Source organism: Nesiotobacter zosterae (assembly GCF_033843645.1).
Taxonomy (GTDB): Bacteria; Pseudomonadota; Alphaproteobacteria; order Rhizobiales; family Stappiaceae; genus Pseudovibrio; species Pseudovibrio zosterae.
Genome location: NZ_JAWXVZ010000006.1, coordinates 1 through 55,235 on the forward strand (window position 1 = coordinate 1; position 55,235 = coordinate 55,235).

Consider the following 55,235-nt stretch of genomic DNA (forward strand, 5'->3'; position numbering starts at 1 on the left):
CTCTCGAGACTGACCATCTCAAAAGCGGTCTGCTGGGGGGAGGGTTTCTTCAACATACCCCATTGAATCAAAAGTCCCCGCATAAAGCGAGGACTTTCAATCACTTTGTCAGCAGTCTGAGGCCGCCCCCGGGCGGCCTTTTTTATGGTGAGGCCGTTTTGGCTTGAGAAACCCTTGCGGTTCTGCATGCTGGAGCGCGGGTTTGAGTTTGGCGCATTTGGTGCAAGTTGAAGAGAAGGTGGTTTTGCTATGAAGTCAGTTCTTGGAATTGTTGGTGGCTCTGGGCTTTACGATTTGCCGGGCTTTGAAAACAGCAGCTGGGAAACCATCGAGAGCCCTTGGGGGGAGCCGTCTGACGCGCTGCGCATTGGCGAGATTGAAGGGCTGAAGGTTGTGTTCTTGCCGCGCCATGGCCGCGGGCACGTTTATGCTCCGAGTGACATCAACTACCGCGCCAACATCGATGTCTTGAAGCGTGCAGGCGTGACGGATCTGGTTTCGGTATCGGCTTGTGGTTCGCTCAAAGAAGACTATGCGCCGGGCACGTTTGTTCTGGTCGATCAGTTCATTGACCGCACTTTCGCGCGCCCGAAGAGCTTCTTTGGCAAGGGGTGTGTGGCTCATGTTTCCGTGGCCGAGCCGGTGTCGCCAAAGCTCCTCGACCTCGTAGAGCAGAGCTGCAAGGACGAAGCGCTTACCTACAGTCGCGGTGGAACCTATCTGGCGATGGAAGGGCCGCAGTTTTCTTCCATGGCGGAAAGCCACCTTTACCGTCAATGGGGCTGCGACGTGATTGGCATGACCAACATGCCGGAGGCGAAGCTCGCCCGTGAAGCGGAGATGAGCTACTGCACCGTTGCCATGGTAACCGACTACGACAGTTGGCATCCGGGTCATGGGTCGGTGGACATTGCCGACATCATTCGCGTTCTGAAAGAAAACGTCGCCCATGCACAGCGGCTGGTGTTGAACCTTGCCAAGCGTTTTCCGCGTGACCACGAGCCATGTCCCATCGGATCCAACAGTGCGCTGGAATATGCCATCATGACGGCACCTGAAAAGCGTGACCCTGAGCTGATCGCCAAACTGGACGCCGTGGCGGGGCGTGTACTGAGCAGGGCATAGGTTGCAGGCGCCGTGGACTTGCATCCGCTTCCATGGCATCGTGAGGTTATGAGAACCAACTTTCAGATTTCTGGCGCGCGGCGTCTGTTGCGAATTATCAGCCCGGCCTGAACTGCCGGGCCGGGGTTATTTGCATCTGATTGTTAAATGCGCGTTCTGCGCTTTCCAAAGGGTTTTCTCATGTCACAAGACAAGCCTGTTCTGCACCTGATGTGCGGCAAGGTCGCTTCCGGCAAATCTACGCTTACTGCAAAGCTTGGCGAACTACCGAATACGGTTGTCCTCGCCGAAGATGAATGGCTTGCGGGCCTTTATGGAGACCAGATGGTCTCAATCTCCGACTTCGTGCGCTGTTCTGCGAAGCTGGAGGCGGTGATTGGTCCGCACATCGTTGCCTTGTTGAGGGCAGGTGTTTCAGTGGTGTTGGATTTCCACGCCAACACGGTCGAACGGCGGCGCTGGATGCGCTCCATTGTGGAGGCGTCTGACGCCGAGCATCGGCTTCACTATCTGGATGTGCCTGATGAGGTGTGCAAGGCGCGCCTCCGAGCGCGCAACGCCATGGGGGAGCATCCCTTTGCGGCGAGCGATGAACAGTTCGAACAGCTTTCGCGGCATTTCGTTGTGCCGAGCCCGGAGGAGGGGCTTGATGTTGTGGTTCACCGCTTCAACGGTGAGTGGTCGCCCATTGAAGCTGACTGACGCAGCTCATAATGTGCCGCGGGTTCCATGTGCTACCGATGATGCGACCTTGGTCTAAAGGTCGGCGTGGTGTAGATTGGCCCGCTATTTCGGAATCAACGGAGAGCGCGCGCTCTCCGTCAACATAGAGCAGGACCGTGTCTGAGAACTCAATTCGTGAAGAACTGATTGAATCCATTCGTACCATTCCAGACTACCCTTCAAAGGGCATTCTGTTTCGGGACATCACGACGCTCCTTAAAAACGCGCGTGCGTTCCGCAGAGCTGTAGACGCCCTTGTGCAGCCTTATGCGGGCTCCAAGGTGGACCAGATCGCGGGCATTGAAGCACGTGGGTTCATTCTGGGCGGTGCGGTTGCTCACCAGCTTTCTGCTGGGTTTGTGCCTGTGCGCAAGAAGGGCAAGCTGCCGTGTGAAACCGTGGAACAAGAGTATGAGCTGGAATATGGCTCCGATGTCATTGAGATGCATCTTGATGCAATCAAGCCGGGTGATCAGGTGCTCTTGGTCGACGACCTCATTGCAACCGGTGGTACTGCTGAAGCAGCGGTTTCCCTGTTGCGTAAGGCGGGGGCGGAAATTGTCGCTGCGTGCTTTATAATCGATTTGCCAGATCTGGGTGGACGTGCCAAACTTGAAGCCATGAACGTACCTGTGCGTACATTGGTGGAGTTTCCAGGGCATTGACTTCTTTGAGTTCTGAGGACATTCCGAGTTTCTCGGGAGCATTTGAGAACCAATTTGAACTGCTACTGAAATGGCGGCGCGACGTTCGCCATTTTTTGCCCGATCCCGTTTCCAGAGACGATCTCGATCACCTACTTCAGGTTGCTGACCTTGCTCCTTCTGTTGGGAACAGTCAGCCTTGGCGCTTTGTGGTTGTGGAGACGCCTGAGGTGCGAAGCGCGGTCTATGAGAGTTTCAAAAAGGCCAACGGCGAAGCCTTGGCGGGCTACAAGGGCGACAAAGCCAAGACCTATGCCACGTTGAAACTCTCGGGCATTGAGATCGCCCCCGTCCAGCTGGCGGTGTTTTGCGAGCAGGACCCTGTGCAAGGGGCCGGACTTGGTCGCCAGACCATGCCCGAAACACTGAATTACTCTGTAGTTTCAGCAATCTATAATTTATGGCTGGCAGCGCGTATACGTGGGATCGGCGTTGGTTGGGTCTCTATCCTTGACCCTCAGGCCATAACGAAAGCTATGGGGGCCCCAGACAGTTGGTGTCTTGTGGCCTACTTGTGCATCGGATACCCGGTTCAGGAAACAGATACGCCTGAACTGGAGACATTGGGGTGGCAGAAGCGAACCTCACTTGAGACACGGATCTTTTCGGACAAGGAACTGCGCCGAAAGGATTGAGTTTAGGAAGGACATATGGATGGCGGTTGTTATCAGACCGATTGAAGAGCAGGACCGCGATCTTGTGGTTGACCTGCTGGTACGGCGCTGGACAAGCCCTGACATCCTGATTGAAGGCGAAATGATCGACGCCTCCCGGCTGCCTGGTTATCTGGCGCTGGAAGATGGGCGTTTGGTCGGCCTCGTGACGCTGATCAAGCGGGACGCGGAGTGGGAGATTCTCACGCTTGATTCGCTCCAGCGCTGGGGTGGCGTCGGTACAATGCTGCTGGATGCAGTGGTTGACAGCGCACTTGCGGAAAATATCCCCCGTCTAATGGTACGTACCTCCAACGACAATCTGGACGCTTTCCGCTTCTACCAACGTAGAGGTTTCCGGCTTGAACGCGTTGTGCAGGGCGCAATTGACGAAGAGCGCAAGCAAAAACCTGAGATCCCCGTAACCGGACTTCATGGTATACCAATCCGCGATGAAGTTGTATTTGGTCGACCTCTTTAAAATTTAATCTACTTGTCGTAAGGGTAGGTTAATTGAACGTTGTTTAATTTGGGCTGGGGTTGGGATCAGCTCGGGGGATCAATGACACCAAAGGTTCTGGAGGAGCTGGTCAAGAGTCACCGTACCATTCGTGTGGTTACGGCGCAGGAGATTCTTGGCCTGAGCGAGCCCGTCTTTTCCAAGTTGATAGACGAAGCCGTCCGCCGGAAAACTGTGCGTGTCAGTGACGACAAGCTCATTTCCCAAATTCCGCAGGCCGAAGAAAACATCGGCGTGCGCATGCACAATCGCTTTCGCGAGAAAGACGCGATAGGGAAGCTTGCAGCGCAGCAGGTTGGCGCGAACAGTCATTTACTTATCGAAAGCGGAAGCACGCCTGCCTACTTCGTCAAGCATCTGAACTTCCAAGACAACATCAGCATCTCCACCACCAGCCCGCTTATTGCCCAAAGTATTGTGGTGCAAAAGCACTATATCGAGGTGGAGGTGATTTCGGGAAGCCTGACGCCCGGAAACTCAAACCTGCACGGGCCGGAAGCGATCAACCGGATTGAGCAGATCGACGCAGATTGGTCGATCATCAGTCCGGTGAGCCTGAACGCAGAGCAGGGGCTCGCCTACTACTTTCGGGAGGATATCCTTGTTTGTGAAGCGATGCAGCGAAACGGCAAGAAGACAATGGTGATTGCGGATAGCTACAAGTTCGGTGTGCCAAGTAGGTTTTCTTCGAATGTGCCGATGGAGATAGACTTGCTTGTGACGGATGCAGGTTCTCCTGCCGAACTGGATGCCGTTTGCAAGGTCTTGAAGCCAAAAGAAGTGCTGCTTGCGGATCCGGAAACCGAGGAGCGCAGTGAGCTGACGCTTCTGGATACATAGTTTATTAGGGTAGATACACTAGGATTTTTACCCAGCATATTTTTTAGTTTTGCGTCTCGGGGTGGGGTGACTGGTCAGAATGGTTAGCGAGCTAATGGTCGATGTGCTGGCCAACCTGGTCAAGCGATACAGGCGCATCGAACTCAAGACAGTCTGCGAGATACTGAATATTGATCCGTCGAGTGTGGGTGAGATTGCAAACTCTCTCGCCTTGAGAGAACATTTTGACCTTTATGACGACACGCTGTTCTATCTGGCACCGCGTGAAGAGGATCGCTATTCCGTCCGCCTCCGCAGTCACTACACCGAGAAGTTTGCGATTGGACAGCTGGCTGCGACCCTGTTCCGTCCTGGCGATCATCTGATGATTGAGGCCGGGAGCACCATGACCATCTTTACGCAGAACATTACGGACGTTCCGGGGCTGCGCATTTCGACCAACAACTATGCAGTTGCCTCACATATGGTGAGCTCCAACTCGACTTGTCAGGTGCGTATTATCGGTGGTCATTTGAAGGCCGATGGCGGCGGCTGTATGGGCGAACTGGCTGAGGCGAATGTGCGTGCCACACCGGCAGACTGGGCCATTATCTCGCCGGTGGGGGTCTCCGCTGAGGGGGAGATCATGTACTACGATGCGCAGGAGGCCTCCTTTGCCCGCGCCATGTCTCAGAGCTGCACCAAGACCGTTGTGCTGTGTGACTCCAGCAAGGTTGGGGTGCCCAGTCGGCATACGGCCATCGAGCCGCAGGACGTGGACTACTTCATTACCGACAGCTATTTGAAACCACTGTCTCAGGCGCGGCTGATGCGCTCGGGCCTGCGGGCATTGCGCATTGCCCAAGTGGAGGTAGAGACTGCCAGCGAAATCGTTATGCTGGACGTCTAGGCGATGCCTTGCCGCGCCCATCAATGAGCGGACAAGAAAAAAGGCGCCTTCGAAGGGCGCCCTTTTTACATCCAGATCACGCTCGACCTCTGGTGGAGGTCTGTGGCTTTGGTGCTACGTGTTGAACTTGAACAGCATCACATCGCCATCCTGAACCACGTACTCTTTGCCTTCGTCTCTGGCCTTGCCAGCATCCTTTGCGCCGACTTCACCGTTCAGTTCGATGTAGTCCGGATAGGCGATGGTCTGGGCGCGAATGAAACCACGCTCGAAGTCGGTGTGGATCACGCCAGCGGCCTGAGGAGCTTTGGTGCCCTTCACGATGGTCCACGCACGGGTTTCCTTTGGACCGGCAGTGAAATAGGTGATGAGGCCGAGAAGGTCGTAGCCTGCGCGGATCAGGCGATCCAGACCAGGTTCTTCGAGGCCCATGTCGGACATGTATTCACGCTGTTCTTCGTCTTCCAGCTGAGCGATTTCCGCTTCGATGGCAGCTGAGATAACAACGGAAGCGGCACCCATTTCTGCGGCCATTTCCTCAACGCGCTTGGACAGGGCATTGCCTTCTGAGGCGCTCTCTTCTTCCACGTTACAAACGTAGAGAACCGGTTTGGAGGTCAGGAGGTTGAGCATCTTCACCTGACGGATCTCTTCAGGGTCGGTCAGGCCCAATGCGCGCACAGGCTTGCCGTCCTGCAAGATGGCCAGTGCCTGCTCCATGATGGGCAGTGCCAACTTGGCATCCTTGTCGCCGCTCTGTGCCTTTTTCTTTAAGGGCGCAATGCGCTTTTCAAGGCTCTCCATGTCTGCGACCATGAGCTCCGTTTCCACGGTCTCAGCGTCAGCGATTGGATCGATCTTGCCATCCACGTGGGTGATGTCGTCGTCTTCAAAGCAACGCAGAACGTGTGCGATGGCGTCAACTTCACGGATGTTGGCGAGGAACTGGTTGCCAAGACCTTCGCCCTTGGACGCGCCACGGACGAGGCCAGCGATGTCCACGAAGGTGAGGCGGGTCGGAATGATTTCCTTAGAGCCTGCGATCGCAGCAATCTTGTCCTGACGTGGATCAGGCACTGCAACATCGCCGGTGTTCGGCTCGATGGTGCAGAATGGGTAGTTGGCTGCCTGAGCCGCAGCGGTCTTGGTAAGCGCATTGAAGAGCGTTGACTTGCCTACGTTAGGCAGGCCGACAATGCCGCACTGAAAGCCCATTAGTCTTGTCCTTTCGATCCGAAAAGCCGCTCCAGCCCTGCGGCGAGCGGTCCTTTTTTGGCAGCAGGCGCAGCGGCCTCGCTACCAGAAACTTTTGTTTTGGGGTCTGCCTTGGCCTTGTCGGCAGAGCGCTCTGCCGCAGCATCCCGCGAAGACTGCTTCTTGTATGGCTTGCCGGTGTTCTCGCCGCGGGTGTCCAGTGTGACCTTGTTGGAGAACTGGCTGTCTTGTCCTTTGGCAAGGAGCGGCGCATTGCGCGCAATGGCCTCGAGGAGCGGCTCAAGCCATTCCTGATCGGACTTGGAGAAATCGCCCAGAACCCAATGGACGACGCGGTCCTTGTGGCCTGGATGACCAATGCCAAGCCGCAGACGGCGATAAGCGTCAGTGAGATGCGCGGTGATGGAACGCAGACCATTATGTCCGCCATGCCCGCCGCCTGCCTTCATGCGGAACTTGCCGGGGGGCAGGTCGAGTTCGTCATAAAGAACGATGATGTCTTCCGGGGCGATCTTGTAGAAACGAGCCGCCTCGCCAACGGCGCGACCGGACTCGTTCATATAGGTCGTGGGCTTCATCAGGAGGACTTTTTCGCCTTCCAGATTGCCTTCCGAGACCTGCGCCTGAAAGCGGGACTTCCATGGCGTGAATGAGCTATGGCGGCGATGAATTTCATCTGCCGCCATGAACCCGATATTGTGCCGGTTTTTTTCGTACTTAGGACCCGGATTACCCAGGCCGACAAGCAGCTTCATCTGGTTCACTCCAGTCCTGACGAGAAAACCTTAAGCGTCGCCTGCTTCGCCTTCTGCACCTTCTTCGCCTTCGTCAGCTTCCTTCAGGCCAGCTGGTGCAGCGATAGTGGAGATGGTGAAGTCACGGTCGGTGATGGTTGGTTCGCAATCCTTAGGCAGCTTGACAGCAGAGATGTGCTGAGAAGAGCCGAGGTCTGCGTCTGCCAGGTCAACTTCGATCGCTTCTGGGATCGCGTTGGCTGGAACAACCATTTCAACGGTGTGACGAACGATGTTCAGAACGCCGCCGCGCTTGATGCCTGGGCAGGTTTCTTCGTTCAGGAAGCGAACTGGAATTTCAACTGTCAGCTTCGCATCGGCAGCAACGCGCATGAAGTCGATGTGTACGAGGAAGTCACGTACAGGCTCCAGCTGGAAGTCCTTCGCGATGACAGAAACTTTTTCGCCGTTCAGATCAACGGTACCAATCTGAGAGAGGAAACCGCCCTTCTCGATGGTAATCATTGTTTCCTTGTAAGGAAGCTCGATGGAAACGGCTGGCTTTTTGTCGCCATAGATCACTGCAGGAACAAGGCCTGCGCGACGAGATGCACGAGCGGCCCCCTTGCCAACCCGTTCACGCACCGTTGCTTTCAGCTCATAGCTGCTCGCCATGGTGGTTACTCCTAATTTTGATATAAAAGAAGGCCGCGGAAGGGGTGAAAAAACCTCTCCGTACACGGCCCGGCTTGCGTGCCTCCTCCAAGGGTGTCGACACGCGTGGCTCGTATAGCGGATGCGGGGGCAAAGAGCAAGTGGCATGCCCGTCCAGAGCGGCTAAAGGCGCATTTCTTTCCCATCGGCTCTCTTGGTAATGTCGCATGATGACACTTGCCCGCTGCGGCAAGGGACACGGGCGCCGAAAATCATTGCAAAATCAGAGGTGGAACAGGCGCCCCTTTGGAGGGGAACTGTGGCAGAACTGGACTTGATGAACATCCTCGGCTTTGCCGCCGGATTGTTGGCGACGGGTGTTATTGCGGGCATTGTGGCCGGGCTGTTGGGGGTCGGCGGTGGGATCGTGATCGTGCCCGTCCTCTACTACATGTTTACCGCATTGCAGGTGGATCCATCGGTTATCATGCATGTGGCCGTGGGAACATCGCTTGCGACAATCATCGCAACGGGCACTTCCTCGGCTCGGGCACACTACAGGCGTGGCGGTGTCGATATGGACCTGTTGAAGCGATGGGGTGCTCCGATCGCCGTCGGCGTGGTCGCGGGCTCCGTGGTATCAGGGCTTGTCAGCGGTGCTGTCCTGACGGCGGTCTTTGGCGTTGTCGCGCTTTTGGTGGCCTTCAACATGGCCTTCAGGCAGAACGCGGCCTCGCTTGCCGATGGTCTTCCGGGGACGCCGGTCAAGGAACTGCTGGGATTTGTGATCGGCGGGTTCTCGGTGATGATGGGGATTGGCGGCGGGACGCTCTCGGTTCCCATTCTCACCTTGTACTCATACCCCATTCGCAAGGCAGTGGGCACGGCCTCTGCAATCGGCCTCATCATCGCCATTCCGGGGACACTGGCCGCCATCTACTTCGGCATGGGGGTGCCCGGACGACCGCCATTCTCTCTGGGCTATGTGAACCTGATTGGCCTCGGTCTCATCATTCCCGCATCCACGTTATCCGCGCCGCTTGGAGCGAAACTGGCGCACACAATCCCGCCAAAGCTTTTAAAGGCGTTGTTTGCCATGTTCCTCGCCTTTACCGGCGGCAAGATGCTGTGGGACGTATTCCTCTAGCCCTGACAACAAAAAAGCCAGAGGCGGGGAGCGCCACTGGCTTTTGATCGTTCTTCTGTAACCGGTTCTTAGATGAACAGGCTGGAAACAGACTTTTCCTGAGCCGTGCGGTTGATTGCTTCACCGATCAGCGGCGCGATCGAGATCGTGCGGATGTTTGGTGAGGCTGTGATCGCTGCGGTTGGCTCGATGGAGTTGGTGATGACCAGTTCCTTGAGCTTGGAAGCGGATACGCGTGCCACTGCGCCGCCGGACAGAACACCATGGGTGATGTATGCCGTGACTGACTTCGCGCCATGGTTCAACAGGGCTTCAGCCGCGTTGCACAGCGTGCCGCCAGAATCAACAATGTCGTCCACGAGGATACAGTCGTAGCCCTGAACATCACCAATGATGTTCATGACTTCGGATTCGCCAGGCTTGTCGCGGCGCTTGTCGACGATGGAAAGAGGCGCTTCGATGCGCTTTGCCAGCGCGCGTGCACGAACAACGCCGCCCACATCTGGTGAGACGACCATGACATTGTCCGTGGAGTAACGCTCCTTGATGTCGCGCGTCATGACTGGCGCAGCGTAGAGGTTGTCCGTTGGAATGTCGAAGAAACCCTGAATCTGACCGGCGTGTAGGTCCATGGTCAGAACACGGTCCGCGCCCGCGTTGGTCACGAGGTTTGCGACCAGTTTTGCGGAGATTGGTGTGCGAGGACCAGCTTTACGATCCTGTCGGGCATAACCGAAATATGGAATCACTGCTGTGATGCGGCGCGCGGAAGAGCGGCGCAGCGCATCGATCAGGATCAGGAGTTCCATAAGGTGGTCGTTGGCTGGATAGCTGGTGGATTGCAGGACGAAGACATCCTCGCCGCGCACGTTCTCCTGAATCTCAACATAGATCTCCTGATCGGCAAAGCGGCGAACCTGCGCCTTTGCCATAGGAACATCCAGATATTTTGAGATTTCTTCAGCCAGCGCGCGATTTGAGTTACCCGCGACGATTTTCATGACCCGCAAGTCCTTCTTGGGCTGTGACATGGGCAGTCGCTGTGGTGCGACAGGCCCCGCTGTAATTCAACAGATGGCATGTGCCGGATTTCAACGTCAGCATCTGCTGCTGTCGTTGCGCGCCTTTTAGCAATCAGATGTCATGCCGACAATAGTCAGAAGGACAGAACTGCTGTGTTTTTTTGGGCATTCTGGCTAATAGTCGCGATTAATCGGTTCAGAGCCGGCTAACCACTGTTCACCCATGCACTGATTGACGCTACGACTCGCGCTGCAACGCGATCCAGTGAGTCGCCCGAGACTGACGCCCAAGGATCGCCTGAGCCACCATCAGACTGCTCTTGCCCTTGAATGCGGTGCAGACGATTGCCGTTGTTGTCCATGATGTCGAAAACATAGAACACGGTGGTGGTGTACTGGTCACCCACTGCGGAGAGATAGCCCTGCACGCGATAGGTGGAAGGGGCACCAATGCGGCGCACCAGATTGATCTTTTGATTGCGGGCGCTTGATGCGATGGAACGGGCGAGGTCGTCGCCAGCGTTACCCGGAATGCCGGTGAACTGTTCGAAGGCGAAAGTTGCCTTGTCAGGTGCCACTGTTGGAGCGACAGAATCCTGATTGATCATGGAGTTCATTGTATTCAAGGTGCCAGGCGGTACGGGATCGCCTCCACACGCAGCGAGCAGCAGCACTGAGCTTACGGCCAAACACCGTGACAAAACCTGAAACCTGGACATTTTCTTCCTTAACCGATGTCAGAGCATCCAGCGCGCTTCGCCCCGCGCGCAGAGACTTAATGGGTCCTAGCTGAACAATCTTTAACGCCCCTTAACGGGCAGGTCGAGAGAGAGCTTGGATAATGTTTCTGGCCCGTTCTTGTGGGTAATGTAGGTTTGCCCCAGCGTCATGGCGGTTTCGCTGTCCGAATCCATGATGATCATGTGCATGAACAGCACCATGTTTTCCTCAATGACATGTTCATTTCCCCGATATGCCATGTAAGGGGCGTCCATCCAGCTTGGGGTAAAGCGGGCTCCGAGGGAGTAGCCACAGGCGTTGAGTCGGTGAGACATCAGGCCCCGTTCGTCCAGAACATCCGCATGGGCGGTGAACAGATCGCCAAAGGTGTTCCCCGGTATCATCACTGTTTCAACGGAATGAAGCGCAGCAAGTGCTGCCTGATGCAGCTCCTTGTGACGCGGCGTAGGTTCGCCAATGATGGCCGTACGCATGAGAGCCGCGTGATAGTGGCGGTAAACGCCTGCCCATTCCAGCGTGAGCTGATCGTTTTCCGAAAGCTCGCGGCGACCGGCCTTGTAGCGACACAACAGAGCGTCTCGACCGGAGCCGATGATGAACTCATTGCCCGGATAGTCACCACCGCCCTCAAAGATCGCGCCCTGCATGCGAGAGAGAATCAAGCCTTCATCGACGCCGGGGCCCGCTACCTCCAAGCCAGCTTCGAAAGCGGCGTCGGCAAGCCGGGCGGCTTCACGGACATATTCTAGCTCGGCGGGCGACTTGATGAGGCGCAGGCTTGGTATGATGTCGGAGGCATCGCGTGTGTCGGCAAATGCGCGCAGGGATTCGTCCAGATCGCGGCCGTTTGCAGCGGTCAGCCCGTGGGTGTCGTATTCGATACCAATGCGGGTGCCCAGCAGGTCGAGATCAAACAGGATCTCTTTCACCTGTCCAACCGGGGACTTGCCGCCGACATCGGTCCAGAGGCGAATATCGCGAATGTTGGAGGTATGGCGGGCCTGACGCAGATCCGCTGAGCGGGTCAGAAGGATCGGTTCTTCCCCCGGACGGACAATGAGACACTGGAAAAAGCAGAAGCCGAATGTGTCAAAGCCCGTAAGCCAATACATGCTTTCCTGAGCGAAAACCAAAAGACAGTCCAGCTTTCGTTCGGCCATTTTGGCCTCTAGCGCCTGCTTTCTGTTTTCAAACTCTTCTGGTGTGAAGTGCAGAGCCATGGATTTATCCCTTCCAGTGCATTCAGGCGAGTACGATGGCAGAAATCTGGCGGCCGTAGTCCGGCTCGTCCTTGTGGGTGGAGCGGCGGTAGGAGAAGAATTTCTCCGGTTCCGCATAGGTGCAGCGTTCAACAAAAGACGCGGACTGCACCCCTTCGGCCTTCAGAAGATCAAGGATAAAGGCCGGAAGGTTGAACTGTGCATGGGTTTCGCGCGCAGACGGGCTGAAGTAACGCTCGAATGTGCCGTCAAGGCTGAGGAACTGGTCCTTGAACTCCGGACCAACTTCATAGGCTGGTTGAGTGATGGTGGGCCCCAGAACCGCAACGATGGCACTTCGGTGAGCGCCCAGACCTTCCATTGCTGCAATGGTGTTCTTCAGGACGCCGCCGAATGCGCCACGCCAGCCAGCGTGGGCTGCGCCAATGACACCTGCTTCGGGATCGGCAAACAGGATCGGACCGCAATCGGCGCTCAAAACGCCAATCGCAAGGCCCGGTGTTGCCGTGACCAGCGCGTCGGCCTCTCGCGCTGCATCCTCTGCGAGGGGAGCGTCCAGCACGAGCACATCGGGTGAGTGGATTTGATAGGGGGTGGCAAGGTGAGTGCCATCTACACCAAGCCGCTCAGCGACGCGCCGGCGGTTCTCCAGCACGTTGTCTCGATCATCCTTGGACCCCAAGCCTACATTCAAGCTTTCATAAAGGCCGGATGATACCCCGTTTTCACGCGTAAAAAAGCCATGCCGCACATTTGGCATGGATGCCAGTTCAGGCGCTCGGATCATCAAGCCTCCTCCATTTCGGGGAAGGTTGACTGACTTCCCCGCGGTTTGTCAATTCGCACGGCGGAATAGGCTTTAGTTTTTAGCGGAGAACGGCACTGGCGGTATGTTGTTTGCAGTGATTGCCAGTAGTTTGAACAGGGTGCCCATCTGATTGTCGGCGGCAAGACGCTCTACAGCCTGTCGAATGTCGGTCTGCTCCGCCTCTGATTTGCCCGCGCCGAGCTGTCCTGCGCGCTCCAAGAGGCCGAGGCTTAGCAGGAAGTCGGCCTGTGTGATCGGGCCGTGGGGAATTGCGCCTGCTTTCTTGCTGGCTGTGGCCAGAGCCTCGAAGTTCACATGGGCGGTGAGGTCTGCCTGCCCAGGTGTTTCAAGGCAGGAGACGTAGGCGTGCTCCTTGAGGGCTTGCAGCGTGTCGCCCACTTGAGTTTGCGTGTAGCCATAGTCGATGTAGAGCGCTGAGCCGCCATGCGCCGTAATGCGCTGGGCAATGCTTGTCGCCAGTGCGGTGGAGGCGGGGCTGAGTTCCAGTATGCTGCCAAGGCCCGCGTTCTTTATGTTTTCTGCAAGGAGGCGTGTGTCCAGCGTGGTTGTGCTGAAGCCGAAGGTAAGGTCTCCGGCGTCTGTAAGGCCAACGCAGCGCTCGCGCCACCCTTGTGGCGTGAGCTGATACTGGTGAACTGGCAGGGCGTCGAACAGCTCATTGGCGATCACATATAGGGGCCCCTCTGGAACGCTTTCGAAGCTTTCATGCCACTGGATGTTCTGTGTGCTGAGACGGTTCTTCTGCACTTGCTTCAGGCGCGGGCTGGTTTCCACCATATGCACCTTCGCCGCCTGCATGAATGCGGGCCGCAGGTTGGCAACGCGCAACACGTCTTTCATCAAGGTGCCGCGCCCCGGGCCAAGCTCGACAAGATGAAAGGCATCAGGTGCGCCATCCTGCTGCCATTGATTGACAAGCCATGCGCCAATGATCTCGCCAAACAGCTGAGAGACTTCAGGCGCTGTGGTGAAGTCTCCTTTAGCGCCGAAGGGCTCCCGCGTCATGTAGTAGCCGAACTCCGGGTCCGCCAAGCACAGGTTCATGTATTCTGCGATGGTGATTGGACCCTGATGGGCAATACGGAACTTGATCTTGTCGAGCAGGGTCTTGTGGGTCGTCATGTGCTTACTTCGCTGGTGCCTTGCGCAGGGCATAAACAGTGAGTGCCGCGCCTGCGATGATCATGGGCAGGCTCAACAGGATGCCCATGGTCAGGAAACCTGAAAGATAGCCGATATGGGCGTCCGGAACGCGGTATAGCTCCGCGATGGAGCGGAAAACACCGTAGCCGATAGCAAAACAGCCCGCCAGAGCGCCGGGGTGGTGCATGAACTTGAAGCGCTTCATGAGAACGCGCAGGATGATGAACAGAAGGATGCCTTCGAGAGCGGCTTCATAAAGCTGGCTTGGGTGGCGGGGTAAAGGTCCGCCATTTGGGAAGATGACACCCCATGGCACATCGGTGGGGCGGCCCCAAAGCTCTGCATTGATGAAGTTTGCCAGGCGCCCGAAGAACAAACCGATGGGTGCCGCAATGCCGCACAGGTCCATGAGGGTGAGAAGGCTGAGGCCCTTGGCGTAGCTATAGGCCACCATTGCCACCACAACGCCAAGAAAGCCGCCGTGAAAAGCCATGCCGCCAGTCCACACGGCGAGGATTTCGCCCGGGTTGGCCGCGTAGTAGGCTGGATTGTAGAACAGCACATACCCCAAGCGGCCACCGAGCACGATGCCAAGGGCTGCCCAGACAACGAAGTCGTCAATGTCTCCTGCCGTGGGGCGCTGCTGACTTGCGCCCCAGAAGCGGTCGTTCATGACAGTGGTTCGCATGTAACGCCAGGCAAGCAAAATGCCCGCAATGTAGGCCAGAGCATACCAGCGGATGGCGAGAGGCCCGAGCTCAATCAGGACCGGATCAATATGAGGAAACGGGATTGCAAAAACGGGCATGTCTGTTCCGGTGGTGGGGTGAATTTATGGCCCTTACATGCGTCATTCGGCGACTTCGTGCAAGATGGGCGGCGTGGCTTCAGAGGTGATTGGCGCTAAAATTATTGAGAGCAAATAAAACTCGTGCGCAACCGCCGTTAACACTGGTTTAGCCACGGATCTCTCTTGAAGTTGAGGGGCTGCCACAATAGGTCTACAGTACCTTAATGACAGCGGAGCGTGAGATGACCCAATCGCCGAACAAGTTCCTTGATGATTTTGCTAAGCTGATGACAGATGCCGCCGGTGTTGCGCAAGGCGCTCGCCGTGAGGTGGAGACAGCATTCAAGGCACAGATCGAGCGCTTTATGGCTGACATGGATGTGGTGAGCCGTGAAGAGTTTGATGCGACCAAAGAGATGGCCGTACGCGCTCTTGACGATGTAGAAAGCCTCGAAAAACGCCTCAAGGCTGCTGAAGACCGGATCGCTGCACTTGAAGCTGCGATTACCCGCGAAAAGGACTAGGCGCGCCAAAGCTGCCCGTAATGACAGGTTAAAATTCTGTGGGCGATGTTTTGTCGTCCACAAATTTCCCGATTGGCACCGGGAGGGGCATGTATCCCAATGAGGGAGCTTGCCTGTATATTTTCTTAAAACAAGGATTCGTCATAGGCATGCGGTTGGACTGAAGCCTCAAGCAAAAGGCACCAAAGTCTGCGACGAACCACGAAGAACACAAGAAGTGTCTGGTCCTAGGGAACGATACCGCCACATTAAGTGGGGCGTCGTTTTTCATCCGCCCTCTAGCATTGAGAGGACCGATATGAGCCTCATAGATACCGAATTCGAGCAAGTTCCAAATCCAGTCGACACGATTGAACACGTGGCGGCGCTCAACGATTGGACCTTTGAGCGTCTTGGTGACGACGAAATCTCCATCTCCGTTACCGGTAGCTGGTGCGATTACCACATTTCCTTTTCCTGGATGGAAGAGCTTGAAGCTCTGCATCTTGCCGCTGCGTTTGACCTTAAGGTGCCAGACCCAAGGCGCACCGAAATCGTGCGCTTGCTGGCCCTCATAAACGAGCAGATGTGGATGGGGCACTTCGACTTGTGGAGCCGGGAAGGCATTGTGATCTTCCGGCAATCCTTGTTGTTGGCCGGTGGTGTTGAGGCGACCTCTCAGCAGATTGAAGTGATGCTTTCTCATGCGCTGGAAGCGTGTGAGCGCTACTATCAGGCCTTCCAGTTTGTTGTTTGGGCCGGGAAGACCGCTGATGAGGCGGTGAAGACCGCTCTTTTTGAGACTGTAGGCGAAGCATGAGTTTGACAGCAGAGCGCCCTCTCGTATTGGTGGGGGCAGGGAAGATGGGCGGAGCCATGCTGGAAGGCTGGCTTCGTCAGGGTATAAAGCCCGAAAGTGTCTGTGTTTTGGATCCGGGTCCTTCTGCTGAAATGCAGGCTTTGCTGAAACAACATGCAGTGACATGGCATGAGAAGCTTCCGAACGGCTTGAATGCCGGCGTTCTGCTTCTTGCCATCAAACCGCAGATGATGGCGCAGATCGCGCCATCTCTTGCCGCGTGCGTAGATGACAAGACCCTTGTTGTTTCCGTTGCCGCAGGCACGCCGGTTTCCTTCTTCGAGAGCGCCTTTGGTAAAGACAGTGCGGTGGTGCGGGTAATGCCCAATACCCCTGCGCAGGTCAGTCGCGGGATCTCCGGCGGCTTCGCAAATGCCAAGGTGAGCGCGCCGCAAAAGGCGCTGGTAAAGCAGCTCATGGAGTCTGTTGGCACGTTCGTCTGGGTGGAGACGGAGGAGCAGATCGACTTTGTGACTGCAATCAGCGGTTCTGGTCCTGCCTATGTTTTCCATATGGCAGAAGCGCTGACGACTGCTGGCGAGCGGCTTGGGCTGGCGCCTGAGGTTGCCGCTCAATTGGCGCGCCAAACGGTATGTGGAGCAGGTGAACTGCTCTACCAAAGCTCACTGGAAGCTTCCACGCTTCGGGAGAACGTGACCTCTCCCGGTGGGACGACGGCGGCGGCGTTGAACGTCCTGATGGGGGACAACGGGCTGACGGAACTCATGAGCGAGGCAGCGGTTGCGGCGGCGCAGCGGGCAAAAGAGCTTTCCAAGCAATAAAATAGCAGGCTCGGCACTGGACGTGACGTGTTTCATCGCTAGCTTACTAGCAGGACCATGTGACAGGGTGAGGAGGTGTGCCGGTGCCTACGGAAAAGACACGCAAGCGTATTGTCGACAGCTTCATGAAGCTGCTCAGTGAGCAGAGTTATGCGTCGATCACCTATGCAAGCATCGCAGAGGCCTCGGACGTGGGGCTTGATGTGCTGCGGGCCAGCTATGATAGCAAGATCGACATCCTGGGCGCCTTTGTGAGCCAGATCGACCAGAAGGTCCTCGCCGAAGCCGATGAGGACATGGAGGAAGAGGGCGCGCGTGAGCGGTTGTTTGATGTGCTCATGACGCGGCTCGACTTCCTTGCACCCCACCGCGCGGCCCTGCGCCATTTGCGTGATGCCGTTGAAGCCTCCCCCGGCTTTGGGCTCGAAATGCAGCGGACCTCAGCAAAATCCATGGAATGGATGCTTGCTGGCGCGGGCATAGAACTGCATGGGCTCAGGAAAGTCGGTGTGACCAATGCGCTGACGGTGGGCTTCTGGCGGGTGTTGAAGGTATGGCTGGAGGAAGAGGACAAAAGGCAACCTAAGACCATGGCCGCGCTTGACCAGATGCTGCGAGAGGGACAAGACTGGCTGCGCCGCGTGGACAAAGCCCAAAAACGCCTTTCACCTTTCCTCAAGAGAATGAACGAGATGCGCTCTGGTCGACGAAACCGCCGGCAACCTTCCGATGAGGCTTCCGGGGGAAGCGACTATCAAATCTAGTTCTAAGCAAAGGGGCAAGCCGTGAGCGACACTGAGGAAAACACAATCAGTTTTGATGATTTCTTGAAGGTGGACATTCGGATCGGGCAGGTGGTTGAAGCGGAGCCTTATCCTGAAGCTCGAAAGCCTGCAATCAAGCTCAAGATCGACTTTGGCCCCGAGATTGGCGTGAAGAAGTCTTCGGCACAAATCACAGATCACTACGCACCAGAGCAGCTGGTTGGGAAGCAAGTGATGGCGGTGGTGAACTTCCCGCCGCGCCAGATCGGCAAGTTCATGTCCGAGGTGTTGACCTTGGGCTTTACCCATGAAAACGGTGGCATTGTTCTGGCGCGACCGGACAAGGAAGTTCCGCTGGGCACTCGCCTGCACTGACAGGCTGAGATGGTGCGCGGATCAAATGGGAACGCGCACCCGTACTCGAAGTCCGCCCATTGGCGACTCGCGCAGAAAGATTTCTCCGCCATGCGCACGAACAATGTCTCGGGCGATAGAAAGGCCTAGGCCTGACCCTCCGGTGTCTTGGTTTCTGGCTGTGTCCAAACGATGGAATGGCCGGAACACATTCTCACGCTCTTGAGGTGGAATGCCCGGCCCATCGTCATCAACGGTAACGATCAACCAGTCTGGAGTTCTGTGGCCCTTGATGCGTATGGTCTTGCCATAGCGCGCCGCGTTAGAGATCAGGTTCAAGAGACAGCGGCGGAAGGCGCGCCCCTTGAGCACGACCTGAGGATCGCCGTCGAATGTGCTCTCAACATTCGCTCCAACGACTTCTGCCTCCACCTCTAGCTCTTCCAGCATCAGCGAGATGTCTGTTTCTTCCGATTCCTCGTCGCCATAGCCTTTCGAGAACGCCAGATAATCCTCCAGCATGCGATTCATCTCCTCCACATCACAGCGCAGGGCCGCGACTTCCGGCGTGTTATCCAGAAACGTGAGCTGAAGATTGAAGCGGGTGAGGATGGTGCGCAGATCGTGGCTCACACCTGCAAGCATTGTGGTGCGCTGGTCCACGTGGCGTTCGATGCGGCGGCGCATGTCCAGAAACGCCATTGCCGCGCGGCGCACTTCGCGGGCGCCATGAGGGCGGAACTGGGTCGGCTGGCGTCCCTTGCCGAACTCCTCAGCCGCATCTGCCAGCTTCTCGATAGGGCGGATCTGATTGCGCAAAAACAGGAGGGCCGTAATGATCAGGATGAGGGATGTTGCGACCATCCAGACAATGAAAATGTGTGAGTTGGATGCATAGGCCAAGCTTCTGCGCGCAATGAAGCGCAGATTTTTGTCTTCAAGCTGAATGCGGATATCGAGGAACCGATCATTGCCAATGGTGTCGATGAAGAACGGCTTGCCTATGCGCGCTGTGATCTCTCGGCTGGTATAAAGGTCCACGAGATCGAACAGAGAGGCGTCTTTTTTGGGGGGCAACGGGCCGGGCTTCGAGACCGAAACGGAGAGGTTCAATGCGCTGGCGGCAATGCGTTTGATGCGCTCCTCATCCTGTTCCGTTTCGTATGTTTCATACATCTCAACGACGGCGGAGATCTCTCTTACCAACGCCTCGGACAGGCGTCGTGTTACAAGGGCGTAGTGCCGTTCCATGAACACGAATGCCAACACGGACTGAAGCAGTACCATCGGGATGACGATGATCAGGAGCGCTCTGACGTACAAGCCTTTGGGCAGGCGGTTGTGCAGCCAGCTTGCAAAAGCAAAGTAGGGTTTCAGCAGCGATTTGAGGATAGGAGAGGTCCTAATGGTCCTTGAGATGCTGAAGTCGCGCCATGTGCTTCTGTCGGTCATGAACTAGTCCGTAATCAGCCGGTAGCCAACGCCCCGAACTGTCTGCAGGTAGAAAGGATTGCCTGGGTCCTCTTCGATCTTGCGCCGCAGACGATTGACCTGCACATCCACCGTGCGTTCGCCAAGGCTGGTGTCATCGCCGACCAAATCATTGCGGGTAATAGTTTGGCCCGGCTTTGCCGCAAACACGTTGAGGAACTGCTTCTCTCGGTCCGTAAGCCGGATATACTCTTCGCCCCGCTTCAGTTCTTCCCGCTCTGGATTGTATTGGAACGGGCCGAAGGTGATCTTGTCCGGCTTTTCCTCCTGTTTCGGGCCTCCCCGACGCAGGATTGCCGAGATCCGCAACAGCAATTCTCGTGGTTCGAAGGGCTTTGGCAAGTAGTCATCAACGCCCGCTTCAAGACCCTGAATGCGGTCATCCGTCTCCGAGCGCGCTGTGAGCATAAGGATTGGAACATCTGAGGAGTTGCGCAGATCGCGCGCGAATTCCAATCCACTTTCGCCGGGCATCATGACGTCCAGAATGAGGAGGTCAAACTCCAGCCCCTGCATGCGGCGCCGAGCTTCTTCTGCATCCTTGGCGACAGTGACCCGGAAGCCCTGATTTCCGAGAAAGCGCTGCAGCAAATCGCGGATGCGGCTGTCGTCGTCGATGAGCAGGAGGTGAGGGGCGCTATCCTCAGGGATTGGGGTAGATGTCACTGGTCATTCCTTGGTTGTGCTCTTGGTTATGAGACGAACCACGTCGCTGCGATCCTTTTCGTCAATCATGAGATACAGGAATTGGCGAATGATTTCATCACTACCAGTAGGCATGAGATCGATTGTCTTGTTGATCCGCTTGGTTTGGAGCTGTGACAGCTCCTGTGCCAATAGCTTGCCTTTGGCTGTGGTGAAAAGAAGGCGCTCCCTCCGATCGAGCGGGCCGTGTTGCTGCTCAATGTAGTCTTCATCCACAAGTTGTTTGAGTACGCGCCCGAGGCTCTGCTTGGTGATCTTCAAAATGCCGAGCAAGTCGGAGACCCTGATTCCCGGATTTCTGTGTACGAAATGCAGGACGCGGTGGTGCGCGCGTCCGTAACCCAGTTTGTTCAAGAGCACGTCTGGATCGTCCGTAAAGTCCCGATATGCAAAGAATAATAGCTCTATCAGGTCAAAACGGGGTTCTGTTTCTTGCATTGCTCGATGCCTGTCGTCGTTCGTCACAGCTGTTCTATTCTACAAAAAATACGTCAGTTATGTTGACTTATATTGGTTAGATTGTTACGTATTGATTGCCCGATGGGAAATGATTGTTCTTAGGTATCTGTTTTTGGGTAAGAATTGAGAATGGTGCCATACAAACGACATTTCGCGAGGGCAGTCAACGGTTAGTACCGTTGTCCAATAGAGTTCAATGTGACCACAATCTTGAAGAGAACAGGCCCTGAATTGGCCGGAGACAACCGGTCTTTCTTTGTCAATTGTTCGCCAGCGGAGTTTTAAAATGGCGGGTATTCCATTTGATCAACGTGAAGGTGTCATCTGGTACGATGGCGAGTATGTGCCGTGGTCAGATGCGAAGGTGCATGTGCTATCGCATGGGCTCCACTATGGCAGCAGTGTGTTTGAAGGGCAGCGCGCCTACGGCGGCGAGATCTTCAAGCTGCAAGAGCACACGGAGCGCCTCCATGCGTCCGCCAATATCCTTGGCTTCGAGATCCCGTGGAGCGTGGAAGAGATCAACCGTGTTTGCAATGAGTTGATGCAAAAGTCCGGGCTTGTTGATGCCTACTTGCGCCCAGTGGCATGGCGCGGCAGCGAGATGATGGGCATTTCTGCCCAGCACAACACCATTCATCTGGCAATAGCCGCTTGGGAATGGCCGAGCTATTTCAGCCCGGAAGAGCGTCTTAAAGGATTGCGTCTGGACCATGCGATTTATCGCCGTCCAGCACCCGAAACGGCACCATTTCAGGCCAAGGCTGCAGGCCTTTACATGATTTGCACACTGTCCAAGCATGAGGCGGAGCGCAAGGGCTATGCGGATGCGTTGATGCTTGACTGGCGCGGTCATGTTGCAGAGGCAACAGGCGCCAATGTGTTCTTCATCAAGGATGGTGAAATGCACACGCCGAAGCCGGATTGTTTCCTGGATGGGATCACCCGCAGAACTGTGATCGACCTCGCAAAGCGCCGCGGTATCCCGGTGCATGAGCGGACCATTCTGCCGGAGGAACTGAGCGGCTTTGAGCAGTGCTTCCTTACTGGAACAGCGGCCGAGGTGACGCCAGTTTGCGAAATCGCAGGCACTCATTTTGAGGTGGGCGAAATTACCAAAACACTGGTGACAGATTATACTGCTGAAGTGCAACCCGCTTCAGCCACCTTCCAGAAAGCCTCCTAAGAGGGGACATCTGAAAAGGAAAAGCCACCGGAAGGAGAGCCGGTGGCTTTTTTGTTTAGACCATGAAGGCTCATTCTATTGGTCTTCGTGCATCGGTTTGAACAGTCGGCCACCTTCGGTCCAAAGGACGATGCCAACCGCGATGCTGCCGACAACGAAGTAGCCGAGTGTCAGTGGAACGACACTGCCGTTGAAGAGGGCACCAATGGATGCGCCAAGAAGCGCCCCGATTGTGGTGGTGACAAAGCCAACCATTGCGGAGCCGGCTCCGGCCATGGCGCCTAGTGGTTCCATGGCCATAGAGTTGAAGTTCGGGCCAATGAAGCCGAACAAAAAGATGCCCAATGCCTGAAAGACGACGTAGCCCCAAAGGTTCATGTTCTCTGTAAAAGCAAGGACTGAGGCAATGGCACTGACGATTACAAACAATACCAGCGCACAGTGAGACAGCATCCGAAGGCCGTACTTTTCAACGAATTGAGCATTGAGGAACGAGGCGACGGACTGACCAGCGGCAATACCAGCGAAGACGAGCGTGAAGCTGGCACCAAGTCCATAGACTTCTCCCAGAACCTGCTGCGCTGAGTTGATGAAGCCGAAAAGCGCACCAAAGGTGCAGGACACCGCCAGCATATAGCCGAGTGAGTATCGGTTGGTGAGCACAAACCAATAGGAGCGCGCGACCGTTCTTGGGTTGAGTGGCAGGCGCTTTTCTGGCGGCAAACTCTCTGGCAGGCGGGTGATGCACCACGCCATAAGGGCAAACGCAAACAGAGTGAGGAAGATGAATATCCAGCGCCATGGCCCCAGAAACAGGATGGCCTGTCCAAGTGACGGCGCAATAATCGGGGCAGCCATGAACACCATCATGGCGAGGGACATGACGCGGCCCATCTGACGGCCATGATACCAGTCTCGCACCATGGAGATGGTGACGACGCGAGGTGCGGCAGCGCCAATACCTTGAACAAGCCGCGCCAACAGCATGGCTTCAAACGTGGTAGCGAAAATCGCAAAGATGGTGCCGATCACAAACAGCACGATGCCTGCGAGCATCGTTGGGCGGCGTCCCAGCCAATCTGAAACTGGTCCGAAAATGAGCGAGGCACCACCAAGGCCCAGCAAGTAGGCACTGAGGATCAATTGACGGTCGTTATCGTGAACTACTCCAAGGTCGGAACCCATTTGGGGTAGCGCGGGCAGCATAATATCAATGGACAGCGCATTCAGCGCCATCAGAGCTGCAATCAGCAGGACCACTTCGACAAGCGAAAGCCCTGCATGAGGCTCAGCAGGCTGGCCCTTAGCAGTCATGGATGACATGAAAAATCCTAGTTTTTGTTTGTCTGAAGCGCTTAGTTCTTATGGTGCGCAACGTGTCACACGGCAGGGAAGAGAAACTTCGCGAGCTCGGATGGAGCCGCATTTAGCAGTTTTTGCCTGGGATCTGTCAATGCAAAAAACAGAATGTCAGCGTTGCGAGGCTGTAGCCTCTGTCAAATCTTGCTTTTTTTCCAACGCGTTGCATCATCGTCATCGCTGGTTTTCGCCTCCACCCAGCGTGCTTCATTGCTCTCAGTCAGATGCTCTTTTTTCCAGAATGGTGCCCGTGTCTTGAGGAAATCCATCAGGAAGTCGCAGGCTTCGAAGGCTGCCCGGCGATGTGCGCTTGCTGCGAGAACGAGAACGATGTTCTCGCCCGGCCTGATTATTCCGAAGCGATGGATCACGGTGAGGCCGGTCAGAGGCCAGCGCTCCAAAGCTTCATCCGCGATGCGCTTGAGCTCAGCTTCGGCCATGCCGGGGTAGTGTTCCAACTCCAAAGCCGACAAGGTGCCCGCTTCATCACGGCACAGTCCTGAGAAAGTGACAACCGCGCCCACATCCTTGCGTGCTTCGGTGAGACGCCGGGTTTCGGCAGCCACATCAAAGTCATTGGCAGTTACAAGGATCTTCAGCGGGACGGGTTGCATGACAGGGCGTCTCCTAGGGGGCGTTCAGCCGCCCGTCATGGGCGGGAAGAACGCAACTTCCCTGGCTTGGGTGATGTCTGCATCGGCTTCCACGTGTTCCTGATCTGCCGCAATGCGAATGAGATCAGGGTCTTCGAAAGCGTAGTCATAGCCTTCGTCGCGTTGTTTAAGCCAGAGCATCAGGTCCATGCCGGTTTTTACAGCCTCGGGAAGCTCAATGTGTTCTTCCGCTGTACCTGTCCGCTCGCGAAGCCATGCGAAATACAGAACCTTCATGGAACCTCCCAGAATGTAGCTCCGTTACTTTTCCTCAATGAGGTGACCAATTCCGGCACGGAAATAGTCGTAACCGGTATAGAGCGTGAGCAACGCTGCAAGCCACAGCAGGGCAATGCCTGCTTCACTTACATAGGGTATCACGGCATCGCCCGCAGGACCGGCAAGCAGAAAACCCATGGCAACCAACTGCACGGTGGTCTTCCATTTCGCAAGCTTGGTCACTGGCACGCTGACCTGCAGTTCGGCCAGATATTCGCGCAGGCCTGAGACCAAAATCTCACGGCACAAGATTATGATGGCGGCGATGACCGACAGATGCCCAATCGTGCCGTCCAACGTGAGCATGAGAAGGCAAGCCGCGACGATTAGCTTGTCGGCGATTGGGTCCAGCATGCGCCCCAAAGAGGACTGCTGTTGCCAAGCGCGGGCAAGATAGCCGTCGAAAAAGTCCGTTACCGCTGCGATGATGAAGATGGCTACAGCGATCCAACGGGCTGTGTTGCCCGGAAAGTAGAAACACAACGTAATGGCCGGTACGGCGGCAATGCGGCCGTAGGTGAGAACATTCGGAAGTGAAAGCAATACGTTAGTAGACATTGGGACCTGCACTCAAAGGCGGCATATAGCCGGTGTCCGATGCACTTGGTTTGAATTATCTGGGTTTATCAGAGAGAGCATCGGCTGGGAAAGGGCCATGGACCATTATTGGTCGAAGATGGCGTCCTTTGCTTCGTCCACGATCTGCCGGCCTTTGCGAAGGGTGAATGTAATCGCCTCTTCCTCAGAGCCGTGTGTGTCGGCACGAATGAAGACGTGTTCTTTCACTTCCCCATCAAAGTCCTTGGTGATGCGTCCCATTGTCTGCCACTGGGGACCATTTTTCCGCGGCTCGGCATAAATCAAATAGCCAGCATATTCTTCCGGCTTTGCCGATGGGGCCTTGCTCTCGGATTTGCTGCCGCCAAACAGCCGTGAAAAGAATGACATGCTAATCGTAATCCTGAACTCTTGAAAATCTCAGGTGACGCTTACGAGTCACCCTGCGGTTCTACAATAGGCTTTGTTGGGGTGGGAGCGCAATCATCGGGCCCCAACTGACGCAAAGCCCAGTGCTTGCGACACAAAGAGGTATAGGTATCCTGACCGCCGATAACAACCTGATCGCCCTCTTCTACGATGCGACCATTTTCATCAAGGCGGGCGACCATGGTTGCCTTTCGGCCACACCAACAGATGGTGCGCACTTCACGAATGTTGTCGGCCAGCGCAAGAAGTGCAGAGCTGCCGGGAAACAACTTGCCCTGAAAGTCGGTCCGCAGTCCGTAGCACATCACCGGCAGGCCCAAGCGATCCGCCACATGAGCGAGCTGCCAGACCTGCGTTTCATTCAGGAACTGGGCTTCATCTACCAAAACAGCGTGGAGGGGGCCTGTGTCTTTCTCCACCTTGATGGCCTGAAACATGTCGGTGTTATCGTCGAAGATCATGGCGTCTGTCTTCAAACCGATCCGCGAGGCGATCTCGCCCACTTTAGTGCGGTCATCTACCGCAGCGGTGAACAGCAGGGTGTTCATGCCCCGCTCCTGATAGTTGTAGGAGGCCTGAAGGAGCAGGGTGGACTTGCCCGCGTTCATTGCGGAGTAGTTGAAGTATAGTTTTGCCATGTGCCCGTTTAGCGGTAGTGCCGATGCTGTGTATTGTTCCCCGCTTTCATACAGGGATTCGTTGGCTAAACGACGTGGCGAGGCGTTTAACTCACAGCGTTCCGGCTGAATCTTCGTTTTTAGGTGCCATTGTGATGGTGGCCAACAACGGCAAGTGGTCTGATCCGATATTGGGCTCAACTTTAACGTCCCTGATGCCCAGATCTTTCGAGACGGCGATGTGATCCACCTGAGAGCCGAAGAGGTCGCTGAGTTCCGGCATGAAGAAGTAACGGGTGTTGCGCGGGAAGCCCCCCTCGAAGCGTGTGGTCACTTGCATCTGATCCAGCAGCATGGCGAAGGAGCGCGACCAAGGGCTGGTGTTCCAGTCACCAGCGACGATGTAGGGCATTTCGGCTGCTTCGCGGTAAGCGGTAACGTCTTCAGCAACCGCCGTCATGTACCGGGTGCGCGCGCGCAGTTTGCCAGGTGTGTGGGGGCTGTGGGGATGGACTGAATAGACCCGAACCGGTCCCAAGACGGTGTCAACGGTGAAGCGCAGGTACCTGTCAAGTCTGGTTGGATGAACCGGCGTTTCATCGATAGCATGGAACACGATGTCTTTAATCGGCAGCTTGCTGAATGCTGTGAGGTCGGTGTCTTGTCCAGCCTCTGGCACAATTGCATGAGGATAATCCTGAGATAGCAACGACTGGAGTCGGAGTGCTGAAGCGGCGGTCTCTTGAAACAGGATCAGGTCTGGTTTGCGCGTATCGATGAGGGTTCTCAGTGCCGCATCATCGTAGCGAAAGTGCTCCAGATTCAGAGACAGCAGAGTGAGTGCTTGCTCTTGGCCGTCTTTCAGCGCGGGGGGCTGAACGGCCAGCAGCTTGTCATGGGTGGCGAGCCCCAGCGTTAGCCAGAGGGCGGCAAGCACAGGCGTTGTGTACCCCAAGGAGCGGCAAAGAATGCACGCAAGCAGGGTGATCGCAATGGAGATGAAGATGAACTGAGGGGCGAAAAACGCCGCTGCCTCAGAAATGTAGTAGCCCGGCAGCCAATAGGCCAAGGCAACACACAGAGCCAAGAACCAGCTGAACGCCACCAAGCAGCGGGCAATGAACTTCAGCTTTGCCCGAAGGCCGTCAATAAGGGAATTCGTATCCAAAAATGTCACCGAGGCTGTCGTGAACAGGAGAGAGCTTCAAAACGAACTGGCTCCCTTATTCATGGAAATGGTCATAAATGAGTTTGGCCGTGCTTTCCGAAATGCCTTCGGCTTCTACCAGATCATCAATACCGGCTTTTGACACGGCCTTTGCCGTCCCAAAGTGCTTCAACAAGGCGCGTTTGCGTGCAGGACCGATGCCCGCAATCTCATCCAATGGATTGGCCGCAATGGCTTTCTTGCGCTTGGCGCGGTGGCTTCCTATTGCAAACCTGTGGGCCTCATCGCGCAGACGCTGGACGAAATAGAGAACAGGGTCGCGTTCGGGCAACATGAAGCTTTCTCGGCCGCTGATGAAGAACTTCTCGCGGCCAGCATCACGGTCCGGGCCCTTCGCAATGCCAACGAGTGGAACGTCGGTGATGCCCATTTCCTTGAGCGTAGCACGCACCGCACTGAGCTGACCGAGGCCACCGTCGATCAACACCAGATCGGGCCATTCGGGAATGTCTGCGTTGCTTGGCGGCGTGTCGGCAGCCTCTACGGTCTCGTCAGGCACAGCCTTTGTTTCCGCTTTAGGGTTGCCGCGTAAAAATTTGGCGGTTTCTGGCAGGCCACCTGGCACTTCCTTGAGAAGGCGTACAAACCTGCGGCCCATGACTTCGCGCATCATGCCATAGTCATCGCCCGGCACCAGATCCTGCGATTTGATATTGAACTTGCGGTAATGAGCCTTGGCGAAGCCCTCAGGGCCCGCAACAATCATGCCGCCAACGGCATTGGTTCCCATGATGTGGGAGTTGTCAAAAACATCAATGCGCCGTGGCATCTTGTCGAGGCCGAAGGCTTCCTGAACACCTTTGAGCAGGCGGATCTGACTTGAGGTCTCAGCGAGGCGGCGCCCCAGTGCGCCTTTCGCGTTCGTCAGGGCGTGGTCTACCAGTTCCTTTTTCTCGCCGCGCTTGGGAACCGCAACTTCTACCTTGTGGTCTGAGCGGGCGGTCAGGGCGTCCTGCAAGAGATCGCGTTCTTCCAGCTCGTGCGACAGCAGAATAAGCCGTGGGGCAGGTTTGTCGTCGTAGAACTGAGAGAGGAAACTCTCCAAAACTTCCTCGGGATTGTAGCTCCTGTCGGCTTTCGGAAAATAGGCGCGGTTGCCCCAGTTCTGGCCTGTCCGGAAAAAGAACACCTGAATACATGTCTGCCCGCCTTCTTGGGCGATGGCGAAGACGTCAGCTTCCTCTGTGTTCTGCGGGTTGATGCCCTGATGGCTTTGAACATGAGAAAGCGCTGCCAGCCGGTCTCGATAAACAGCGGCGCGTTCGAAATCCAGCTGCTCGGAAGCGGCCTCCATGGCCTGCACCAGGTCCTTCTTTATGAGCTGACTACGCCCAGAGAGGAACGCCTTGGCTTCGCTGACGAGGCCCGCATAATCCTCGGTTGAGATTTCGCCGGTGCAAGGGGCTGCGCAGCGCTTGATTTGGTAAAGCAGGCATGGGCGGGTGCGGTTTGAATAGTAGCTGTCAGAGCAGTTGCGAATGAGGAACGCCTTCTGCATGGCGTTGATGGTTTCATTCACGGCACCAGCTGAGGCAAACGGGCCGAAGTAGCTGCCCTTGCGATTGCGCGCACCGCGATGCTTGATGAGTGCAGGGGCGTCGTGGTCGCCACTAATCAGGATGTAGGGGAAGGATTTGTCATCGCGCAGCAGCACGTTGAAGCGTGGGCGCAAGCGCTTGATCAGGTTCGCTTCCAGCAGAAGTGCTTCCGGTTCAGTGCGCGTTTCGACAAACTCCATGGAGGAGGTTGCCATGATCATGCGCATGATACGGTTGGACTGCCCCTGCAAGCGGGTGTAGCTCGTCACTCTTTTCTTCAAGGAGCGGGCTTTGCCAACGTACAGCACATCACCATCTTCGTTCAGCATGCGATAGACGCCCGGTCCCATGGGCAGGCGCTTTACGAAATGCTTGATGACCTCGACGCCTTTTGTGCCTTCCGGCAAGGAGCTGGTGGTGCTTTCAAACTCAAGGGTTTGGGTGGCCGTGTCTGCGGAGGCAGTGTTTTCTGCCTGCTCTGGCATGTCTTTTTCACGACCGCTCATGGATCAAGATACCCTTTCTCTGCTTTTACCCAATCCAAATAAAATGGCTCCGGAGCGGGATCAAGCTCCGGAGCCATTTTAGCAGAAGTCTTTTCAGCCGCTCCATGGCGGAGATGGAAAGTCCTAGACTTTCCCCAGTGCGAACACGCCGTAGATGTAACTGATGTAGCCAATGGTGAGCAGGGCACCCCAACCGCGACTAAGGCATACGCGGCGTCCGGCGAAGTAAAGCAGCAGCAATGCACAGCCCAACATGACCCACACGTCCATCTGCAAAATCTGTTCAGGGACGGGGATTGGCGCGATTACAGAGGTGATGCCCAGAATCGCAAGGATGTTAAAGACGTTGGAGCCAATCACGTTGCCCAGCGCTACCGCAGCATGCTGACGCACGGCGGCCATCAATGTGGTGGCCAGTTCTGGCAGTGAGGTGCCAAGGGCAACCACGGTGAGGCCGATGACTGCGTCTGAAACGCCCCAAGCCGATGCCAGCACAACTGCACCTTCAATGGTGTAGTGAGCGCCGATGGGCAGGCCGACCAGTCCAATACAGACAAAAGCGAAAGAAATGACGGAGTTCTCTGGAACTGCTTCGACGTCGAGTTCGTCAAGGTCGTTGTTGCCAACTGCGCTGCTTGTTGCGGCTTTCAGAGCTTTGCGGTGCTGATGGGCAGTGTAGGCCGACCAGGACAGAAAAACGACCAGCAAGCCCAGCAAGATGACACCGGAAACATGGTGCAGCGGGCCGTAGAAACACATGGCGATGAAGACCAGAGAAACCGCCACCATAAACACGGCGCTGCGGGTGGCCCCGCGCTCATCACATGGCGTAGGTGCGAGCAGGGCGGGCAGGCCCATCACCAGAAGAACGTTGGCAATGTTGGAGCCCACAACGTTTCCGATCGATATTCCGCCATTGCCCTGAAGCGCTGCGTCTAGTGAGATCACGAGTTCTGGCGCGCTGGTGCCGAAGGCCACAATTGTAAGGCCGATGACAAGAGAAGGAATTCCGAGCATCTTAGCGATGCCCACGGAACCACGTACCAAAAAGTCACCAGCAAATATCAAGGCGGTCAGGCCGCCTATGAGGCTCAAGTAAGCAATGAACATTCAACGATCCGGATCGTGAGAAGTTTTTTGTCGGGTTTTCAGGGGACCGACACGTTATTTGTGCCACCGGTATATAGGCAGTAATCACGCAAGCTTGAAGCCCCGTGCGTAGTTTTCCAAGCGCTTACAATTTGTCACAGAATGTGAACACTGTGTTGTAGTCCTGTCATACGTGAGAATAACCTAAGGGCAACAATGGGTTGCGGTAATTGCCAAGTGCAGGCCAAAATTCGCCGCAGTTTCTCCTTTTTTAGAGGCTTATGCAGCCACAATGGATCTCCATATAGGACGGGACGCGGATTCCGGGGGGACTCGGATAACCGTCGGGACTGCCCGCATTTTCAGCGGTCCCACCGAAGCTATATAAGTGGAGAAATAATATGCTGCGTTTTGCATCAACAGCTGTCGCATTAGGTTTGCTTGCAGGCCCTGCGCTTGCCGCGGACCTTCCTCAGCCCCAAGAACCAATTGCCTACGATGAGCCAGTGGTGATTTCCCAATACGACTGGAATGGTGCGTACATTGGTGCAAACCTCGGGTGGGGTTTCATGGGCTTTGACGGCGATGCCGGCACCACCGGGGCATTGGACGACAACGACAACGGCGTCAACGTTGGCCTCTACGGCGGTTACAACTTCATGGTGACCCCACAGATTCTGTTGGGTGTTGAAGGTGACATCGCTTACAATGACATTGATCAGTCTGCAGGCGGTTTCGGTATTGAATCCGACTGGAATGCAAACATTCGCGCCCGTGCCGGTTATGCCGTGTTCAACAACACGCTGCTCTACGGTACCGGTGGTGTTGCATTTGCCGACCTGACCGCATCTGGTAACGGCGACAGTGACGACACAACCGCTGTCGGTTACACCGTTGGTGCAGGTATCGAGCAGGCTTTCACAGACCGTATCTCCGGTCGTGTTGAGTATCTTTACCAGGATTTTGGCAGCCAGGACTTTACCCTGGGCGGCACCCGCTACAAGACCGATGTTGACAACAACATCGTGCGTGCTGGTGTAGCTGTAAGCTTCTAAGTTGAAGTACTGCGTAATCTGAAGAATGTGCGGCGGGCCCTCCGTCGCACATTTTTTTTGCCCTGATTGACGGCAAAGAGAGAGGCTGTTTGGCCAACCTCTCTGCTGTTCTAGTGTGTCTTAATCGTGCGGCTGTGTCGCCTCAAAGGATGGAACGGATGCCGCAAAATCATCCAGCCACCCAACAAGCTTGTCACGACCCTCACGCCATTCTCCACCGAGACGGAAATCAAGGTAACCCAGAGCGCAGGCCAGTGCGATTTGCGCAGCATCTGGTGAGCCATGGCTGACATGCGGCAGAGGGTTGGCTTCGAAAGCGTTCAGTGAACGGTCAATCTTGTCTTGCTGGTAGGAAAGCCAGTTTGTGTCCACCTTTTCCGCTGGTCGGAAGCGGCGTTCATAGACGATGAGGATTGCGGCATCGACGATGCCGTCCGCCATCGCCTGCTTGGTGAGGACATCAAAACGCTCTGCTCCTGCTGGCAGAAGTTTTTCACCGCCGGCAAGGTAGTCCAGATACTCCGTTATGACAGGGCTGTCGAAGAGCGCTGTGCCATCCTCCAGCACCAATGTGGGGATCTTGCCAAGCGGGTTTTGCTGGCGAAGGCTGTCTTCTGGATCTGTTGTCTTTGCCATCTGCACTTCAATGCGGTTTGCGAACCCGAGCACCGTTGCAGCGATCTTGATTTTGCGACCGAACGGGGAGGCGCTGGAAGACCGAAGTATCAACATGGGAATTTCCTGTATGCAGCTGGAGATGCCTGTCAGAATGCGCATTTCCAGTGGTATTGCAAGCTTTGATCGGTCGCGCCTGCGTCAGTTTTTCCGAGCGGACATATTGTTTCAACTACACTACACCAGTGTTTTCCGTATGATGGAGGGGCAAGGCCCTTTCAGATAGGGCACGACAGGGCTTTTGCTTCTTTGGCAGGGCGGACGCGTTCGCTGCGGGCCACGTGGCCTTTACTGTTGGCGCAATGGGACTGGATGCGGTGATCGGTGGCAATCTTCATGAAGCGGCAGTCAGGGAGGTCTGGATTCCAGCTGAGGCAGCTTCCGGTGGCTTTCCGGAAAAGCACCGCAGGTTGGTGCAGTTTGCCCTGTTGGCGGCCAACGGACACAACACACAGCCTTGGATCTTTGAGGTCTCACAGAACACTATTTTCATTCGACCTGACTTTTCACGGCGGACCCCTGTGGTGGATCCGGATGATCACCACCTTTATGCAAGCCTTGGATGTGCGACGGAAAACCTGCGGCTAGCCGCGGAAAGCTCTGGCTTTGCGGTGGAGATCAAGCCTCATGAGACCGGGGTTCTGGTTCACCTTGAGCCCGCACCAGCGCGGATATCACCGCTGTTTCAAGCGATACCCCAACGACAATGTGTTCGTGCCAACTATGATGGCACGCAGGCCTCCAACGAGGTGCTTGAGGCCCTGCAACGGGCAGGGCAGTCTGATGGTGTGCACATGCGCCTCTTCACCGACAAGCGCGAACTGAACGCCTTGAAGGAGCTCGTGATCGCTGGCAACTCCGCCCAGATGGGCGACCCTGCCTTTGTGAAAGAGCTAAAACAGTGGATCCGTTTCAATGGTGCTCACGCAGACAGGTTGCGGGATGGACTTTACGCCGGTTCAACTGGCAGCCCCAGTGTGCCGGCGTGGATTGGAAGCCGACTGTTCGATTTTGCCTTCAGGAAAGCCAGTGAGAACACCAAGTATGCGGGACATGTAGACAGCAGCGCAGGGATGGCCGTCATCATTGCGGAACGGGATGACCCTATCGGTTGGATCGAAGCGGGCCGGGCTTGTCAGCGGTTTGGCCTTGAGGCAACTCTCCGGGGGATGAAGTATGCGTTCCTGAACCAGCCAATCGAGGTCCTCTCGATCAGGCAAGAGTTTCAGAAGTTTCTCGGGTCCGACAAGCGACCGAACCTGTTGATGCGCTTTGGCAACGGGCCAAGTGTGCCGCGATCACTTCGGCGCAGGCTGGATGATGTGATGCGCTTGGTGTGAGTTTTTTGTTTCAGGCGCTGATTGATGCTTGAGATTGTGCCAGATCGGCCGCGAACTTTTTCACCTCGGTCCAGTCTGTATACTCGATTGAGGCATGTCGATCTGTGGGTCCGCCGGTCAGGTGCATGATGAGCTGGATCATGACACGGTCGAACCAGCTGTATTCCGGATACCGCAGCGCGCCCGCAAACACAGCGCAGTTGCGAGGCTTCAGACCACTTCTGGCGACAAACTTCTTGAAGTAGTGATTGGTTTCCGGAGTGGCTTTTTCCGGTTTGCGCGCTGTAAGGCACACGGTGAAGGCGGCGATGCCGCTTGCGTTGAGTTGTGTCAGGTGTTCCGAAATCCACCTGCGCGCAGTCGGAACAATGTTGCCATAGCGGATGGCAGCACCAAGCACCAGCTTTTGATCCTGCTTCAAGTCCAGCGGCTCCCGGCCGGAAATGAGTTCCTGAAGTTCGCAATCATGCCCTGCCGCACGCAGTTCACAAGCGATCTTCGTCATGATCTTTCGGGTATGGCCGTCATGGGTAGCGTAGACCAAGAGAAACGACATTGTGCGCTCGTAAACCTGCTGCTGTGCTCTGCACGGAAATGGGAGTTGTGATGCAGAGCATAACAGCTTTACGGGTGCGCACTATTGGGGTTATCCCGTTCTGATGGTGCGGTCTTGTTGGATAACCCATTGAAAGGCAGCGGCAATTGGGCGCGGTGCATTTAGTATTGCGGCCGAACCCGTCGGCAATTGCCATCATAAACACGCCACCGATCGAGCCCTAGAAGGCAGGCGTTTACATTCCAGCTGATGCCAAGAAAGCCTGCATGTTCCGTGACTTGGTAGTACAGGCGCTGATGGCTGCCATCTGTCAGAACGGCTTCGGCATTGCAGTAACGCCGGGCTAGGGGGCTGGGATTGGCGAGCCAATAACCACTTTGGTGAATGTGGCGGATCTCATCAATACGGCGATCATTGTAGTACAGCGGGATCGCCGCTGCGATCTGCTTTTTGATGGCCTTTTGAACTGATGACGCATCACACCGAGGAATGCGCGGATCGCCGTTCAGCGAGAGATAAACACGCTGGTCTGAGGTCGGGTCTTGTTGGGTGGGCGCGCCTGAATAATCCGCAGCTTGCCCAGAGGCGGTTGCCGCCAGCAAAAGGGGCAGAGCGAAAAGGGCGACAACGAATTTCTTGACCATGTGTCCTGTCCGAATAGCAATTGCAAGAACCACCTTACGATGCGTTATTCGCGGACGAGGGGCAACTCTTCCTTCTGGGGGAGTCTATTCGTCAATGACCTGCTGGACAGACCAAGCCGCCCCGGGGCCTCGCTTGAGCTTGTCGCAGAGCCATGGCAGCGCAGTCTCCATTTGCTGCTTTAACGTCCAAGGTGGATTCACCACCAGCATGCCACTGGAAACCATTGGCTTTTCCGGATCGATCCGGCCTGAACCCAACTCGAGGCCCAAGACATTCCGGATTCCGTAGGCCTCCATGTTCGCAATAAGGCGGTTCACTGTCTTCCGCTCTTTGATGGGATACCAGAGAGCGAAGGTACCGGTTTGCCACCGCTTCCAACCACGCTGAACGCCTTCCAGCAAACGCTCGAACTCGTCCTCCACCTCGTAGGCCGGATCGATGAGGACCAGCCCGCGCCGTTCTTTTGGGGGCAGGAAGCTGCCCAGAGCCAACCACGCGTCCAACTCGATGAGTTTTACATGCTTGTCGCCGCCAAAGTTGTCGGTGAGGGTACGGAAGTCGTCCGGGTGCAGTTCGGTCAGGGTCAAACGGTCCTGATTACGCATGAGATCGCGCGCGATGATTGGGGAGCCCGGATACATGTCAATGCCAGTGCCTTGCGGGTTCATGGCGCGCACAACACCAAGCCATGGGTCTAGCACCTCCGCTACATCTGATGGGATGTCTTCATCAATGATGCGGCCGATACCGTTTTGCCATTCTCCGGTGCGCTGGGCCTCATCTGACGTCAGATCGTAGATGCCAATGCCTGCATGGGTGTCCAGAATGCGGAAAGCTGCATCTTTCTTCTTCATGTAGGTGATGATTGCAGCCAAAACGGTATGTTTCAGAACATCGCCTAGGTTACCGGCGTGGTAGATATGGCGATAGTTCATGGACGTCCCTCCGGGGGCTAGGTTGGCATTGGGGTGATGCTCCTACCATAGTTTAAGCGGGATGCAAGAGGGGAACTGCTGCCAGGGCTGGCAGCGAAAAAGAAAAGGCGACCCGAAGGCCGCCTCTTGAATGCTTTGTTTCGCTCGACCGTATCAGTCGCGTGCGAAATCGTCTTCCGGAGCTGCCATTTCATAGCTGTCTTCTGTTGCTGGGGCATCGCCCTCCAGAAGTTTCAGCTCAACAGCTTTCGGTCCTTTTCCGCGGCGGTCTGGCTCTGTTTCAAACGAGATCCGCATACCGCTGTCCAGGCTCTGTAAGCCTGAGCGCTCGACAGCAGAAATGTGAACGAAGACATCACTCTCAGCTGAATCAGGTGTGATGAAGCCAAAGCCCTTGTCCTGTTTGAAGAATTTGACCGTTCCGGATTGGCGCGGGCCGCGCTCTACAGGGGCATGTTCACGCCGTGGTCCGCGGTTGCCACCGCCACCAAAGGGTGGACGGCCCTGACCGTCTCCGTCATTGTTGCCACGGTAGCCGCCACGGTCTCCTCCGCGGTCGGGGCCGCGATCTCGAGAGCCATAGCTGCCTCTGTCTCTTGCTCCATAACCGCCACGAGAATCGTTGCGATCATTGTTGTGGTCGTCTCTAGGTGCCTGATAAGGGCTATATCCGGGCTCGCTTCCAAGAAAATCAGGAGCTCCGAATTCCGGGCCGAAACTATGCGCACCGCCAAACTCACGCTTGCCACCACGCTTGTTCCGTGGGCGGCGGCCCGAATTCCCGTCATGCATTACTATATCGCCTTTCCTGCCAGCATTACGCCAGTACATGCCAGCACTTCCAATTCACCACCAAAGGTGGCCGGGTCGTCTACCGGTATTGACCAACTTGCGTTGTACGAAGCTGAAACCATCTGCACCAGAAGGTATAGCAAGAGTTTCTGACACAAATATATGCTCGGCTACGTGGCAACATACCGCTTACGGTATGGGAAGCATCATAGGGTTCAGTTGGGTAAGAGGGCAAGACATTCGTGAGACTAATATAGTCAAACCCCTAGATTGTGCGGGGATGCTACTCCCTTGATTATCGATATTGAGCGAAAAAGTCAGAACTCCAGGAAATTGTGTAAGTATTGTGACGTTTTTAGGTGTGCGTTGTGCTGTAAACTGTTTAGGCGGCTTGTTCCCAAAGCCTCGCTCCCCCTGTTGGTTGAAGATGGGAAAATGTTGAGCGTCACAGGAGGCAGGCGAAATTTCGCCAATATCCTGATAGGGTGCGCGAAAGAGTCAAAAAGGGGTTTGAGAATACATGAGCGATCAACACACTCAGGATCCAGCGCCGGAGCTTCAAGTCACAGTTGTGCCGGTGACTGCCTTTCAGCAGAACTGCAGCATTCTTTGGAACACCCGCACCAAGAAGGCGACCGTGATTGATCCGGGTGGGGATGTAGACCAGATTCTTTCTGCAGTTGAGCGGCTTGGTGCAGCCATTGACCGGATCGTGCTGACCCACGGCCATCTGGATCACATTGGCGGGGCTGCCGAGCTTGCGAAGAAGTCAGGGGTGCAGGTGGAAGGGCCGCACCTGGATGACAAATCGCTGATTGACGGTGTCGCAGATCAGGCGCGTCAGTTCGGCCTGCCTGATGTGGCGCCTGTTACGCCGGACCGTTGGCTGACTGAAGGGGATACCGTGGAGCTTGGCGGTGTCACCTTTGATGTGTTGCATTGCCCGGGACATTCACCGGGACATGTGGTTTTTGTCAACAAGGACCTGCGTTTCGCGATTTCAGGAGACGTGTTGTTCGCCGGCTCAATCGGCAGGACCGATCTGCCGGGCGGAGATCATGCGACACTGATCAAGTCCATCAAGGAAAAGCTATTGCCTCTCGGGGATGATATCACCTTCTTGCCCGGACATGGCGGTGCATCGACATTCGGCAATGAGCGTCAATCAAATCCGTTTCTCGCCTGAGTGCAGTCCATCTCCATCTGGGCTACAAAGTGAGACAGAGTGCTGCTGACCTTGTCGGCGGCACTTTTTACAACAGGTTTTGCAGTTGATCGATGCGGGCGTTGATGAGCCACCCGTAGTAATTTTCCTGTGGCCATGCTGATGGGTCTTCTTCGCGACGCGCTGCGTATGCTGCGGCCCTCTCCCATGGGTTGCCGAGGTTATAAAGCGTGGCTGTGATCCCCGGATTGGTCGAGATATCAATACCGGCGACCTGCTTGTAGGCCTCAATGGCATCTTTCAGCACCGCTGCAGTGTAGTGCAGGGACATTTCCGGATTCATGACCGTTGTGTACACGTCCATGGCCTTGTCCGGGTCCAAAGCCGGGAAGCCGCTGACTTCCTGAACCTTGTCGTTCATTTTCAAAGCAGTCAGCGGTGTCAGCTGGCCGATGCCAAAACTCTGTCCGGCAAACATTGGCCGGAAAAACACCTGATGGAAAAGCTTGCGCGGATAGGGGTGGTTGTCGACCACCTTGCCCAGAAAACTTTCGTTCCAGACCTTTTCATAGCAACGCCATTTCGCGCTGCTGTCATCGAAGCTATTGCAGGTGCTGAACTGAGGGCGCTGGACAAACTCACTTACGGGCTCATCGTTGAACTCGAACTCGATGCGCAGACCGGCGTATTGAAGCGCTTTTAGGTAGTATCCCTGAGCGCTGTCGAGACTGTCATAGTTGTATGTGTGCTCACCCACGATAGCGCCTACAATATGGATCGGGTCGATCTCATAAAGTTCCGCAGCCTTGTTGATCTGACGCATGAGCTTTTTATCGCTCTCAAGCAGGTTGAGAACGCGATCAAACTTTGAATCGTAGGTCCGGTCGTAGGCTCGTGTTCGCGTGGTGGAGGCCGCTGGTACCGGCGGTTGTTCCATGTTCATGTTGCCAATAGGCATTGGGATCACGGGTGATGGCAGCGAGCCTGTCGTGATTTCTTCGTTCAGGTCCGGCATATGCACGGCCGAGATCTGCTCGGCGTGGCCGCTCAAAGCGGTGCCAGCAATAAACGCCAGCGCAAGAAGGGATGATGCGAACGCTTTGCACGAATGCACGATAATGACCTTTGTAAAATGCCCGCAGGATTGTCCGAGGGGTGCCCGTTAACGATTCAGTCTTGGCTGTCTTAATAGCCAACCACCGCTGTGTCGTAAAACCGTGTAACCTAGGTGGCACTTATTTTACGTGAGTTGCTGACAGAACTTTTTGTGAGTTTTGCGCGCACCGCAAGCTAGCTGCAGCCGTGGCCCTTGAGCTTATGACCGCCATCACCGATCACTTCAACCTTTACACTGGTAATCCCCGCATTAACAAACCCGATTTTGTCAGCAGCTGCTTTGGTCACATCAATCACGCGTCCTTTTACAAAAGGGCCGCGGTCGTTGATGCGCACATTAACGGCCTTGCCGTTTCTCAAGTTTGTCACCTTTACAATCGTGCCGAATGGCAGAGTGCGGTGTGCCGCGCTAAGCTTGCTGGGGTCTGCCATTTCACCACTTGCCGTGCGGGAGGTGAGCGCATACCAGGAAGCCTTGCCGCACTGGCTGCCGGTCACTGTCTTCGCTGTCGCCGTACCGGCCTCAAATGTTGCAAGGGTAGGTTGGAGCAGCACAGCCGCTGCGATAATCAGTGAGTACTTGCACGCGTTCGCCATGCCACGGTGCGCAGAGCGCACAAGCGCTGTGATATTCGACATGTTCGTCCTCATCTTTCGGAGATGAGAGATATCTGCTGTTTAAAGGCGGCAGAAAAAAGACAGTTAATGGAAAAGTTGATTTTGTTTTCCTATTAAACAGAGTGAAGAACTTCTTTGGATTTTAACCTAAGTGCTTGCCACCGAACGGAAACACCTTGATGAACAGACCTAAAGCAGCCGAAATGGGACAGACTACTCGACTTCCGTGGCTTGACATCGCGCGTGGTGCTGCTTTGTGGGCCATGGTCCTCTACCACTTCAGCTGGGATTTGCTGTGGTTTGGGCTCGTGGACTGGCCGGTGGCAACGGGCATGGGATGGCGCTCTTTCGCCATTGGCATCGCGGCAAGCTTCCTGTTTCTGGTGGGGTTCAGTGCCAACCTGGCGCATGGCAAGGGCATTCGCTGGAAGGGGTTTTGGAAGCGCGAGGCAAAGATTGTTGCCGCTGCGATGCTCGTTTCTGCCGGGACGTACTTCGCTCTTGGAAGTCAGATGATACGCTTCGGGATCCTGCACAACATTGCACTGAGCAGCCTGCTGGTGCTGCTGTTCCTGCGGTTGCCCTTTTTGCTTAACACTCTGATTGGGCTGGCCGTTATTGCGCTCGGAAACGCGGTATCCCCTTTGGCTCCTGATCCGTTGTTATTCTGGATTGGGCTGCATCCGTCTCCGTTTGTGTCTGTTGACTTTGTTCCAGTGTTTCCATGGTTCGGAGTTGTGTTGCTTGGCTTGGCGGCATCACAATACTACACGGCTATGAAGCGGCACCGGAGGGCGCAAGAGCGCCCCGAGAGCCCCCTGAGGCGTTTGCTTCCCCGCGCGATGGGATGGTCTGGAAGGAACTCGCTGTTTTTCTATCTGGCACACCAGCCAATCATTTTTGGGAGTCTGTGGCTGTTGGTGGTGCTGGGTGGCTTGCCGGATCGGGATGAGATGGCGTTCCAAAGCAACTGCGTTGCGGCATGTTTCTCTTCACGTGAGGCAAGGCAATGTGAGTCGGCGTGTGCTTGTACCCTCGAACGTCTTCAGCAGGGAGATGAGTGGGAAAGGCTCTTGAATGAGCCGCTTGATGCGACGCTCCGTCCTGTAATCCAACAACATTTCAAGATTTGTCTTGCTCAATGAGAGGCCGTGGCTGGGGCGAGAATCAAAATGCGCGGTCCTCCGGGTGTGAACTGTTGTATTTTTGCAATTTAGAGCAAGAAACACAGGATTTGCCCCGTTTTTTTTATAAATAGGTATTTCGGCGTGTTTGAGCGTTCACGCGCAACAACTGGAATCAAACAGGGCGATTTTGGGTCCAAAATGGGGTGTTTTGTTACTGTCATAAACACCCAGAGCCATTTCAGCTATAAAAATGGACAAGCTGGGCGATCCTTAGGGAAGTACTAGGTCGTTGGGGGGAGTTGACCCCTGCTGTTCTATTGTAAATATTTCCCCGTATAAATACACAACCAACCGTATTCTTACCGTGTCTGTAACAAACCTGCTCACAGGGAGATGGCGGGTGAAGTTCGGGCGGTGCTTTGTTTTAAACGGCATTGGCCCTTTGGAATGACGCGAGCTTAGGTGCGCACCTTTGTTGGGGGTGGTGGGCCGCGGTTCTAGGGGAAGAAATGACTCTTTATTGGAGGGGGAATATGAAAATTTTCAATCGTGCGCTCGGCGCTACTTTGGCTGCCGGCACAATTCTTGGTGCTTCCGGTTCGGCTTTTGCTGCAGGCTGGGACGTGCAGGGCCTGAACAGCTATGACCTTCTGTTCTCCGACAAGAAATTCGCCGTACAGGCGCAGACCAGCTACGTCGACCGTAATGTTGATTTCAAAAACGTAAATGGCACCAATCGTGGCGGGCAGGCTACATCAGGATCTAGCGCCGATGATGCAGTTCCTGATGTTTGGCTCTATTCGGTCGCTGTAAAGGCAAATCTGTTTGAAAATATCGATTTTTTTGCAAGGGTCGATAATCCTTACATCATTCGCGAAGAGCCTGGATTCGATTGGGGCGGGAGATATGCCATTGCCGAGACGGTTGCAGATGCACATGGCATTGATGCAATGCTCAGCTATAAACATGCAATAAATGGAAGTAGTAATCTTCGCTTCTTCGGTGGCGTTCGTGCTGTAGATGTTACTTACGAACAAAATTCGGCATTCAATCCCGTGACCACTGCCGTGCCAGCGCTCGATCGAGTTGCCAGCATCGATGTGGAAACAGATGGTTACGAGTTTGGATGGCGCATCGGGGCGGCCTATGAAATTCCTGAAATGGCGTTGAGAGCGAAAGTTTCTTATGATTCAGCCATTGATGTGGATTTGGATGGACGCTTTTTTACGAACGGTGCGGTTTTAAATCCGTTAAACAGTAGCGTTGTGATCCCAGCTCTTGATACGTCTGCCGATGCAACCGCTACCCTTCCTCAAGCAATTGAAGCAAGTATTGAGTCAGGCGTCGCTCCAGGTTGGTTAGTCTCATTAGGTGTGAAGTGGGTTGATTGGAGTGTTTTGGATGAGCTCGCGGTCAACTTCGGTAGCAATGCGATAGGTGCAACAGGGTCAACTCGCGTGTTGAACTACTCCGATGGTTGGACTGTGGAAGCCGGTGTTTCGCACAAGCTCACGGACAAATTAGGTGTTGGCGGCACGATCACTTGGGACAAGGGCATTGGCGGCCCTTACTCTGATTTCTGGGCGTTCGGCGTTGGGGGTGCATATGATGTATCAGAGAATGTGCGTTTGGCGCTTGGCGGCCGAGCAGTGTATAAAACTGCCGATAGCGGCGTTTACGATATTCAAGGCTCGACGCCTGTTTCTGCAACTTATGAGTATGACTCTTCCTGGAACTTCCAGCTGTCTTCACGCCTGAAGGTCTCCTTCTAAGCTGGAGGCTCAAACAAGTTTGGAACCCACCGGGAGCTAAGGCTTCCGGTGGGTTTTGTTTTTAGGAACGAAGCAAGAACAACTCTTTTCTTTTGAGCAGACTCGCGCCATATTGCGCGTCATGGCTAGCAACAAGAAAACCAGTTCCTCAGATCAGCTCCCTGAAGCGCCGGATAACAGCGCTGAAGGTTTTGGTGAAGCTCCGCAGCAAGGTTTGGGTGGCGCCCCGTTGAGTGGGGGCATTTCCGATTGGATTGAGCAAATTGGGTCTGACGAAGCGCCTGAGACGCTTAAGTCAAAGGTCATGCCTGACAAGCCTGCAGTGACATCGAAGAAAGCTGTTTCGGCCAAAGCGGCCAAGACGACAAAATCCAAAGAAGCTGGGAGATCACGCAGCGCCCGCGGCACGTCAATGGGCGGCAGCGCGGACCCGCGAGAGCGAGCAAAGGGTGGTCTGAACCCTGTTGCAGGCATGGACATGTCACTGGAAGATGCTGAAAAGATGTTGGCGTCTCATGTCAAGGAGAACAAGCGCAAGAAGAAGGCGTCCGCACCTGAAGTGATGACCGGCGCGACGGCGACGGTGCAGGCTCTGGCGGATCTTATTTCTTCAGGCAATCCGCTTCACAAGAATGGTGAAACCTGGGTGCCGCATCGCCCTGAGCGCCCGACAAAATCGGAAGGCGGGGTGCCTATTGAGCTGGTGTCCGAGTACGAGCCGAAAGGGGATCAGCCGACGGCCATAGCGGAGCTGATTCAAGGGCTCGATGGTGGTGAAAAGACACAAGTTCTTCTTGGGGTTACAGGGTCTGGCAAGACCTACACCATGGCGCAGATCATTGCCCAGACGCAACGCCCGGCTTTGATCCTCGCGCCCAACAAGACGCTCGCGGCTCAGCTTTACGGCGAGTTCAAATCTTTCTTTCCAAACAACGCGGTTGAGTATTTCGTTTCCTACTACGACTATTACCAGCCAGAGGCGTATGTTCCGCGCACGGATACGTTCATTGAGAAAGAAAGCTCAATCAACGAACAGATCGACCGTATGCGCCACTCTGCAACACGAGCTGTGCTTGAACGTGATGACGTGATCATCGTGGCATCCGTCTCCTGTATCTACGGTATTGGATCGGTTGAGACCTATACGGCCATGACCTTTGCACTTGAGGTGGGGGAGCGTATAGATCAACGCCAGCTGTTGGCGGACTTGGTAGCACTGCAATACAAACGTAACGATGCAGCCTTCCAGCGTGGGACGTTCCGCGTTCGCGGCGATACGGTGGAAGTCTTTCCCGCGCACTATGAAGATAGAGCTTGGCGTATCTCTCTGTTTGGCGACGAGATTGAAGGCATCACCGAGTTCGATCCGCTTACAGGGAAGAAAAGTGGCGAACTCCAACAGGTCAAAATCTACGCGAACTCGCACTACGTCACTCCACGCCCAACGCTCAACCAAGCCATAAAGTCCATTAAGGCGGAACTGAAACAACGTCTCGCGGAGCTGAATGATCACGGCCGGTTGTTAGAGGCTCAGCGGCTTGATCAGCGCTGCACGTTTGACCTTGAAATGATGGAAGCGACTGGTGCATGCGCCGGGATCGAGAACTATTCCCGCTACCTGACCGGCCGGGCACCCGGTGAGCCGCCGCCAACCCTGTTTGAATATCTGCCGGACAACGCCATCGTGTTCGCGGATGAGAGCCACGTGACCATTCCGCAGATCGGGGCCATGTACCGCGGTGACTTCCGACGTAAAGCCACGCTGGCGGAGTATGGGTTCCGTCTGCCGTCTTGCATGGACAATCGCCCCCTGCGCTTTGAGGAGTGGGATGCCATGCGCCCGCAGACTGTCGCGGTTTCTGCAACACCGGGCTCATGGGAAATGGAAGAGGCTGGCGGTGTCTTCGCCGAGCAGGTCATTCGTCCGACCGGACTGACAGATCCGGATATCGACATCCGCCCAGCGAAGACCCAGGTGGATGATCTGCTGGGTGAGGTGCGAGAAGTGGCTGCCCGAGGATATCGCACGCTGGTGACCACACTGACAAAGCGGATGGCCGAGGACCTTACTGAATACCTGCACGAGAACGGTGTGCGTGTACGTTACATGCATTCGGATATCGATACACTTGAGCGCATTGAAATTATTCGCGATTTGCGTCTTGGGGCTTTTGATGTGCTTGTCGGCATCAACTTGCTGCGTGAGGGGCTCGACATTCCCGAGTGTGGTTTGGTCGCCATTCTTGATGCGGATAAGGAAGGCTTCCTTCGTTCAGAAACCTCGCTCATTCAGACCATCGGTCGCGCGGCTCGTAACGTGGATGGCAAGGTCATACTCTATGCGGACAACATTACTGGCTCCATGGATCGCGCCATTCAGGAGACAAACCGTCGCCGCGAGAAGCAAGAGGCCTACAACGAAGAACACGGGATTACGCCAGAGAGCGTCAAGCGTTCTATTGGCGACGTGATGGAGAGCATTTACGAACAGGATCATGTGACTGTAGATGCAGGCTTTGCGGAATCCGGTGCTACGATCGGCCACAACCTTAAAGCCCATATCGAAGATCTCGAAAAGCAGATGCGTGAAGCGGCTGCAGATCTCAACTTTGAGAGCGCAGCGCGGTTGCGTGACGAGATCAAGCGGCTTCAGGAAACTGAGCTCGTGCTGGCCGATGATCCGATGGCGCGCCAGTCCGCACTTGGGGACAAGGTCGGTGCCTACGACGGTGACAAGAAGTACGGGGCCTCAGCCAATGAGCCGCCGAGCAAGTCCAAGGCCCAAAAGCCAAAGCTGGGTGAAATGGGGCCGGGGACAGACCTCTCCAAGCCGAAGGGTGCTTCTACCGACAAGAAGCGCGGCCGGAGTTCCGGCGGGCGACCGGGGACGCGCACCTATCGAAAGAAATAGATTAGATTTTTGTTACAAATTTTTGGTGGGCGCTAAGACTTGAGAGGGTTTGAGCGCCCATTTTTGTTGAGCTACGTCATTTTTAAATAGTAAATTGATGCAGTTAAGTGCGCCTAATCTGAGGTAATATCAGGTTTTCGGTCCAGTCGTTCCATCTCATGAGGCCATAATGTGCAGTCGTTGGTGTTCTGTCTGGCTTAGCTTTTTCGTTCTCATCAGTGCGTTGTTGAGTCCCGGTCTGGCGCTTGAGGATGGGAAGCGAATTGATGAAGTAACAAATGCCGAATGGGCGGGCGATTTGGATGGCATGCGCAAACGTGGCTTTATTCGCGCTCTTGTGCCGTTTTCTCTCACCTCATTCTACATTGACAATGGGAAGGAAAGGGGGTTGCAGGCTCAGTTGCTGAATGAGTTTGAGAAGCAGCTCAACGTGGGTGTCGATAGGGAGCAGGATAAGGTCCGAGTTCTCGTGATTCCTACAACCCGAGACCAGCTCTTTCCAAAATTGATCAGTGGGAAGGGGGACTTGATAGCAGCCAATCTCACTGTCACGGCGGATCGCATGAAGGACGTAGACTTTGGCGATCCGGTCTATCAGGAAGCCAAGGAGATTGTTGCGACAGCACCGGGAGAAGCGCCAGTCGAGGTCCTCGCTGATCTCGCGGGGCGTCAAATCTATGTACGGGAGGACAGCAGTTTTTATCCGAGCCTCGAGGCGGCCAATGTTCAGCTTGCCGAAAAAGGTTTAGAGCTGATCGATATACAGTTCGCTGATGAACGCCTTGAAGCCGAAGACATTCTGGAGATGGTCAATGCGGGTGCCATCCCAGCCACGGTTGTTGATCAGCATGTGGGCCAGTTTTGGTCCAAAGTGTTTCCCAAATTCGTGATGAATACTGAGGTTGTGCTTCGTGATCGGGGGCACATTGCCTGGGCGCTTCGACAAGACAGTCCCAAGCTGCTTGCTGAGGTGAATGCTTTCATGAAGGAAGCGAAGATCGGTACGTTGCTCGGCAATATGCTGGCGAAGGAGCAAATGGAGCTCGCGGATCGTTTTGTCGATCCTTCAGAGGAAGAGTATCTGCAGAAACTCAAGGAGTTGCGGGATCTTTTCCTCAAATTTGGTGAGAAGTATGATATCGATCCAAGCTTGCTGGCAGCGCAGGCCTTTCAGGAATCCCGGTTCGATCCCAATGCACGCAGTGCAGCGGGTGCTGTAGGCATCATGCAGCTTTTACCCTCGACCGCGCTTGATCCCAATGTTGACATCAAGAACTACGAAAGCCTTGAGGGCAATATTGAAGCAGGCGCGAAGTACATGCGCTTTTTGGCCGATCATTATTTCCCAGAAACTGAAATCCCAGAGTTTGAAAAGATGATGATGGTGTTTGCTTCCTACAACGCAGGCCCCAACCGGGTTAGGCGTGTTCGGCCGGATGCTCCAGACCCCAACATGTGGTTTCGTAGTGTGGAGTGGGAAGTTGCTGAGGCGGCCGGCTCTGAGCCAATCCGTTATGTAAAGAACATATATCGGTACTATCTGATGTTTGACAGTATGATGCAGCGCTCGGAAGTTCTTCGGAAAGTGCGAACTGAGTAGGCCCTCAGGTCGTTGAGGATCGTGTGCGAAGTCTGCGCATCAACATGGGGGCTACCTCGACAATCAGTACGCCCAAGAAGATAAGGGCACAGCCGACGATGCCGACTAAAGGCAGGCGCTCTCCAAGCAAGAGTGCCCCGAATATGGCGGCAAACAGCGCTTCAGAAGAGAGAATGATTGCAGCGTCTGCGGGCGCAGTCCACTGCTGAGCAACCGCCTGGAGCGTAAAGGCGACGCCACCGGACATCACACCTGCAAAGAAGATCTCGAACCACGCGGCTTGAAACGCAGCCACTGTGTAACTCTCGTAAAACAAGCTGGCGGCAACCGCGACTACGCCTACAAACAGAAACTGGGTGAACGCAACAGCCATGGGGCGTCCGCACATCATGACCAGTCTGCCGAGCAGGATCACCTGAAACGCCCAGAATACAGCGCAGATGATCATTAGAACGTCGCCCCAGTTCAGGGCAGATAAGCTTCCACCACCGAGAAGATAGATGCCTGTGAGCGTCATAAGGCTGGCTGGCCATACAAGGAAGTGTGGCACCTGACGAAAGAACATGAGCCCCATGATGGGCGTCAGCACAACATAGACAGCCGTAAGAAAGCCGGCATTGGTCACGGTGGTGACTGTGAGGCCGTACTGCTGCAGCACTGTGCCAATCGTGAAGCAGAAACCCACGGCAATGAACTGAGGCCAAAGCCTGCGGTCAATAGTTTTCGCCGGACTGCGTCTTTTCTCCAAGAAGACCATGGGAACGAGTGCCAAGGCAGCCACGAGGAATCTCACCCCAGTGAATTGAAGAGGCCCAAGGCTCTCCATTGCGGTGGATTGGCTGATGAAGGCTGCACCCCAAATGAGGCCAGTGAGTAGAAGGAGAATATTGGCAGTCGCGCGTGTCATGAGCGCACGGTTATCGGAGCTTCAGCAGGCGCGCAACCCCGTCCGCGGTTTGCAACGCATGTTTTTCAAGGCTCTAGACCAAGTGATGAGACCGCGCGTGCCTGCCTTTTCAGAGCGATAGTTCGTCCAAGCCGACTTCAAGGTAGTCTGAGAGATTCGGAATGCCCAGCAGGTAGGTCACGGTGGATACACGTGATCCGGATGAACGTTCCTTTGCGTCCGTCAGCGCCTGAGTCCATTCGGTTTTGTCGTAGTCGCCACGCCCTATCCATGTAAGGGCTACCATTTCTGCGGCTTCGTCAACATTGAGGTCGGAGAGCAGCTCCTTGAGCTCTTCGTCCAGCATGTCGTCGTTTTCTTCTTCCGCCAGCCCTTCGTGGGAATGCACGGCCACAAGGTTTTCTGCATCGTAGGCAACCTCGCCCTCGTGCCCGTCCTCATAGGAATCAGAAAGAGAGTTTGAGGCGGACCTCGCCTTTTGAATGAACATACGAATCGTATCAGCGGATAGTGTTAGTTCGACAGGCATGATGGTCACCATCGGATGTTGATAACTCATAGTAATGCTGCAACACGACCTGTCGCAAGGGGAAGGGGTGAAGATCCTCGGGATTGTTTGATCAGAGAGCATGGCTCAACGTATGCATCCCTAATAGGTTTGGGGGCTAAAGGTGTTTCTCTATCATAGCGCTAGGTTTACAAATGACGATTGTAAGACGTAAGGCGGCTAATGTGAGTCCTGTTCATTTATACCAGTATGCAGTGGTAGTTACCCTGATATGGCATTAGAGAAATATGCAGGTTTTGGCTTGTTTAACTCTTGTTAACCAACAGCAAATGTGGCTACCGTAATCCCATTGAAAGCCTAGGCTTACTCGATGACTTTAGGTCAGATGCGGCGGACCTGAGTGCTGGCCGGTGGACTTTGCAGAGTTCACCGGCCTTCTCTTTTCGGTGTGGGAGGTTATTTGCGGAAGCGTGTGGTCAGGCTGTAGAGGATCCAGCTTCCGCCGGAAAACGCACCAACCAGTCCTGTCAAAAGCAGAGTTTCAGAAAGGGTCAGGCCTTCTACATCCACGGTGGCCAGTGCAAACAGGGGAAGCGCGGAAAACGCAGCCACGCCAGTTAGCACCGGGCGTACTCTGGCCATAGCTTTGGATGTTCTTGTTGTTTTTGAGTTTTCCAGCATGGGGGCAACTTTCCTTCCGTTAAAGGCAAGGAGAGTGTGCTCTGGCAATAAGGCAAAATCTCGCCTGAAACACGGTATTCCCTCGATTTAGCGAGGCAATTTCAGGTTGGCAGTGCCTAATTCCTAAACGCAAAGAGTTTGGAACCCATAAAATTGAAAATTACCGCTACGCCAGTTGCGATAATCAGGGCTGCGAACGGGGAGCTTTCTGGAAAGCTCAACAGAATCGCTGAGTAGACACCGTAGTTGATGATGGCCCCCAGCAGGTTGACGGCAATGAAGCGCAGGTACTCGGGAAGCTTGGCAGCATCACTTTTGAAGGTGAAGGCGCGATTGAGGGCCCAGTTGTTGGTCATGGCAGCCCAGATAGAGAGAAGCCGGCCGGCAAACGGGCCAAGACCGAACGCCAGCAGCACCGCAAGGACCGCAGCATCCACCACAAGTCCGGTTGCTCCGACCAAACAAAAGCGAATGAACTGGTTCTGCTGGCAGAATCGCATGACGCTCGCAGTGATGATATGCATGCGAGTTACTCGCAATTAAGTTAAATCTATCCGTTTTCTGAGTGTTGCTTAACGGTGATTGTCACTTCGTGCAAGAAGGTGCGGCGCAATGCACGCATAATTGCCTGGGACTGTATGGTTTTGTTTGTGGTCTTGCTTGGCAATGGACTACAGTCCTTGCGGATGTTTATCTGCCTAGGAGATGAGGCGGGTAAATGATCCCACAGGAAAAATAATCGCAAATGTGCCGCTTTCATGGAGGTCATTATGGGCTTTATCGCCGATGCGCTCTCACGCGTAAAACCGTCTGCAACCATCGCCGTCACCAACAAGGCGCGCGAACTCAAGGCAGCGGGTCGTGATGTTATTGGGTTAGGAGCAGGCGAGCCAGACTTCGATACACCGGAGAACATCAAGGCCGCGGCAATTGCAGCCATTAACGAAGGCAAGACCAAGTACACTGCCGTTGATGGCATACCCGAGCTGAAAAAGGCTATCTGCGCCAAGTTTGAGCGCGACAATGGTCTCAAGTATGAGCCTGCACAGATTACCGTCGGTACGGGTGGCAAGCAGGTTCTTTACAATGCCCTGATGGCGACCATCAATCCGGGTGACGAGGTGCTGATCCCGACGCCATACTGGGTGTCCTATCCGGACATGGTGCTGTTGGCTGGCGGGGAGCCGGTTGTAGTTGAGGCCGACAAGGCGACCTTCAAGATTACACCCGAAGCTCTGGAATCGGCGATTACACCAAAGACAAAGTGGCTAATCTTCAACTCTCCTTCCAATCCTTCTGGTGCAGGCTACAGCCGTTCAGAGTTGAAGGCACTGACCGATGTGCTGATGAAGCACCCACACGTGTGGGTCATGTCAGACGATATGTATGAGCATCTGGTCTATGACGATTTCGAGTTCACTACGCCTGCGCAGGTTGAGCCGGGCCTTTATGAGCGCACGCTCACTGTAAATGGTGTTTCCAAGGCGTATTCAATGACTGGGTGGCGTATTGGATATGCTGGCGGTCCGGTTGAACTGATCAAGGCAATGGCAAAGATTCAGTCTCAGTCTACCTCAAATCCGTCATCCATCGCGCAGTGGGCAGCTGTTGAAGCGCTCAATGGCACGCAGGATTTCATTGCGCCAAACAACGAAGTGTTCAAGGGACGCCGCGATCTTGTCGTGTCCATGCTGAACCAGGCAAATGGATTGTCCTGCCCAGTGCCGGAAGGGGCGTTTTACGTCTTCCCATCCTGCGAGGGTTTGATTGGCAAAACCGCGCCATCTGGGAAAGTGATCGAGAACGATCTGGATTTTGCGGCTGAGCTTCTGGAGACGGAAGGTGTGGCCGTGGTGCCGGGTTCTGCATTTGGCCTCGGCCCGAACTTCCGTGTTTCCTACGCAACCTCAAACGAGGCGCTTACTGAGGCTTGCACACGCATCCAGCGTTTCTGCGGCAATCTCAAGTAAGATTGGTCGGTCTTAAACGAGAAAGGCGCGGAATTCCGCGCCTTTTTCCTTGTTTCACGTCAGCGACTACTCAGAGATCAGCTCATCAAGGATGTAGTTGCGGTTAACATAATCGTTGCGGTTTTCCTGCATCAGGCTGCGGTTGCCGCTGAAGCTCAGGCGACCACCAACGAGGAAGGTCGCATCGTCATCTTCCCGCAGTCGCGCATCACCGTAGATTGCAATGCCTTGCTGGCCAAAGCTGCCAGGGCGGAACTCGGCACCCGCCGCATAGACGTTATCGTCGCGGAAATGACGGTAGCCACCATAGAAGCGCAGGTTCTCGGTCATGTAGTAGGAAACGTCGAATGCGCCGACCACATCCCCATCGTCATCAAAGCCCTGCAGGCCGATCATGGCATCCAGGCTGACTGGGCCAAAGTGCATCTGACCTTCTGCGCCGACGAAGCCAATATCACCATCGTTGCGATTGATATGCGTGCCGGATGCAATGACGCCGAAATAGCCTGCATCGTACTGACGGAAGCCAAGGCGAACTGAGCCTCCTACAAATCCATAGTCTGTTTCGCCGCCTGCTGCGGCATCAAACTGAGCGGCAAAACCGTTCTGAAGTTGAGCGACATAGTTGCCGGAGACCAATCCAAGAAGGTCTCCGTCGAGGGCGCCGAAGCCAGCCGCAACACGAGCATTTGGGGATTGCTCGAATGCAAACGCGGGCAGGCTGACAGCGGTGAGGAGAGCGAGCGCGCTCACTGTTGTTTTTAAAGGTGCACTAGGCATTTTGATTCTCCAATAGTCTGCCGTTAGCCCGACTTTTGGAGTTTTTGTTTAAAACACCATTGCAGCTTGTCTCGATACGGGACAGAAATTTAGAGTTAATTCCTATGGTAAATAAAGCGTATCCATCGTGTCAGAAGTGCCAAGATACTGCCATATTTGAAGGCCGGACATGGTAAGCGCCAGCGAATGCTCTGGGTTGTTACGCCAACTAAAAGTCGATGGCTTTGAACTGTTTCTCCTCATTGGCGATTTGCTGGTTTCTATGGAAAGTTGTTGGATCGCTACTTTGCCACAAAGCAGGTTTTTGATCTGGGGTGTGAGCCGATATGGCCAAGAACAATAAGGAGAGAAATGCATGCCCCGTTCATTTCGACTTTTGAGCGCGTTTTCTGGATGCACACTCATGTTGGCTGGTGCTGTTGCCGCCAGTGAGCAAAGTCAGCCCACCGTTGAGGTTGGCACTCTCACCTGCAACGTCACAGAGGGAAGCAGCTTCATCGTTGGGTCTAGCCATACCATGGCTTGCGATTTCAAATCCGCAGGAGGAAGTTCAGAGGCTTATACTGGCAAGATCAATAGTTTTGGCCTTGATATTGGTCCAGTGAACAAAGGTAGTTTGGTTTGGGGTGTGCTTGCGCCATCCGCCAACGTGGAGCCTGGCGCTCTTGCGGGTAGCTATGGAGGCGTTTCGGCCGGGGCAGCGCTTGGCGCGGGATTACAGGCGAACATCCTTGTCGGCGGTCTCGACAAGTCCATTGCACTTCAGCCTTTAAGCTTGGAGGCCAATACCGGTTTGAACCTTACGGCAGGTATAACCGGCCTGCAGTTGAGTAAGGCCAACTGACCTAAGCTATTCACCGATCAATAGAAATTCTGCGGCGGACTGTCACACACTGCGCCGTCGCAGTTTTACGGCTTGATATTTCAAGGCAACTCCTGCGACCATAGAGATCTGACCCGGGAGGGGTCGGAGAAAGGCGCGTCGAAATTGCAGGCGCCTCAGGCGCTTAGCGACGTGTCGATCCTCAATTCGGTACGGAGTAGCGATCATGGGAGAAAAAGGCGTTGGTGGTGCTGGCGGCAGGGTGAGCAGCCCTCGCTGTGTAGCGATAGTCGGGCCATTCGCAAGTGGTAAGACCACCTTATTCGAGGCCCTTCTGGCACGCACGGGGGCAATTGCCAGACAAGGTAGCGTGACTGCTGGAACAACACTGGGAGACTCGTCAGAGGAAGCCCGCAGCCACGGCATGAGTGTTGAGGCGAACATTGCCGATTGTACCTACAAGGGAGACAGGTACACCTTTATCGACTGCCCAGGTTCAGTGGAGTTCCTCAGTGAAAGTGAAGCCATCTTGGGCGGCGTTGACTTGGCAATCGTGGTTGCCGAGCCGGATGAAAAGAAAATCCCTGCGTTGCAGGTGATCCTCAAGTCTCTTGAAGCAAAGAGCATTCCTCACGTTCTATTCCTGAACAAGATTGACAAGGCGACCGGGCGTGTGCGCGAGACCCTTGCGGCTTTGCAGCCAGCCTCGTCTGTGCCGTTGCTGTTGCGCCAGATTCCGATTTGGACCGATGGCGCTGTGTCTGGATACATCGACTTGGCGCTGGAGCGGGCATTTGTCTACCACGACGATGGGCCGAGCACGGTGGTTGATCTGGCGGATGAGGAGAAAGCCCGAGAGCTGGAAGCGCGCTACTCCATGATGGAGATGCTGGCGGATCATGACGACGAGTTGATGGAAAAACTCCTCGAAGAAGACGAGCCAGACAATGAGATGGTCTTCAAGGATTTGACAGAAACCATGCAGCATGGCGACGTGGTCCCCGTATTCATTGGCTGTGCTGAAAAGAACAACGGCATTCGTCGGCTTCTCAAGGAGCTGAGACATGAAGCGCCGACTGTAGAACAGACCCGCGAACGTGTTGGCTTGTCCGAAAATGATGCGGGCACCGTGCAGGTACTGAAGACCTATCACACTCAGCATGGCGGCAAGTTGTCCGTGTGCCGCGTGTTGAGCGGGACGGTGAGTGAAAGCAGCTTGCTGCGCGACGCTAACAACAATGAGCTTCGGCCTTCCGGCCTGTTCCGTATGAAGGGGAGCCAACCGGTAAAGAACGATGGGCCTGTGGTTGCTGGCGATCTTATCGCCTTTGGCAAGCTGGAGGATGTAAAGACCGGCGATACGTTGGGTATTGGTAAGGCACCTGAAACACTGCTGGATGCAGCGCGGCCGCTCGAGCCGGTGCTGACAACCGGCCTGAAGGCTGCGGAACGGAAGGACGAAGTGCGTCTTTCTTCTGCTCTTGCCAAGTTGCTGGAAGAGGATCCTTCTCTGCGTCTTGTGCAATCGCAGGAGAGTGGTCAAACCATACTGGAAGGGCAGGGCGAAATGCACCTGCGTGTGGCCGTTGAAAAGCTGCGCGGAAAGTACGGCCTGAACGTGGAGCAGTACGAACCAACCATTCCGTATCAGGAAACCATCAGAGGGAAAACGGAGCTGCGCCGTCGTCACAAAAAGCAAAGTGGCGGGCATGGTCAGTTTGGCGATGTTGCCTTGACCATTCAGCCAATGCCTCGCGGAGAAGGTCACGCCTTTTCTGACACCATTTCAGGCGGGGTTGTGCCCAAGCAGTACATTCCTTCTGTGAAGCACGGCGTTGAAGAGGCGCTGCAGAAAGGACCGCTCGGTTTCCCAGTCGTGGATGTGGGCGTTGTTCTGACCGATGGCTCCTACCACTCTGTAGACAGTTCCGACCAGGCATTCAGAATGGCTGCCATTCTTGCGATGCGTGATGGTTTGAAGGAATGCAAACCAGTGCTCCTTGAGCCGATCAGTAAGGTTGTCGTGGCTTGTCCGTCTGATGCAACCGCTCGGATCACGGCGATTGTCTCTGGTCGCCGCGGTCAGATCCTTGGCTTCGATGCCCGTCCGGGTTGGGATGGCTGGGACGAGGTGCAGGCTCTGATGCCAGACAGCGAAGTAGGCGATCTTATCGTTGAGCTGAGGTCTGCAACGGCTGGCGTTGCCAGCTTCCGCCGTGAGTTCGATCACATGGAAGAACTCTCCGGCAAACCTGCTGAGCAGGTTGTTATGAAGTATGGCAGTGAGGCTGTTGCCTAGGAGTGGCCTGAGCTGAAAAAAAGGGGGCGGTGGGTCTGCCGCCCCTTCTTGCTACCAGCCTGAATTGAGCAGATCACTCGAGGTTTACTTGAGTGTGAGGGGGGCTGACCCATAACTTGGTGGCAACGCGTCAACAAGAATGGGTCTGCTCATGCATGTGATACATCCCAAAGGATGGGAACTTCCGGAAAGTGCCGCAACGCCTGAAGATGTGTTCTTCAATCGACGAAAGTTCTTGAAGAGCGCATTGGTGGTCGGTGCCGGTGCTGGTCTGTCCTCCATGGTTCCGTTGTCAGCCGCGCGCGCTGCGACAGATCCTACGGCGCAGTTTTACCCCGCAGAGCGCAATTCTGCGTTCACTTTGGACCGAGCCATTACCGATGAAGCGGTCAGCTCCCAATACAACAATTTTTATGAGTTCGGCTCTCACAAGCGCATTGCGGCAGCTGCTCAAGCCCTGAAGATACGTCCATGGACGCTGACCATAGATGGCTTGGTGGAGAAAGAGACGACCATCGATGCGGATAGCTTGATTGGCAAGATGGATCTGGAAGAGCGTCTCTACAGACATCGCTGTGTGGAGGCGTGGGCGATGGCCGTGCCTTGGACCGGCTTCCCACTGGCAGACCTCATCAAATTGGCTGCACCTCTT

At 55.2% G+C, this 55,235-nt stretch carries 58 protein-coding genes and 1 pseudogene (1 of these 59 running past the window's edge); 25 read left to right on the forward strand and 34 right to left on the reverse strand.

The window, feature by feature from the left end; all coding sequences use genetic code 11:
* The coding region (locus Q3Y58_RS10005) for a hypothetical protein (protein WP_319622131.1) at positions 1–188 on the reverse strand (188 nt) is incomplete at its 3' end.
* A gap of 61 nt (positions 189–249) precedes the next feature.
* Here Q3Y58_RS10005 and Q3Y58_RS10010 point away from each other — a divergent pair.
* The 7 genes from Q3Y58_RS10010 to Q3Y58_RS10040 all read left to right on the forward strand — a co-directional run bounded on the left by Q3Y58_RS10010 (position 250) and on the right by Q3Y58_RS10040 (position 5,454).
* A complete protein-coding gene (locus Q3Y58_RS10010) occupies positions 250–1,125 on the forward strand; it encodes an S-methyl-5'-thioadenosine phosphorylase (protein ID WP_319622132.1) in 876 nt (291 codons plus the stop codon).
* Positions 1,126–1,305: 180 nt separating this feature from the next.
* The gene (locus tag Q3Y58_RS10015; RefSeq protein ID WP_319622133.1) at positions 1,306–1,827 is read left to right on the forward strand and encodes a P-loop nucleotide/nucleoside kinase family protein; all 522 of its coding nucleotides are present in this window, start codon (positions 1,306–1,308) and stop codon (positions 1,825–1,827) included.
* 137 nt (positions 1,828–1,964) lie between these two features.
* Entirely contained in the window at positions 1,965–2,513 is a 549-nt protein-coding gene (locus Q3Y58_RS10020) for an adenine phosphoribosyltransferase (RefSeq protein ID WP_274218354.1), read from the forward strand.
* Positions 2,510–3,187, forward strand: a complete 678-nt coding sequence (bluB, locus tag Q3Y58_RS10025; protein ID WP_319622134.1) for a 5,6-dimethylbenzimidazole synthase — start codon at positions 2,510–2,512, stop codon at positions 3,185–3,187. Before Q3Y58_RS10020 ends, bluB begins: the two co-directional genes overlap by 4 nt.
* A 19-nt stretch (positions 3,188–3,206) precedes the next feature.
* Positions 3,207–3,686, forward strand: a complete 480-nt coding sequence (locus Q3Y58_RS10030) for a GNAT family N-acetyltransferase (protein WP_274218355.1) — start codon at positions 3,207–3,209, stop codon at positions 3,684–3,686.
* Positions 3,687–3,767: 81 nt separating this feature from the next.
* Positions 3,768–4,565, forward strand: coding sequence for a DeoR/GlpR family DNA-binding transcription regulator (locus Q3Y58_RS10035; RefSeq protein WP_274218356.1), 798 nt, complete (start codon positions 3,768–3,770; stop codon positions 4,563–4,565).
* A gap of 79 nt (positions 4,566–4,644) precedes the next feature.
* Positions 4,645–5,454: a DeoR/GlpR family DNA-binding transcription regulator gene (locus tag Q3Y58_RS10040; RefSeq protein ID WP_319622135.1), complete on the forward strand. Its 810-nt coding sequence runs from the start codon at positions 4,645–4,647 to the stop codon at positions 5,452–5,454.
* A 114-nt stretch (positions 5,455–5,568) separates the two neighbouring features.
* Here the strand turns inward: Q3Y58_RS10040 and ychF are convergent, their stop codons facing one another.
* The 3 genes from ychF to Q3Y58_RS10055 are packed head-to-tail and all read right to left on the reverse strand — an operon-like array spanning position 5,569 to position 8,078.
* The gene (gene ychF, locus Q3Y58_RS10045; RefSeq protein ID WP_274218358.1) at positions 5,569–6,669 is read right to left on the reverse strand and encodes a redox-regulated ATPase YchF; all 1,101 of its coding nucleotides are present in this window, start codon (positions 6,667–6,669) and stop codon (positions 5,569–5,571) included.
* The gene (gene pth, locus Q3Y58_RS10050) at positions 6,669–7,424 is read right to left on the reverse strand and encodes an aminoacyl-tRNA hydrolase (protein WP_274218359.1); all 756 of its coding nucleotides are present in this window, start codon (positions 7,422–7,424) and stop codon (positions 6,669–6,671) included. Before pth ends, ychF begins: the two co-directional genes overlap by 1 nt.
* A gap of 30 nt (positions 7,425–7,454) precedes the next feature.
* Complete coding sequence (locus Q3Y58_RS10055) at positions 7,455–8,078, reverse strand: 50S ribosomal protein L25/general stress protein Ctc (RefSeq protein ID WP_319622136.1); 624 nt, start codon at positions 8,076–8,078, stop codon at positions 7,455–7,457.
* 298 nt (positions 8,079–8,376) lie between these two features.
* On the opposite strand from Q3Y58_RS10055, the gene Q3Y58_RS10060 reads away from it, so the two are divergent.
* Positions 8,377–9,204: a sulfite exporter TauE/SafE family protein gene (locus tag Q3Y58_RS10060; protein ID WP_413697805.1), complete on the forward strand. Its 828-nt coding sequence runs from the start codon at positions 8,377–8,379 to the stop codon at positions 9,202–9,204.
* Between the two features lie 68 nt (positions 9,205–9,272).
* On the opposite strand, the gene Q3Y58_RS10065 is transcribed toward Q3Y58_RS10060, so the two are convergent.
* The 6 genes from Q3Y58_RS10065 to lgt all read right to left on the reverse strand — a co-directional run bounded on the left by Q3Y58_RS10065 (position 9,273) and on the right by lgt (position 14,967).
* Positions 9,273–10,205: a ribose-phosphate pyrophosphokinase gene (locus Q3Y58_RS10065; RefSeq protein WP_274218882.1), complete on the reverse strand. Its 933-nt coding sequence runs from the start codon at positions 10,203–10,205 to the stop codon at positions 9,273–9,275.
* A gap of 227 nt (positions 10,206–10,432) precedes the next feature.
* A complete protein-coding gene (locus tag Q3Y58_RS10070) occupies positions 10,433–10,945 on the reverse strand; it encodes a hypothetical protein (RefSeq protein ID WP_274218361.1) in 513 nt (170 codons plus the stop codon).
* 81 nt (positions 10,946–11,026) lie between these two features.
* The gene (locus Q3Y58_RS10075; protein ID WP_274218362.1) at positions 11,027–12,187 is read right to left on the reverse strand and encodes a M24 family metallopeptidase; all 1,161 of its coding nucleotides are present in this window, start codon (positions 12,185–12,187) and stop codon (positions 11,027–11,029) included.
* 22 nt (positions 12,188–12,209) lie between these two features.
* On the reverse strand, positions 12,210–12,974 hold the full coding sequence (gene pgeF, locus Q3Y58_RS10080) for a peptidoglycan editing factor PgeF (RefSeq protein ID WP_274218363.1): 765 nt from the start codon (positions 12,972–12,974) through the stop codon (positions 12,210–12,212).
* A gap of 72 nt (positions 12,975–13,046) precedes the next feature.
* On the reverse strand, positions 13,047–14,138 hold the full coding sequence (locus Q3Y58_RS10085) for a class I SAM-dependent methyltransferase (RefSeq protein WP_319622137.1): 1,092 nt from the start codon (positions 14,136–14,138) through the stop codon (positions 13,047–13,049).
* Positions 14,139–14,142: 4 nt separating this feature from the next.
* On the reverse strand, positions 14,143–14,967 hold the full coding sequence (lgt, locus tag Q3Y58_RS10090) for a prolipoprotein diacylglyceryl transferase (protein ID WP_319622138.1): 825 nt from the start codon (positions 14,965–14,967) through the stop codon (positions 14,143–14,145).
* A 224-nt stretch (positions 14,968–15,191) separates the two neighbouring features.
* On the opposite strand from lgt, the gene Q3Y58_RS10095 reads away from it, so the two are divergent.
* The 5 genes from Q3Y58_RS10095 (at position 15,192) to Q3Y58_RS10115 (ending at position 18,232) form a co-directional block, all read left to right on the forward strand.
* Positions 15,192–15,473 carry an accessory factor UbiK family protein gene (locus tag Q3Y58_RS10095; RefSeq protein WP_274218366.1) on the forward strand — a complete coding sequence of 94 codons (282 nt, stop codon included), beginning with the start codon at positions 15,192–15,194 and terminating at the stop codon, positions 15,471–15,473.
* A gap of 298 nt (positions 15,474–15,771) precedes the next feature.
* Entirely contained in the window at positions 15,772–16,272 is a 501-nt protein-coding gene (locus Q3Y58_RS10100; RefSeq protein ID WP_274218367.1) for a type III secretion system chaperone family protein, read from the forward strand.
* Positions 16,269–17,093: a pyrroline-5-carboxylate reductase gene (gene proC, locus Q3Y58_RS10105; protein WP_319622139.1), complete on the forward strand. Its 825-nt coding sequence runs from the start codon at positions 16,269–16,271 to the stop codon at positions 17,091–17,093. The genes Q3Y58_RS10100 and proC overlap by 4 nt, the downstream gene beginning before the upstream one ends.
* Positions 17,094–17,176: 83 nt before the next feature.
* Positions 17,177–17,857 carry a TetR family transcriptional regulator gene (locus tag Q3Y58_RS10110; protein ID WP_319622140.1) on the forward strand — a complete coding sequence of 227 codons (681 nt, stop codon included), beginning with the start codon at positions 17,177–17,179 and terminating at the stop codon, positions 17,855–17,857.
* A gap of 21 nt (positions 17,858–17,878) precedes the next feature.
* A complete protein-coding gene (locus tag Q3Y58_RS10115; protein WP_319622141.1) occupies positions 17,879–18,232 on the forward strand; it encodes a tRNA-binding protein in 354 nt (117 codons plus the stop codon).
* 21 nt (positions 18,233–18,253) lie between these two features.
* On the opposite strand, the gene Q3Y58_RS10120 is transcribed toward Q3Y58_RS10115, so the two are convergent.
* Genes Q3Y58_RS10120 through Q3Y58_RS10130 form a run of 3 tightly spaced genes read right to left on the reverse strand, consistent with a single transcriptional unit; the run spans position 18,254 to position 20,845 of the window.
* Entirely contained in the window at positions 18,254–19,663 is a 1,410-nt protein-coding gene (locus Q3Y58_RS10120) for an ATP-binding protein (protein ID WP_319622142.1), read from the reverse strand.
* 3 nt (positions 19,664–19,666) lie between these two features.
* A complete protein-coding gene (locus Q3Y58_RS10125; RefSeq protein WP_319622143.1) occupies positions 19,667–20,368 on the reverse strand; it encodes a response regulator in 702 nt (233 codons plus the stop codon).
* Positions 20,369–20,371: 3 nt separating this feature from the next.
* The gene (locus tag Q3Y58_RS10130) at positions 20,372–20,845 is read right to left on the reverse strand and encodes a MarR family winged helix-turn-helix transcriptional regulator (RefSeq protein ID WP_274218373.1); all 474 of its coding nucleotides are present in this window, start codon (positions 20,843–20,845) and stop codon (positions 20,372–20,374) included.
* A 307-nt stretch (positions 20,846–21,152) separates the two neighbouring features.
* Between Q3Y58_RS10130 and Q3Y58_RS10135 the strand changes: the two genes are divergently transcribed.
* A complete protein-coding gene (locus Q3Y58_RS10135; protein WP_319622144.1) occupies positions 21,153–22,052 on the forward strand; it encodes a branched-chain amino acid aminotransferase in 900 nt (299 codons plus the stop codon).
* A gap of 75 nt (positions 22,053–22,127) precedes the next feature.
* On the opposite strand, the gene Q3Y58_RS10140 is transcribed toward Q3Y58_RS10135, so the two are convergent.
* The 9 genes from Q3Y58_RS10140 to Q3Y58_RS10180 form a co-directional block, all read right to left on the reverse strand.
* A complete protein-coding gene (locus Q3Y58_RS10140) occupies positions 22,128–23,375 on the reverse strand; it encodes a multidrug effflux MFS transporter (RefSeq protein ID WP_274218375.1) in 1,248 nt (415 codons plus the stop codon).
* Positions 23,376–23,548: 173 nt separating this feature from the next.
* Positions 23,549–24,025 (reverse strand): molybdenum cofactor biosynthesis protein MoaE, encoded by a 477-nt coding sequence (locus tag Q3Y58_RS10145; protein ID WP_319622145.1) that lies wholly within the window; start codon positions 24,023–24,025, stop codon positions 23,549–23,551.
* Positions 24,026–24,049: 24 nt separating this feature from the next.
* Positions 24,050–24,301: a molybdopterin converting factor subunit 1 gene (moaD, locus tag Q3Y58_RS10150; RefSeq protein ID WP_319622146.1), complete on the reverse strand. Its 252-nt coding sequence runs from the start codon at positions 24,299–24,301 to the stop codon at positions 24,050–24,052.
* Between the two features lie 24 nt (positions 24,302–24,325).
* Positions 24,326–24,901 (reverse strand): CDP-diacylglycerol--glycerol-3-phosphate 3-phosphatidyltransferase, encoded by a 576-nt coding sequence (pgsA, locus tag Q3Y58_RS10155; RefSeq protein WP_274218378.1) that lies wholly within the window; start codon positions 24,899–24,901, stop codon positions 24,326–24,328.
* A 105-nt stretch (positions 24,902–25,006) separates the two neighbouring features.
* Positions 25,007–25,291, reverse strand: coding sequence for an HlyU family transcriptional regulator (locus Q3Y58_RS10160; RefSeq protein WP_274218379.1), 285 nt, complete (start codon positions 25,289–25,291; stop codon positions 25,007–25,009).
* A 41-nt stretch (positions 25,292–25,332) separates the two neighbouring features.
* On the reverse strand, positions 25,333–25,968 hold the full coding sequence (locus Q3Y58_RS10165) for a thymidine kinase (RefSeq protein ID WP_319622147.1): 636 nt from the start codon (positions 25,966–25,968) through the stop codon (positions 25,333–25,335).
* A 91-nt stretch (positions 25,969–26,059) separates the two neighbouring features.
* A complete protein-coding gene (locus Q3Y58_RS10170) occupies positions 26,060–27,115 on the reverse strand; it encodes an endonuclease/exonuclease/phosphatase family protein (protein ID WP_319622148.1) in 1,056 nt (351 codons plus the stop codon).
* 55 nt (positions 27,116–27,170) lie between these two features.
* Entirely contained in the window at positions 27,171–29,219 is a 2,049-nt protein-coding gene (gene uvrC / locus Q3Y58_RS10175; protein ID WP_319622149.1) for an excinuclease ABC subunit UvrC, read from the reverse strand.
* Positions 29,220–29,342: 123 nt separating this feature from the next.
* Entirely contained in the window at positions 29,343–30,329 is a 987-nt protein-coding gene (locus tag Q3Y58_RS10180; RefSeq protein ID WP_274218383.1) for a calcium/sodium antiporter, read from the reverse strand.
* Positions 30,330–30,709: 380 nt separating this feature from the next.
* Between Q3Y58_RS10180 and Q3Y58_RS10185 the strand changes: the two genes are divergently transcribed.
* The gene (locus Q3Y58_RS10185; RefSeq protein WP_319622150.1) at positions 30,710–31,363 is read left to right on the forward strand and encodes an outer membrane protein; all 654 of its coding nucleotides are present in this window, start codon (positions 30,710–30,712) and stop codon (positions 31,361–31,363) included.
* A 120-nt stretch (positions 31,364–31,483) separates the two neighbouring features.
* Here Q3Y58_RS10185 and Q3Y58_RS10190 read toward each other — a convergent pair whose 3' ends face one another.
* Positions 31,484–32,095 carry a glutathione S-transferase family protein gene (locus Q3Y58_RS10190; protein ID WP_319622151.1) on the reverse strand — a complete coding sequence of 204 codons (612 nt, stop codon included), beginning with the start codon at positions 32,093–32,095 and terminating at the stop codon, positions 31,484–31,486.
* A gap of 224 nt (positions 32,096–32,319) precedes the next feature.
* On the opposite strand from Q3Y58_RS10190, the gene Q3Y58_RS10195 reads away from it, so the two are divergent.
* On the forward strand, positions 32,320–33,378 hold the full coding sequence (locus tag Q3Y58_RS10195; RefSeq protein ID WP_319622152.1) for an Acg family FMN-binding oxidoreductase: 1,059 nt from the start codon (positions 32,320–32,322) through the stop codon (positions 33,376–33,378).
* Positions 33,379–33,388: 10 nt separating this feature from the next.
* Here Q3Y58_RS10195 and hemG read toward each other — a convergent pair whose 3' ends face one another.
* From hemG to Q3Y58_RS10215, 4 genes are all read right to left on the reverse strand, one after another.
* Positions 33,389–33,934: a menaquinone-dependent protoporphyrinogen IX dehydrogenase gene (hemG, locus tag Q3Y58_RS10200; RefSeq protein WP_319622153.1), complete on the reverse strand. Its 546-nt coding sequence runs from the start codon at positions 33,932–33,934 to the stop codon at positions 33,389–33,391.
* A gap of 161 nt (positions 33,935–34,095) precedes the next feature.
* Positions 34,096–34,578, reverse strand: coding sequence for a cytoplasmic protein (locus tag Q3Y58_RS10205; RefSeq protein ID WP_319622154.1), 483 nt, complete (start codon positions 34,576–34,578; stop codon positions 34,096–34,098).
* An 84-nt stretch (positions 34,579–34,662) separates the two neighbouring features.
* Entirely contained in the window at positions 34,663–35,514 is an 852-nt protein-coding gene (locus Q3Y58_RS10210) for a 23S rRNA (adenine(2030)-N(6))-methyltransferase RlmJ (RefSeq protein ID WP_319622155.1), read from the reverse strand.
* Between the two features lie 153 nt (positions 35,515–35,667).
* Positions 35,668–36,306, reverse strand: coding sequence for a cold-shock protein (locus tag Q3Y58_RS10215; RefSeq protein ID WP_319622156.1), 639 nt, complete (start codon positions 36,304–36,306; stop codon positions 35,668–35,670).
* A gap of 520 nt (positions 36,307–36,826) precedes the next feature.
* On the opposite strand from Q3Y58_RS10215, the gene Q3Y58_RS10220 reads away from it, so the two are divergent.
* Positions 36,827–37,492, forward strand: a complete 666-nt coding sequence (locus Q3Y58_RS10220) for an MBL fold metallo-hydrolase (RefSeq protein ID WP_319622157.1) — start codon at positions 36,827–36,829, stop codon at positions 37,490–37,492.
* Positions 37,493–37,559: 67 nt separating this feature from the next.
* Here Q3Y58_RS10220 and Q3Y58_RS10225 read toward each other — a convergent pair whose 3' ends face one another.
* On the reverse strand, positions 37,560–38,585 hold the full coding sequence (locus Q3Y58_RS10225) for a DUF1402 family protein (protein WP_319622158.1): 1,026 nt from the start codon (positions 38,583–38,585) through the stop codon (positions 37,560–37,562).
* Between the two features lie 176 nt (positions 38,586–38,761).
* Entirely contained in the window at positions 38,762–39,184 is a 423-nt protein-coding gene (locus Q3Y58_RS10230) for a septal ring lytic transglycosylase RlpA family protein (protein WP_413697811.1), read from the reverse strand.
* A 200-nt stretch (positions 39,185–39,384) separates the two neighbouring features.
* Here Q3Y58_RS10230 and Q3Y58_RS10235 point away from each other — a divergent pair, with 200 nt between their 5' ends.
* The 4 genes and pseudogenes from Q3Y58_RS10235 to Q3Y58_RS10250 all read left to right on the forward strand — a co-directional run bounded on the left by Q3Y58_RS10235 (position 39,385) and on the right by Q3Y58_RS10250 (position 46,615).
* Entirely contained in the window at positions 39,385–40,350 is a 966-nt protein-coding gene (locus tag Q3Y58_RS10235) for a DUF1624 domain-containing protein (protein ID WP_319622160.1), read from the forward strand.
* 515 nt (positions 40,351–40,865) lie between these two features.
* Entirely contained in the window at positions 40,866–42,104 is a 1,239-nt protein-coding gene (locus tag Q3Y58_RS10240; RefSeq protein WP_274218395.1) for an OmpP1/FadL family transporter, read from the forward strand.
* Positions 42,105–42,225: 121 nt separating this feature from the next.
* Positions 42,226–44,805: pseudogene (gene uvrB, locus Q3Y58_RS10245) on the forward strand (excinuclease ABC subunit UvrB); the annotation flags it as partial.
* Between the two features lie 379 nt (positions 44,806–45,184).
* Positions 45,185–46,615, forward strand: coding sequence for an MltF family protein (locus tag Q3Y58_RS10250; RefSeq protein ID WP_319622162.1), 1,431 nt, complete (start codon positions 45,185–45,187; stop codon positions 46,613–46,615).
* A gap of 4 nt (positions 46,616–46,619) precedes the next feature.
* Here Q3Y58_RS10250 and Q3Y58_RS10255 read toward each other — a convergent pair whose 3' ends face one another.
* The 4 genes from Q3Y58_RS10255 to Q3Y58_RS10270 form a co-directional block, all read right to left on the reverse strand.
* Positions 46,620–47,522 (reverse strand): DMT family transporter, encoded by a 903-nt coding sequence (locus Q3Y58_RS10255; RefSeq protein WP_274218398.1) that lies wholly within the window; start codon positions 47,520–47,522, stop codon positions 46,620–46,622.
* 109 nt (positions 47,523–47,631) lie between these two features.
* Positions 47,632–48,081, reverse strand: a complete 450-nt coding sequence (locus Q3Y58_RS10260; RefSeq protein ID WP_274218399.1) for a DUF3775 domain-containing protein — start codon at positions 48,079–48,081, stop codon at positions 47,632–47,634.
* Positions 48,082–48,486: 405 nt separating this feature from the next.
* Entirely contained in the window at positions 48,487–48,672 is a 186-nt protein-coding gene (locus tag Q3Y58_RS10265) for a hypothetical protein (RefSeq protein WP_274218400.1), read from the reverse strand.
* Between the two features lie 155 nt (positions 48,673–48,827).
* Positions 48,828–49,235 carry a GtrA family protein gene (locus tag Q3Y58_RS10270; protein WP_274218401.1) on the reverse strand — a complete coding sequence of 136 codons (408 nt, stop codon included), beginning with the start codon at positions 49,233–49,235 and terminating at the stop codon, positions 48,828–48,830.
* A 246-nt stretch (positions 49,236–49,481) separates the two neighbouring features.
* Here Q3Y58_RS10270 and Q3Y58_RS10275 point away from each other — a divergent pair, with 246 nt between their 5' ends.
* Complete coding sequence (locus Q3Y58_RS10275) at positions 49,482–50,681, forward strand: pyridoxal phosphate-dependent aminotransferase (RefSeq protein ID WP_274218402.1); 1,200 nt, start codon at positions 49,482–49,484, stop codon at positions 50,679–50,681.
* Between the two features lie 66 nt (positions 50,682–50,747).
* Here the strand turns inward: Q3Y58_RS10275 and Q3Y58_RS10280 are convergent, their stop codons facing one another.
* On the reverse strand, positions 50,748–51,461 hold the full coding sequence (locus Q3Y58_RS10280; protein ID WP_274218403.1) for a hypothetical protein: 714 nt from the start codon (positions 51,459–51,461) through the stop codon (positions 50,748–50,750).
* A 355-nt stretch (positions 51,462–51,816) separates the two neighbouring features.
* Here Q3Y58_RS10280 and Q3Y58_RS10285 point away from each other — a divergent pair, with 355 nt between their 5' ends.
* The 3 genes from Q3Y58_RS10285 to msrP all read left to right on the forward strand — a co-directional run.
* On the forward strand, positions 51,817–52,305 hold the full coding sequence (locus Q3Y58_RS10285) for a DUF992 domain-containing protein (RefSeq protein WP_274218404.1): 489 nt from the start codon (positions 51,817–51,819) through the stop codon (positions 52,303–52,305).
* 205 nt (positions 52,306–52,510) lie between these two features.
* Entirely contained in the window at positions 52,511–54,583 is a 2,073-nt protein-coding gene (locus Q3Y58_RS10290) for an elongation factor G (RefSeq protein ID WP_274218405.1), read from the forward strand.
* Positions 54,584–54,734: 151 nt separating this feature from the next.
* A protein-coding gene (gene msrP, locus Q3Y58_RS10295; RefSeq protein WP_319622163.1) for a protein-methionine-sulfoxide reductase catalytic subunit MsrP crosses the window boundary here: on the forward strand, positions 54,735–55,235 show its 5' portion. Its footprint extends 468 nt past the window's final position; only the first 501 of its 969 coding nucleotides appear in the window; its start codon is at positions 54,735–54,737; its stop codon lies beyond the right edge, outside the window.

Excerpts from the sequence above, each read along its gene's own strand:
- Q3Y58_RS10255 (WP_274218398.1), bottom strand. The coding sequence starts at position 47,522 with ATGACACGCGCGACTGCCAATATTCTCCTTCTACTCACTGGCCTCATT.
- Q3Y58_RS10235 (WP_319622160.1), top strand. The coding sequence starts at position 39,385 with ATGAACAGACCTAAAGCAGCCGAAATGGGACAGACTACTCGACTTCCG.
- Q3Y58_RS10015 (WP_319622133.1), top strand. The coding sequence starts at position 1,306 with ATGTCACAAGACAAGCCTGTTCTGCACCTGATGTGCGGCAAGGTCGCT.
- Q3Y58_RS10185 (WP_319622150.1), top strand. The coding sequence starts at position 30,710 with ATGCTGCGTTTTGCATCAACAGCTGTCGCATTAGGTTTGCTTGCAGGC.
- Q3Y58_RS10230 (WP_413697811.1), bottom strand. The coding sequence starts at position 39,184 with ATGGCGAACGCGTGCAAGTACTCACTGATTATCGCAGCGGCTGTGCTG.
- Q3Y58_RS10085 (WP_319622137.1), bottom strand. The coding sequence starts at position 14,138 with ATGACGACCCACAAGACCCTGCTCGACAAGATCAAGTTCCGTATTGCC.
- Q3Y58_RS10095 (WP_274218366.1), top strand. The coding sequence starts at position 15,192 with ATGACCCAATCGCCGAACAAGTTCCTTGATGATTTTGCTAAGCTGATG.
- lgt (WP_319622138.1), bottom strand. The coding sequence starts at position 14,967 with ATGCCCGTTTTTGCAATCCCGTTTCCTCATATTGATCCGGTCCTGATT.
- hemG (WP_319622153.1), bottom strand. The coding sequence starts at position 33,934 with ATGTCGTTTCTCTTGGTCTACGCTACCCATGACGGCCATACCCGAAAG.
- Q3Y58_RS10190 (WP_319622151.1), bottom strand. The coding sequence starts at position 32,095 with ATGTTGATACTTCGGTCTTCCAGCGCCTCCCCGTTCGGTCGCAAAATC.
- Q3Y58_RS10260 (WP_274218399.1), bottom strand. The coding sequence starts at position 48,081 with ATGAGTTATCAACATCCGATGGTGACCATCATGCCTGTCGAACTAACA.
- Q3Y58_RS10145 (WP_319622145.1), bottom strand. The coding sequence starts at position 24,025 with ATGCAACCCGTCCCGCTGAAGATCCTTGTAACTGCCAATGACTTTGAT.
- Q3Y58_RS10055 (WP_319622136.1), bottom strand. The coding sequence starts at position 8,078 with ATGGCGAGCAGCTATGAGCTGAAAGCAACGGTGCGTGAACGGGTTGGC.
- Q3Y58_RS10205 (WP_319622154.1), bottom strand. The coding sequence starts at position 34,578 with ATGGTCAAGAAATTCGTTGTCGCCCTTTTCGCTCTGCCCCTTTTGCTG.
- Q3Y58_RS10160 (WP_274218379.1), bottom strand. The coding sequence starts at position 25,291 with ATGTCATTCTTTTCACGGCTGTTTGGCGGCAGCAAATCCGAGAGCAAG.
- Q3Y58_RS10010 (WP_319622132.1), top strand. The coding sequence starts at position 250 with ATGAAGTCAGTTCTTGGAATTGTTGGTGGCTCTGGGCTTTACGATTTG.
- Q3Y58_RS10040 (WP_319622135.1), top strand. The coding sequence starts at position 4,645 with ATGGTTAGCGAGCTAATGGTCGATGTGCTGGCCAACCTGGTCAAGCGA.
- Q3Y58_RS10030 (WP_274218355.1), top strand. The coding sequence starts at position 3,207 with ATGGCGGTTGTTATCAGACCGATTGAAGAGCAGGACCGCGATCTTGTG.
- Q3Y58_RS10285 (WP_274218404.1), top strand. The coding sequence starts at position 51,817 with ATGCCCCGTTCATTTCGACTTTTGAGCGCGTTTTCTGGATGCACACTC.
- Q3Y58_RS10275 (WP_274218402.1), top strand. The coding sequence starts at position 49,482 with ATGGGCTTTATCGCCGATGCGCTCTCACGCGTAAAACCGTCTGCAACC.
- pgsA (WP_274218378.1), bottom strand. The coding sequence starts at position 24,901 with ATGTCTACTAACGTATTGCTTTCACTTCCGAATGTTCTCACCTACGGC.
- pgeF (WP_274218363.1), bottom strand. The coding sequence starts at position 12,974 with ATGATCCGAGCGCCTGAACTGGCATCCATGCCAAATGTGCGGCATGGC.
- Q3Y58_RS10250 (WP_319622162.1), top strand. The coding sequence starts at position 45,185 with ATGTGCAGTCGTTGGTGTTCTGTCTGGCTTAGCTTTTTCGTTCTCATC.
- uvrC (WP_319622149.1), bottom strand. The coding sequence starts at position 29,219 with ATGAGCGGTCGTGAAAAAGACATGCCAGAGCAGGCAGAAAACACTGCC.
- Q3Y58_RS10130 (WP_274218373.1), bottom strand. The coding sequence starts at position 20,845 with ATGCAAGAAACAGAACCCCGTTTTGACCTGATAGAGCTATTATTCTTT.
- Q3Y58_RS10270 (WP_274218401.1), bottom strand. The coding sequence starts at position 49,235 with ATGCATATCATCACTGCGAGCGTCATGCGATTCTGCCAGCAGAACCAG.
- ychF (WP_274218358.1), bottom strand. The coding sequence starts at position 6,669 with ATGGGCTTTCAGTGCGGCATTGTCGGCCTGCCTAACGTAGGCAAGTCA.
- pth (WP_274218359.1), bottom strand. The coding sequence starts at position 7,424 with ATGAAGCTGCTTGTCGGCCTGGGTAATCCGGGTCCTAAGTACGAAAAA.
- Q3Y58_RS10070 (WP_274218361.1), bottom strand. The coding sequence starts at position 10,945 with ATGTCCAGGTTTCAGGTTTTGTCACGGTGTTTGGCCGTAAGCTCAGTG.
- Q3Y58_RS10280 (WP_274218403.1), bottom strand. The coding sequence starts at position 51,461 with ATGCCTAGTGCACCTTTAAAAACAACAGTGAGCGCGCTCGCTCTCCTC.
- Q3Y58_RS10075 (WP_274218362.1), bottom strand. The coding sequence starts at position 12,187 with ATGGCTCTGCACTTCACACCAGAAGAGTTTGAAAACAGAAAGCAGGCG.
- Q3Y58_RS10180 (WP_274218383.1), bottom strand. The coding sequence starts at position 30,329 with ATGTTCATTGCTTACTTGAGCCTCATAGGCGGCCTGACCGCCTTGATA.
- Q3Y58_RS10065 (WP_274218882.1), bottom strand. The coding sequence starts at position 10,205 with ATGAAAATCGTCGCGGGTAACTCAAATCGCGCGCTGGCTGAAGAAATC.
- Q3Y58_RS10140 (WP_274218375.1), bottom strand. The coding sequence starts at position 23,375 with ATGTCATCCATGACTGCTAAGGGCCAGCCTGCTGAGCCTCATGCAGGG.
- Q3Y58_RS10220 (WP_319622157.1), top strand. The coding sequence starts at position 36,827 with ATGAGCGATCAACACACTCAGGATCCAGCGCCGGAGCTTCAAGTCACA.
- proC (WP_319622139.1), top strand. The coding sequence starts at position 16,269 with ATGAGTTTGACAGCAGAGCGCCCTCTCGTATTGGTGGGGGCAGGGAAG.
- Q3Y58_RS10100 (WP_274218367.1), top strand. The coding sequence starts at position 15,772 with ATGAGCCTCATAGATACCGAATTCGAGCAAGTTCCAAATCCAGTCGAC.
- moaD (WP_319622146.1), bottom strand. The coding sequence starts at position 24,301 with ATGAAGGTTCTGTATTTCGCATGGCTTCGCGAGCGGACAGGTACAGCG.
- Q3Y58_RS10135 (WP_319622144.1), top strand. The coding sequence starts at position 21,153 with ATGGCGGGTATTCCATTTGATCAACGTGAAGGTGTCATCTGGTACGAT.
- Q3Y58_RS10215 (WP_319622156.1), bottom strand. The coding sequence starts at position 36,306 with ATGCATGACGGGAATTCGGGCCGCCGCCCACGGAACAAGCGTGGTGGC.
- Q3Y58_RS10165 (WP_319622147.1), bottom strand. The coding sequence starts at position 25,968 with ATGGCAAAACTATACTTCAACTACTCCGCAATGAACGCGGGCAAGTCC.
- Q3Y58_RS10035 (WP_274218356.1), top strand. The coding sequence starts at position 3,768 with ATGACACCAAAGGTTCTGGAGGAGCTGGTCAAGAGTCACCGTACCATT.
- Q3Y58_RS10240 (WP_274218395.1), top strand. The coding sequence starts at position 40,866 with ATGAAAATTTTCAATCGTGCGCTCGGCGCTACTTTGGCTGCCGGCACA.
- Q3Y58_RS10210 (WP_319622155.1), bottom strand. The coding sequence starts at position 35,514 with ATGAACTATCGCCATATCTACCACGCCGGTAACCTAGGCGATGTTCTG.
- Q3Y58_RS10265 (WP_274218400.1), bottom strand. The coding sequence starts at position 48,672 with ATGGCCAGAGTACGCCCGGTGCTAACTGGCGTGGCTGCGTTTTCCGCG.
- Q3Y58_RS10120 (WP_319622142.1), bottom strand. The coding sequence starts at position 19,663 with ATGACCGACAGAAGCACATGGCGCGACTTCAGCATCTCAAGGACCATT.
- Q3Y58_RS10290 (WP_274218405.1), top strand. The coding sequence starts at position 52,511 with ATGGGAGAAAAAGGCGTTGGTGGTGCTGGCGGCAGGGTGAGCAGCCCT.